Source organism: Calditrichota bacterium (assembly GCA_013152715.1).
In the GTDB taxonomy this organism is placed as follows: Bacteria; Zhuqueibacterota; Zhuqueibacteria; order Thermofontimicrobiales; family Thermofontimicrobiaceae; genus 4484-87.
In genome coordinates, this window is sequence record JAADFU010000094.1 from 1 (window position 1) to 57,671 (window position 57,671).

The 57,671-nt window shown below is 44.1% G+C and carries 51 protein-coding genes and 1 pseudogene (1 of these 52 running past the window's edge); 35 read left to right on the forward strand and 17 right to left on the reverse strand.

From position 1 onward, the window contains the following. Positions 1–501: 501 nt before the first annotated feature. Positions 502–885, reverse strand: coding sequence for a response regulator (locus GXO74_07185; protein ID NOZ61450.1), 384 nt, complete (start codon positions 883–885; stop codon positions 502–504). 248 nt (positions 886–1,133) lie between these two features. After that, entirely contained in the window at positions 1,134–1,754 is a 621-nt protein-coding gene (locus tag GXO74_07190) for a response regulator (GenBank protein ID NOZ61451.1), read from the reverse strand. Between the two features lie 439 nt (positions 1,755–2,193). On the opposite strand from GXO74_07190, the gene GXO74_07195 reads away from it, so the two are divergent. The 28 genes and pseudogenes from GXO74_07195 to cpaF (GXO74_07330) all read left to right on the forward strand — a co-directional run bounded on the left by GXO74_07195 (position 2,194) and on the right by cpaF (GXO74_07330) (position 31,587). Beyond that, a complete protein-coding gene (locus GXO74_07195) occupies positions 2,194–2,547 on the forward strand; it encodes a response regulator (protein NOZ61452.1) in 354 nt (117 codons plus the stop codon). Positions 2,548–2,712: 165 nt separating this feature from the next. Next, positions 2,713–3,792 (forward strand): PAS domain-containing protein, encoded by a 1,080-nt coding sequence (locus GXO74_07200; GenBank protein NOZ61453.1) that lies wholly within the window; start codon positions 2,713–2,715, stop codon positions 3,790–3,792. A gap of 49 nt (positions 3,793–3,841) precedes the next feature. Next, positions 3,842–5,218, forward strand: coding sequence for a sigma-54-dependent Fis family transcriptional regulator (locus tag GXO74_07205; GenBank protein ID NOZ61454.1), 1,377 nt, complete (start codon positions 3,842–3,844; stop codon positions 5,216–5,218). Between the two features lie 403 nt (positions 5,219–5,621). Next, entirely contained in the window at positions 5,622–6,005 is a 384-nt protein-coding gene (locus GXO74_07210) for a response regulator (GenBank protein NOZ61455.1), read from the forward strand. A 189-nt stretch (positions 6,006–6,194) separates the two neighbouring features. Beyond that, positions 6,195–6,590, forward strand: coding sequence for a hypothetical protein (locus GXO74_07215; protein ID NOZ61456.1), 396 nt, complete (start codon positions 6,195–6,197; stop codon positions 6,588–6,590). A 99-nt stretch (positions 6,591–6,689) separates the two neighbouring features. Continuing rightward, positions 6,690–6,905 (forward strand): annotated as a pseudogene (locus GXO74_07220) (hypothetical protein). Between the two features lie 448 nt (positions 6,906–7,353). After that, entirely contained in the window at positions 7,354–8,697 is a 1,344-nt protein-coding gene (locus GXO74_07225) for a type II secretion system F family protein (protein ID NOZ61457.1), read from the forward strand. Continuing rightward, complete coding sequence (locus tag GXO74_07230; GenBank protein NOZ61458.1) at positions 8,697–10,478, forward strand: type II/IV secretion system protein; 1,782 nt, start codon at positions 8,697–8,699, stop codon at positions 10,476–10,478. Before GXO74_07225 ends, GXO74_07230 begins: the two co-directional genes overlap by 1 nt. A 21-nt stretch (positions 10,479–10,499) precedes the next feature. After that, positions 10,500–10,901 carry a response regulator gene (locus GXO74_07235; protein ID NOZ61459.1) on the forward strand — a complete coding sequence of 134 codons (402 nt, stop codon included), beginning with the start codon at positions 10,500–10,502 and terminating at the stop codon, positions 10,899–10,901. Between the two features lie 43 nt (positions 10,902–10,944). Beyond that, complete coding sequence (locus GXO74_07240) at positions 10,945–11,301, forward strand: response regulator (protein NOZ61460.1); 357 nt, start codon at positions 10,945–10,947, stop codon at positions 11,299–11,301. A gap of 59 nt (positions 11,302–11,360) precedes the next feature. Further along, positions 11,361–11,750, forward strand: coding sequence for a response regulator (locus GXO74_07245; protein ID NOZ61461.1), 390 nt, complete (start codon positions 11,361–11,363; stop codon positions 11,748–11,750). A gap of 52 nt (positions 11,751–11,802) precedes the next feature. Then, positions 11,803–12,774, forward strand: coding sequence for a hypothetical protein (locus GXO74_07250; GenBank protein ID NOZ61462.1), 972 nt, complete (start codon positions 11,803–11,805; stop codon positions 12,772–12,774). Position 12,775: 1 nt separating this feature from the next. Further along, positions 12,776–13,993: a Flp pilus assembly complex ATPase component gene (gene cpaF / locus GXO74_07255; GenBank protein ID NOZ61463.1), complete on the forward strand. Its 1,218-nt coding sequence runs from the start codon at positions 12,776–12,778 to the stop codon at positions 13,991–13,993. A 16-nt stretch (positions 13,994–14,009) separates the two neighbouring features. Next, entirely contained in the window at positions 14,010–15,611 is a 1,602-nt protein-coding gene (locus GXO74_07260; GenBank protein ID NOZ61464.1) for a hypothetical protein, read from the forward strand. A 19-nt stretch (positions 15,612–15,630) separates the two neighbouring features. Then, positions 15,631–16,605, forward strand: a complete 975-nt coding sequence (locus GXO74_07265) for a hypothetical protein (protein NOZ61465.1) — start codon at positions 15,631–15,633, stop codon at positions 16,603–16,605. A gap of 11 nt (positions 16,606–16,616) precedes the next feature. Continuing rightward, positions 16,617–18,251, forward strand: coding sequence for a type II and III secretion system protein (locus GXO74_07270; GenBank protein ID NOZ61466.1), 1,635 nt, complete (start codon positions 16,617–16,619; stop codon positions 18,249–18,251). Between the two features lie 3 nt (positions 18,252–18,254). Further along, entirely contained in the window at positions 18,255–21,668 is a 3,414-nt protein-coding gene (locus GXO74_07275) for a hypothetical protein (GenBank protein NOZ61467.1), read from the forward strand. Between the two features lie 115 nt (positions 21,669–21,783). Then, complete coding sequence (locus GXO74_07280; protein ID NOZ61468.1) at positions 21,784–22,272, forward strand: hypothetical protein; 489 nt, start codon at positions 21,784–21,786, stop codon at positions 22,270–22,272. A gap of 12 nt (positions 22,273–22,284) precedes the next feature. Then, positions 22,285–22,866: a hypothetical protein gene (locus GXO74_07285; GenBank protein ID NOZ61469.1), complete on the forward strand. Its 582-nt coding sequence runs from the start codon at positions 22,285–22,287 to the stop codon at positions 22,864–22,866. A gap of 27 nt (positions 22,867–22,893) precedes the next feature. Beyond that, positions 22,894–23,931 carry a hypothetical protein gene (locus tag GXO74_07290; GenBank protein ID NOZ61470.1) on the forward strand — a complete coding sequence of 346 codons (1,038 nt, stop codon included), beginning with the start codon at positions 22,894–22,896 and terminating at the stop codon, positions 23,929–23,931. Between the two features lie 103 nt (positions 23,932–24,034). Continuing rightward, positions 24,035–24,538, forward strand: coding sequence for a hypothetical protein (locus GXO74_07295; protein ID NOZ61471.1), 504 nt, complete (start codon positions 24,035–24,037; stop codon positions 24,536–24,538). 20 nt (positions 24,539–24,558) lie between these two features. Beyond that, positions 24,559–25,143: a hypothetical protein gene (locus GXO74_07300; GenBank protein ID NOZ61472.1), complete on the forward strand. Its 585-nt coding sequence runs from the start codon at positions 24,559–24,561 to the stop codon at positions 25,141–25,143. 25 nt (positions 25,144–25,168) lie between these two features. Continuing rightward, on the forward strand, positions 25,169–26,434 hold the full coding sequence (locus tag GXO74_07305; GenBank protein ID NOZ61473.1) for a DUF4900 domain-containing protein: 1,266 nt from the start codon (positions 25,169–25,171) through the stop codon (positions 26,432–26,434). 424 nt (positions 26,435–26,858) lie between these two features. After that, entirely contained in the window at positions 26,859–27,485 is a 627-nt protein-coding gene (locus tag GXO74_07310) for a DUF4347 domain-containing protein (protein ID NOZ61474.1), read from the forward strand. Positions 27,486–27,608: 123 nt separating this feature from the next. Beyond that, entirely contained in the window at positions 27,609–29,003 is a 1,395-nt protein-coding gene (locus GXO74_07315; protein ID NOZ61475.1) for a sigma-54-dependent Fis family transcriptional regulator, read from the forward strand. 78 nt (positions 29,004–29,081) lie between these two features. After that, positions 29,082–29,501: a response regulator gene (locus GXO74_07320; protein ID NOZ61476.1), complete on the forward strand. Its 420-nt coding sequence runs from the start codon at positions 29,082–29,084 to the stop codon at positions 29,499–29,501. Between the two features lie 17 nt (positions 29,502–29,518). After that, positions 29,519–29,857 carry a zinc ribbon domain-containing protein gene (locus GXO74_07325; GenBank protein NOZ61477.1) on the forward strand — a complete coding sequence of 113 codons (339 nt, stop codon included), beginning with the start codon at positions 29,519–29,521 and terminating at the stop codon, positions 29,855–29,857. A gap of 38 nt (positions 29,858–29,895) precedes the next feature. After that, the gene (gene cpaF, locus GXO74_07330) at positions 29,896–31,587 is read left to right on the forward strand and encodes a Flp pilus assembly complex ATPase component (GenBank protein ID NOZ61478.1); all 1,692 of its coding nucleotides are present in this window, start codon (positions 29,896–29,898) and stop codon (positions 31,585–31,587) included. Positions 31,588–31,638: 51 nt separating this feature from the next. Here the strand turns inward: cpaF (GXO74_07330) and GXO74_07335 are convergent, their stop codons facing one another. The 12 genes from GXO74_07335 to GXO74_07390 all read right to left on the reverse strand — a co-directional run bounded on the left by GXO74_07335 (position 31,639) and on the right by GXO74_07390 (position 45,282). Further along, positions 31,639–32,181 (reverse strand): hypothetical protein, encoded by a 543-nt coding sequence (locus GXO74_07335; protein NOZ61479.1) that lies wholly within the window; start codon positions 32,179–32,181, stop codon positions 31,639–31,641. A gap of 47 nt (positions 32,182–32,228) precedes the next feature. Next, positions 32,229–33,146 carry a hypothetical protein gene (locus tag GXO74_07340; protein ID NOZ61480.1) on the reverse strand — a complete coding sequence of 306 codons (918 nt, stop codon included), beginning with the start codon at positions 33,144–33,146 and terminating at the stop codon, positions 32,229–32,231. A gap of 63 nt (positions 33,147–33,209) precedes the next feature. Continuing rightward, a complete protein-coding gene (gene ftcD / locus GXO74_07345; GenBank protein ID NOZ61481.1) occupies positions 33,210–34,889 on the reverse strand; it encodes a glutamate formimidoyltransferase in 1,680 nt (559 codons plus the stop codon). 138 nt (positions 34,890–35,027) lie between these two features. Further along, the gene (locus GXO74_07350; GenBank protein NOZ61482.1) at positions 35,028–36,218 is read right to left on the reverse strand and encodes an aminopeptidase P family protein; all 1,191 of its coding nucleotides are present in this window, start codon (positions 36,216–36,218) and stop codon (positions 35,028–35,030) included. 99 nt (positions 36,219–36,317) lie between these two features. Further along, positions 36,318–37,253 carry a malate dehydrogenase gene (gene mdh, locus GXO74_07355; protein NOZ61483.1) on the reverse strand — a complete coding sequence of 312 codons (936 nt, stop codon included), beginning with the start codon at positions 37,251–37,253 and terminating at the stop codon, positions 36,318–36,320. Between the two features lie 143 nt (positions 37,254–37,396). After that, positions 37,397–37,651, reverse strand: coding sequence for a 50S ribosomal protein L27 (gene rpmA / locus GXO74_07360; protein ID NOZ61484.1), 255 nt, complete (start codon positions 37,649–37,651; stop codon positions 37,397–37,399). A gap of 22 nt (positions 37,652–37,673) precedes the next feature. Next, positions 37,674–37,988 carry a 50S ribosomal protein L21 gene (gene rplU / locus GXO74_07365; protein NOZ61485.1) on the reverse strand — a complete coding sequence of 105 codons (315 nt, stop codon included), beginning with the start codon at positions 37,986–37,988 and terminating at the stop codon, positions 37,674–37,676. Between the two features lie 100 nt (positions 37,989–38,088). After that, entirely contained in the window at positions 38,089–39,606 is a 1,518-nt protein-coding gene (locus GXO74_07370; protein NOZ61486.1) for an Rne/Rng family ribonuclease, read from the reverse strand. A 32-nt stretch (positions 39,607–39,638) separates the two neighbouring features. Continuing rightward, positions 39,639–42,254, reverse strand: coding sequence for a TIGR03960 family B12-binding radical SAM protein (locus GXO74_07375; GenBank protein ID NOZ61487.1), 2,616 nt, complete (start codon positions 42,252–42,254; stop codon positions 39,639–39,641). A gap of 305 nt (positions 42,255–42,559) precedes the next feature. Continuing rightward, positions 42,560–43,993: a 2-ketoisovalerate ferredoxin oxidoreductase gene (locus GXO74_07380; protein ID NOZ61488.1), complete on the reverse strand. Its 1,434-nt coding sequence runs from the start codon at positions 43,991–43,993 to the stop codon at positions 42,560–42,562. Between the two features lie 18 nt (positions 43,994–44,011). Continuing rightward, entirely contained in the window at positions 44,012–45,055 is a 1,044-nt protein-coding gene (locus GXO74_07385) for a 3-methyl-2-oxobutanoate dehydrogenase subunit VorB (GenBank protein ID NOZ61489.1), read from the reverse strand. A 2-nt stretch (positions 45,056–45,057) separates the two neighbouring features. After that, complete coding sequence (locus tag GXO74_07390; protein NOZ61490.1) at positions 45,058–45,282, reverse strand: 4Fe-4S dicluster domain-containing protein; 225 nt, start codon at positions 45,280–45,282, stop codon at positions 45,058–45,060. Between the two features lie 393 nt (positions 45,283–45,675). Here GXO74_07390 and GXO74_07395 point away from each other — a divergent pair, with 393 nt between their 5' ends. The 4 genes from GXO74_07395 to GXO74_07410 all read left to right on the forward strand — a co-directional run bounded on the left by GXO74_07395 (position 45,676) and on the right by GXO74_07410 (position 50,026). Continuing rightward, the gene (locus GXO74_07395; GenBank protein NOZ61491.1) at positions 45,676–46,149 is read left to right on the forward strand and encodes a hypothetical protein; all 474 of its coding nucleotides are present in this window, start codon (positions 45,676–45,678) and stop codon (positions 46,147–46,149) included. A 58-nt stretch (positions 46,150–46,207) separates the two neighbouring features. Then, the gene (locus GXO74_07400) at positions 46,208–47,758 is read left to right on the forward strand and encodes an acyl-CoA carboxylase subunit beta (GenBank protein ID NOZ61492.1); all 1,551 of its coding nucleotides are present in this window, start codon (positions 46,208–46,210) and stop codon (positions 47,756–47,758) included. Positions 47,759–47,932: 174 nt separating this feature from the next. Then, positions 47,933–49,438: an acetyl-CoA carboxylase biotin carboxylase subunit gene (accC, locus tag GXO74_07405; GenBank protein NOZ61493.1), complete on the forward strand. Its 1,506-nt coding sequence runs from the start codon at positions 47,933–47,935 to the stop codon at positions 49,436–49,438. Positions 49,439–49,516: 78 nt separating this feature from the next. Continuing rightward, entirely contained in the window at positions 49,517–50,026 is a 510-nt protein-coding gene (locus tag GXO74_07410) for a biotin/lipoyl-binding protein (protein ID NOZ61494.1), read from the forward strand. A 36-nt stretch (positions 50,027–50,062) separates the two neighbouring features. Here the strand turns inward: GXO74_07410 and GXO74_07415 are convergent, their stop codons facing one another. Beyond that, positions 50,063–51,394, reverse strand: coding sequence for a TldD/PmbA family protein (locus tag GXO74_07415; protein ID NOZ61495.1), 1,332 nt, complete (start codon positions 51,392–51,394; stop codon positions 50,063–50,065). Further along, positions 51,391–52,887 (reverse strand): TldD/PmbA family protein, encoded by a 1,497-nt coding sequence (locus tag GXO74_07420; GenBank protein NOZ61496.1) that lies wholly within the window; start codon positions 52,885–52,887, stop codon positions 51,391–51,393. Before GXO74_07420 ends, GXO74_07415 begins: the two co-directional genes overlap by 4 nt. A gap of 356 nt (positions 52,888–53,243) precedes the next feature. Between GXO74_07420 and GXO74_07425 the strand changes: the two genes are divergently transcribed. Continuing rightward, on the forward strand, positions 53,244–54,257 hold the full coding sequence (locus GXO74_07425) for a hypothetical protein (protein ID NOZ61497.1): 1,014 nt from the start codon (positions 53,244–53,246) through the stop codon (positions 54,255–54,257). A 923-nt stretch (positions 54,258–55,180) separates the two neighbouring features. On the opposite strand, the gene GXO74_07430 is transcribed toward GXO74_07425, so the two are convergent. Next, a complete protein-coding gene (locus tag GXO74_07430; protein ID NOZ61498.1) occupies positions 55,181–55,837 on the reverse strand; it encodes a redox-sensing transcriptional repressor Rex in 657 nt (218 codons plus the stop codon). A 486-nt stretch (positions 55,838–56,323) separates the two neighbouring features. Between GXO74_07430 and GXO74_07435 the strand changes: the two genes are divergently transcribed. Beyond that, positions 56,324–57,217, forward strand: coding sequence for a dihydrodipicolinate synthase family protein (locus GXO74_07435; protein NOZ61499.1), 894 nt, complete (start codon positions 56,324–56,326; stop codon positions 57,215–57,217). A 69-nt stretch (positions 57,218–57,286) separates the two neighbouring features. Further along, positions 57,287–57,671 carry the start of a glucose 1-dehydrogenase gene (locus GXO74_07440; GenBank protein NOZ61500.1) on the forward strand. The gene runs 392 nt beyond the window's last position, so only the first 385 of its 777 coding nucleotides appear in the window; it begins with the start codon at positions 57,287–57,289; the stop codon falls past the right edge of the window.

A 57,671-nucleotide genomic window follows, 5' to 3' on the forward strand; every position in this document is an offset into this window, starting at 1 on the left:
ATTTTTGCAAACGCAATGTTTTTTACTTTTTGTATTCGTAGTATTCGTAACGGGCTAACATATTAGTTTATAGGTTTCCTAATTTGGGAATCATTTTTCTAATATTAGAAAAGTTTTTCTAAATATAGCCATTTTTTTCCAATATTAGAAAAATTTAAGGCGGCTTTAGCTTTGATCTTTTCTTCGTTTTGCCAGTTTTATCGATAATCCTGTTTTCTATTCTCAATGCTTTGCCTGCTTCAAATGGCAATTCCCAAATTTTTTTCTCTGCCGTTATTGAGATCACTTACAAGAGTTGTTGTTGTCATTTGTTGAAAGCTGATATTAAAATAAAATAGCTAAAAAATTCAAATTTGTCAAGCAAAAAATACAAAAAGTAAAAAACATTGCGCTTGCAAAAATAAATTAAACCATATTTTCGGGACTGCTATTTTCCAAATAAAAAAGCCCTTTCCGCTATCAATTCGGAAAGGGCTTTTCGGTTTTTTTCGATAAATGAAGTCAATTTTCCGCTTCAAATATAACCTTCAACATTTTTTCCAGATCTGGCATCTCAATCGGTTTTGGCAGATAATATGCGTTTTCAAATTCATCGTTAATTTTCTGCTCGGTTTCCTCTGTCGTGATCGCTGTCAAAAAAATGATGGGAACATCGTCGCATAACTCGCGGATTTTTTTCGCTGTGTCAAATCCGTCCATTTCACCGGCGAGCCGAATGTCGAGAATGACCACGTCCGGATCCGCTGATGGACACAATTTTACTCCCTGCTCGCCATTGGAAACGTGCACAAAATCTTTGAAACCCAGTCGTTTCAAATAATCTTCCACGGCGAGAGCAGTGATGAATTCATCTTCGACGATGAGCACGGTTTGTTTTTGTTTCATAATTAGACCATTTTCCGTTATTCTCTGGGTAAAACGCAGAGAGATGACGTAGCAAAAGTCATAATTTTTTTGATTAAATATACTAAAAATTGTTCACTGAAGCAAGCGGTTATTTTCTCTGCGAGTAATATTTTAATTGCCGATAATTCGAGGGTAGTTCGTTCGTTTTCTGTTTGAAAAGTTGCTTTCAGATTTTCGACTATTTTGGCGAGAGCCACTTCGTCATCGCCCGCACTGAGTGGTGCTGATTAAATCTTTGAAATTTTCAGCCAATTGCTAACTAATTCCAGCAATTCAGTGATGCGCGTCAGAGTGAAATCGATCCATTCCTTCTGAACCTGCTGCCGTTTCGGCGTGTCTGGCAGATATTCCAGCGCTTCAAGATATCGCTTCATGTCAGCAAGAGGGGATTGTAGTTGATGGGAAACGAATGTTGTAAATCGACGCTGTAACCGCTCATTTTCCTGTTTTAACACGATAGCTTTTTTCTCGAGCATTCGTCGTTCAAGCGCGCGACGCACGATTATGCGCAGCTCATCGGCTGTAAAAGGTTGCGGTAGAAAATCGTAAGCGCCGTTCTTTATCGCCTCCGCCGCAGCGCCGAGTGTAGTGTAGCCGGTGATGACGACGATGCAAATATCCGAATCAATAGCATGAACGCGCGAAATGATCTCTATTCCGCCAAGCTGCGGCATCTTCAAATCGATTATTAACAGGTCAGGCTTTCGCTGAGAGATATGTTCCAGCCCGACAATCCCATCGTCAAACGTCGCGATTTTGTAGCCTTCTTTTCTCAAAATTTTGTAGCAAGAAAGCCGCATTGCCTGGTCGTCGTTGATAACGACAATATAATGAGGCTGATCTTTCATTTAGTAAGCGCTCTGAAATAAGAATGTACTGAATTTTTTTAGACGAAAAAATAACGAATTAATTTGATAATGTCAAGGCTTTTAAAAATTGAGTCGCTATATTTCTAAAACAAATTTCCCGCCTTGCAAAATACAAAGCAGATTCCCGGCGTTACGCCCATTTCGTTGTCCTTTTCTATTGAGGGCGTTTTTAGCAGCGATAGTTAGAAATCGTTTCATTTTGAAACTCAATTTTTCAAATTGAAATCTTACTGAGGAATTGTTTTCATTTTGAAACTGACAAAAAACACAGAACTTTTTATTTTTAAATAGGTTATCTGAAAAATTAAAATTTATTAAAATAAGCGACAATCTGGCATTTATTTTGCATATTAATTCACAAAATTCCCGTTGTTGCACGTGAAAAGAGCTGCTATCCGATTTAAATACGCTAAAAAAAATGAGAAAAATTCTAATTGTTGACGATCAATATGGAGCGCGGAATTCCATGCTCATTGCTCTCCGTCGCGGTGGATTTCGCGTGGAGAGCGTAAAGACCGCTCAAGATGCGCTTTATGAGTTGTCGTGCAATAAATTTGATTTTCTCATTACAGATATCAAAATGCCCGAAACAAATGGTATTACGTTGGCAAATATTGTGCATGAATTGCACCCGGAAATAAAAGTTATTTTGATGTCAAGTTTTGATTTTTCGGAAATTTGCACACGCAACTCAGCGGTTGAAGATTTTCCATTCATTCAAAAGCCAGTGGATTTTAATGAATTGCGCACACTTTTAATTTCGTCGTTGTAAGTAATAAAACATTTCTCACTTCATATTTAGGGAAAAATATCAACTATATTTGAAAAAAAAGTTTCGTGGGAAAAAATCGCTTGATTATCATGGAAAAAGTTCTTAATTTACTTAAAATTTAATAAATTAAGAAGATATTAGAATTTAGATCGAATGGAAAAATCCGTGAATAACTACCAAGATTATTTTGAGAATGCCGGAATCGCTCTTCTGATCATCGATGAAGAGGGCGTGATCTGTCAGGTCAATCGTCAATTTGAGAATTTTTCTGAAATTAAACAGGAACAAATTATCAACAAACTTTCCCTCTCTGATTTTGTTATTCATGATGAAAGAGAGACTATTCAGTCGCTGCTTCGCACAAAATTTCAGGACACGACACTGCCGTACAGCGTAGCTTGCACATTTGTATCAATGAAAAGGCAGCAACGCCCCGCTCTGCTGACCATGAATTTTTTATCGGGACGCAAACAAATCATCTGCTCTTTTGTCGATACTATTCCGGTCAAGCGCGCCGAGTTCAATACGCAGCAGGAGATATTTCAAAAAGAGCTGGGGAAAATTGCTTCTGGTATCGCTCATGAAATTCGTAATCCGCTGAGCGCGATCAACACTTCAATTGAAATCTTGCGCGACAGTCTGCTTGTCACCGGCGAGGATCAGGAATTAATGAAAATTATTCTGGAAGAAAATAAGCGTCTCGATCAAATTATTAAGGAGTTTTCGTACTTCGCACGATTGAGCGATCCGGATATTTCGCTTGCAGATATTAACGAACTCATCGAAGAAACAGTCGCGTTCGCACGTCAGAATGTATCGGCAGATATTTCCATTAGCGCCAAACTATTAGAGACGCCGCCGCCGATGTACTTTGACGCCTCTCAAATCAAGACAGTTTTCTTTAATGTGATGGATAATGCCATTGAAGCGATGCCAGAAGGGGGACTGTTGGAAATTACAACAAGAATTGCCAAAAATGAGTTCAACGATGAAGTGCTGGCAGTCTGTTTTTCCGATAGCGGAGAAGGAATAGATGCCGATGATTTGGAAAATGTTTTCAAACCATTTTTTTCAAATAAGGAAAATCATTCCGGGATGGGGCTATCCATCAGCCAGCGCATTATTGAAAAACACCGAGGAAAAATTCAAATTGAAAGCAAACCTGACGCAGGAACTCGAGTCACAATTTATATTCCAATCATTTTCCAGGAAATTATCAGCGAACAGACGCCCGGATTAATATAAATTGAGCATTCTTGGTCAAAATTTACACAGAATTTAGCGAGGGATTATCATGTCGGATTTGTTATTAGTGGATGATGCGGAAAATACCCGCAAGGCATTAGCCACTCTTTTGTCACGCAAAGGCGGTTATCGGGTTGAACAAGCGTCGAATGGAGAGTCTGCGATCAAACGATTGCGAGAAAAATATTTTGACCTCATCATTACTGATATGCGCATGAAAAAAGTTGACGGTCTGGAACTACTCAGGCAGGCAAAAAAAATGCACCCGACATCCGAGGTGATTGTAATTACGGCGTACGGCACTATCGAAAGTGGCGTTGAAGCGATGAAACTTGGCGCTTATGATTATATTCAAAAGGATTATAGTCAAGAAGAGTTTCTGCTATTGGTAAAGCGAGCGTTGGAAAAGCACGAAGTGGTCAAAGAAGTTCAACTGCTGAGAGAAGCTCTGCGCGAAAAATATAAGTTTGATAATATTATCGGTAATTCCGATGCCATTAATAATGTCCTGAAATTAGCCTATCAGGTCGCAAAAACTGACAGTACAGTGCTTCTGACCGGCGAAACGGGCACGGGTAAGGAGCTCGTCGCACAGGCGATTCATTTGAGCAGTCACCGCCGAGATAAGCCCATGTTGACCATCAATTGCGCGTCTCTGCCAGAAAACTTGCTGGATAGCGAGCTTTTCGGGCATGTCAAAGGGTCGTTTACCGGAGCCATTCGCGACAAGAAAGGTCTCTTCGAAGAGGCTGATCTGGGCACTATTTTTCTCGATGAAATTGGTGATCTTGCCCCGCAAACTCAAGTTAGACTTCTCCGATTTTTGCAGGACGGAGAGCTGCGACGCATCGGCGAGAACAGAACGATTCGCGTCGATGTGCGCTTGATTGCCGCGACGAACAAGAATCTGGAAGAAGAAGTCAAAAATAAAACCTTTCGCGAAGATTTGTACTATCGACTCAATGTGATCCCCATCCATTTGCCGCCGCTCAGACAAAGAAAAGAAGATATTCCCTTATTAATTGATCATTTCATTAATGTTTATGCCAAAAAGAACCGCAAAGAAGTCAACGGAATTTCTCCCTCGGCTTTGTCGTTTTTCATTGATTATGATTGGCCAGGGAATGTCCGCGAGCTGGAAAATGTGATTGAACGAAGCATTGCCTTGACGCGGAAAAACATCATTAATTCAGACGATTTAGCCTATTCGTTTCCGAAACGAATAAAAAAAATCAAGGAAACGCGTTCCGAACAAAAAGACATGACGCTGGACGAGATGGAGAAATGGCTCATATTAGATACTCTGGAGAAATACAACAACAATCAAAAACTTACGGCTCAGAAGTTGGACATTTCCACAACCACACTCTGGCGCAAATTAAAAAAGTACAATATCAATTTAGGCCAGGGAGAATCTGAAACATGACGTCTTTTTCTCAGCAAACTTGACTTGAATTTACCTAGGCGGGCTGGACATTCACCCGCCTTTTCTTTTTCCCTTTCATGCCCCACTCGAGCTGCGCCAAATTGCGCTACGAAAATCCACAGCACTCACCGTTTTCCAAGACGCGAATCGGTTTTATCTTGCATAATGAAAAAAACCTAAATTTCATAATGAAAGAAAACTTTCTCATCTAATTGCCGCTAATAATTGACAATCTTTTCCTTAATTTCCCTATCTGCTTATTTTTATTAAAATAAAAGAAGGCTGCATTAGAAAATATTAGGGGAAAGTTCAATGGCACTAATTTTGTAAATAAGAGCGTGACACAACAAAAAATTACAACTATGGTAAACGCTAACACTGGGTAAACAACACTGGGTACATCATGAAAAAAATTTTGGTTGTGGATGATCAGAAGAATGTCCGTACTTCGATTAGTATCGGACTGGGACGGGTGGGCTATCAGGTTGATGTAGCCAGTAATGCTGAAGGCGCATTATTGAAGCTCAAAGAAAAATCATTTGACGTGGTTCTGGCGGACGTCCGCATGCCTGATACCAATGGCTATGTGCTCGCAAATATCATCCGGCAATTATATCCCAATGTCAAAATCATTCTTATGTCCGCCTATGATTTCAATGAGTATGACAAAAAATATCAGCTGTCATATCCTTTGTCAAAATTGGCAAAGCCGTTTGGCATGGTACAATTGCTTTCGCTTTTAGGCAACGGTCCTTTGTCATTTCAATATGAAGAAATGCGTAATTAGCGGATTGTCTATCTATTGCAAGGAGTAATGAATTACCAAAATATCAGCTATAGTATTGAAAGTAAAGTCTTCGTTTTTTGTGCAAAAGTTTTTTATGTTTTATTTCATTTTTAATTGCAGCTTACTGCGCTGTGAATAATGAGAGAGTACAAATGAATGATTTTGGATTGAAATTGAAGGAGACGCACCATGGGACAACAACAACTATTGTTAATTGTTCTCGCCGTAATTCTTGTCGGCATAGCATTAGTTGTCGGTATCAAAATATTCAACTCCAATGCGGCGAGTGCAAACGTTGATTATTTAATCAACGATTTGCTAAAATTAGCGGCAACAGCTCAGCAGTATTACTTGAAGCCAATTTCTTTGGGAGGAGGTGGCGGTAGCTTTAAAAACATAACCATCCAGGATTTGACACCGAAGTCTTCGAATGAGAATGGGACCTATCGCGTGCGAAGAGCAAGAAAAAACAGAGTGATTATTCGGGGAGACGGAAAACTGGATGGAGATGGCGACGGAAAAAAAAGCAGGGTTCGCGCCATCGTTTTTCCTGACTCAGTTTATATCGATATTCGCCGACGCTAAACTGAACAATTCATGTGGGACTGAAACAAAAACTAATTCACATTTAACCTTTTTAAACAACCGGTATTTGTTTTTAACCAAAAGTAAGGAGATGTAACTATGGGACAGCAACAACTTCTGCTCATCGTCTTAAGCGTCATCATCGTTGGTATTGCCGTAGTTGTCGGAATCAACATGTTCAGCGCTTCGGCAGCTTCCGCGAACTTGGAAGCGGTCACAAGCGATCTGTTGAATCTGGCGGCCCGCGCCCAGCAATATTATGTGAAGCCAGCAGGTATGGGCGGCGGCGGTAATAGTTTTTCCGGAGTGACTATCAAGGACCTGACTCCGAAAGCAAGCAACGATAACGGCTCTTATTCGATTAAAACCGCTGGTACGGCGACAAAAGTCGTTCTCGAAGGCGTTGGAAATCAAGATGGTGATGGAAACGGTACCAATTGTACAGTTGATGTTACGGTATTCTCGGACTCAATCGCAACTTCAATTGTAGATCGTTAACTGTTTTTTCGGAGAGGACTCTGAAACGGGTCCTCTCTTTTCCTCATCATCAGATTTACTTCAAAGTACGGTTTCAATAATTTAAATTGGAAACATCTGTTATGGACATCACGATTGACAAGAAGAGTCGCGCAGCCAGAGATAGACACCAGCCGAAACAGGTGTTTCCTTTTTTATTGATGGAGTTTGGAATCCCCAAATTATCAGCCATGGGCTTGAAACTAACTCACTCTCATGGATCAAACTCGAGGGAGATGCGATAGAAATGGCTGAATATCGTTACATAGGCGTGAACCAGAACAGGCAACGCGTCACTGGCTATATCAAAGCCAAGAACAGCAAGGATGCGAAAGGAAAAATTCATTTGCTCGCGTTGCAACACCATTTTTCCGTGGTCAACATTCAGCCGAAAGCGACGTTTGATTACGTCATTAAAAAACGCGACGGTTCAAAGATCAAGGGCAACCAGCAGGCGTATTCTCGTGAAGAAGTGGAATTAGCCTTGCGCAAGATGGGCTTTTACGACGTTCGCGTCCAGAAAAGAATTATCGATTTTAAATTCAAGCCGCCGCAGTCGGATATTATCACTTTCATTCGCCTTTCTGCTGACCTGTTGCGCGAAAAGCTTCAATTCGATGAGATATTATCTTTGTTGGAAAAAGATATCAACAATTCCGCCATGCGCCGCGTGATCAGAGAAATTCACACGGATTTGAAAGAAGGCAAGGACGGCGAGGAAGTCTTTCGTCGTCAGGAGAATATGCTGGGAAAATTCGCCGCCCGAATGCTTGGCGTTGCCTCCAAAAGCGGCAACATGGCTGAAGTTTACGATAATACTGCCAAATTTTTAGAGCGAAATTTTGAATTTAAAAAAAATCTGAAAAGCGCTTTGCTCATGCCATCAATCACGGTATTCGTGCTATTTCTGGCAGTCGTTTTTTACATTGGTTACATTTTTCCGAAAACAGCAGAGCTATTCGAGAAAGTCGGCGCGGAATTGCCGCCTTTGACATCTGCCAGTTTGCAAATGAGCCATTTTTTGCAAAATAATATCATCTGGTTGTTGCTGGCAATGTTTGTCCCGATCGTTGTGGCGTTTCGCTTTTTTACAACGAAAAGGGGACAGATCATCTTCGGAAAATACATCATAAAAATGCCCCTCATCGGTTCGTTAATTCATAAAATGTCCATTGAAATATTTTGTCGCGTATTTCATTCCATGTATAGCGGATCGGGGGAAAATATCGAGGTCATCCGCACGGCGGCGGAAGCCTGTCGAAACAAATATATGGAAAAGCAAATCAAAGAGATTACGATTCCTTTAATGATACAGGAAGGTAAAAGCTTCATCGAAGGATTGCGGCGGGCAGAGGTATTCACAGAGAATGCTCTGACACGGCTAAACACGGGCGCTGAATCAGGAACTTTGAAAAAAACCGCATTACAGGTGGCAAACTATTATGAACGAGAAACCAGTTACAGGATGAAAAATATTGTTGAAATGATCCAGGTGGTAATTGCATTTATCATCATGATTGTTATGACTGCTTTGACCATTGTCTCTTCTGAAACGGCAGTCGTTCAACCAAAATTGCCGGGGATGCAATAATGGCGGAAGTAATGACGACAACTAACCCCATGTTGGAAATGTTCAGGCGCGAGGGGGTTTTGCAGGAAAAAGACGTGGCGAAGGTTATTGAAATTTTAAAAAATAACACGAATCGCCGCAGTGTGAGAGATATTTTGATTGAGGACCTGAGCTATGACCGACATAAAGTTTTTCAGGCCTTCTGCAAAATTTATGCATTCAGAGAAATTGATCTTTCGCGAGTGACTATTTCCGATGGTTGGGTCGAATTCATCAACAATTTTCTCAGCGAGTTCGGGTCTGAGAGCAGGGATGAGTTCATTGAAAATAAAATTATTCCTTTCGGATTCAGCGAAAAGAGCAAAGATATTATCATCTTTCTGACTCCGGATCCGGCGGATCGGAAAATTGAAAAGATTATCAACGACGCCGGAATCAAACAGTATGAATTGGCTTATACCAGGCTGGAGGATTTGGACAATCTTGTGTCACGCGTTGTCGCCAAAGAAAATGAATTTTTGAAGCTGCTCAATGAAACGAGCGATGAACTTTCGTTTGAAGAGGAAGAGCAGGAAGAAGAAATTGATGAGGACGAACTTGCTTCTGCGGTAAATCAAAGCGTGCTGGTGAATTTATTCGAAGCCAGTCTCATCGAAGCTGTTCATCAGGGCGCGAGTGATATTCACATTTTCCCGAAAGAGAACAACGTCACGGAAATTTATTTTCGCGTAGATGGCCGGTTGAAACTGTGGCATAAAAAAGATAATATTAAGCCCGAGGCTTTTTTGGCGGTGGCCAAGGATCGCACGAAAAATGTCGATCGCTTTGAGTGGGAATCAGCGCAAGATGGATTCATTCAGCGGTACATTGATCACTATTTGATTAGATTCCGCGTTTCTATTTTGCCCATTGTGACGTCGCAATACAGTCGTAAATATGAAAGCGTAGTTATCCGCGTGCTCGATGATCGCAAAGTGATAAAAGATCTGGATGCCCTGGGTTTCGATGAAATCGCAAAACGAGAATTTCTTAAAGCGATCAAAAAACCGCAAGGAATGGTCATATTGACAGGTCCTACAGGAAGCGGCAAAAGTACGACCCTTGTCGCGGCGCTCAATCATGTAATGAATTCGGAAGTGAACGTGCTGACTGTCGAAGATCCGGTGGAATACAATATCCGCGGCGCGCGGCAATTGAAAATCAGTCACAAAATGAATTTTGACCAGGCCATCCGCTCCATTTTGCGTCATGATCCGGACATCGTGATGGTTGGCGAGATTCGTGACGCAAAGACCGCTGAAATTGCGATCAAATTAGCAAACACCGGACATTTGACTTTTAGCACATTGCATACCAATGATTCAGCGAGCGTCGTTTCCAGATTGTACAAAATGGGCATCGAACCCTTTCTCATCGCCTACGCCATAAATTTGGTTGTTGCACAGCGGCTTATTCGAAAACTTTGTCCTCATTGCCGGCAGCCTATCGACGATATTGAAAAAGAAAATGCATTGCGTTTAGGAGTGAAGGCTGAAGAATTGGAGCAAACAACGATTTACAAACCCGTCGGTTGTGACAAATGCAATAAGGGCTATAAAGGACGAATGGGAATCTATGAAGCGCTTCCCTTTACGCCGGAAATCAGAAAAATTATTTTAAACGCGTCAAATGAGCTGGACGAGGATGCTGTGAGAGAAGCATCGGCAAAACATGGTATGCTAACATTAAGACATTCGGCAATTCGTCAAGTATTGCTTGGAAAAACCAGCCTTGAGGAAGTAGCAGCCGTGACATCGGAATAAAACTAATCGTGGAGGAGTGACATGGGCAAAGTATTATTGGTAGATGATGATCCTGTGATGCAACGTTATACAGGACATATTTTGGAAAAAGGAGGGTTTGAGGTGGATACGGCATCTGACGCCTTTGAGGCGGCCAGTAAAGCGCGACAGACGTCTTATGACCTTGTTGTCGTGGATCTGGTTCTTCCCGGGCCGCAGAATGGTATTGATGTCATTAGAGAAATTCGGAAAAGGTGTCCCTTGGCAAAAATAGTCGCCTACTCTGGCTTTAGCGATGAAGACATTTTAGAAAAAGTTACTTACGCTGGAGCTGACCATTTTTTGAGAAAACCGTTCCATCCGAATGATTTGCTGAATATTATCACTGGAAAAAGCGAAGAGACGAAAACGGTAAACGACAATTTTAACATACAATTTGCCTAACGAGCAATTAAGTTCGCGCTTTAGGATGTGAGGAGGATGTGTAATGGGCAAAATTTTAATTGTTGATGATGAAAAAGATATGTGCGAAGTGTTAGCACAGTACTTTATGAGCGATGGTTACGAAGTGGATATCGCTTACGATGCAATTGATGCAATTCAAAAATCGCGACATAAAAAATATCACTTTGCTCTGGTTGATTTGGTAATGCCAGGGTCCATGAATGGTATCGATGTTATTCGTCACATCAAGCGAGATTCGCCGAAAACCAGAATCATCGCTTATTCCGGCTTTTGTGATCTTGATATTGCTGACCGGGTTGTGAATGCCGGCGCAAACTATTTTCTGGCTAAACCATTTAAACAACAACAATTAGCGCAGGTGATGTTTGCCGCGAATTAGTTGAAAGCCAGAGCGACAAATGAGTCTATTGCCAATGCAATTTAATTATGGAGACGAAAATGGCAAGAATTCTAATCATTGATGACGAAATAGAAATGCGGGATATTTCGTCGCAAATTTTCGAACTCGAGGGACATGAGGTCGCCACGTCTGCCGACGCGGAAGACGCTTTGTTTAAGATTAAAAACAATAAATACGAAGTGTTATTGGTTGATCTTGTTCTACCGGGAAAAATGAACGGTTTGGACATCATCAAACAAGCACGGATCAATATTCCCAGAGCTCACATCATTGCCTATTCCGGATTCAGCGGCCATGATATTACAGAAAAAGTGATTCGCGCCGGCGCAGACAATTTCATTACTAAGCCTTTCAAGCGAAGAGAATTAGTGGATTTAGTAAACGCATTCACATATAGAAGTAAAGATAAGCAAGCAATTATTCGTTAAATGTATTGCAAGAGTGGCTCACAGTACGCTTATTTTAACAGGGATCGGCGCTATGCAGAAATTAAGTTTGTTATCAAAAAAATTGACAAAGCTGCCAATCAATGTCCACGATTATGAGCAATTGTCGTTCCGCCAAACATTGAAATGGTGGAATTTTGTACGCTGGCTATCTACCATTGGCTTTCTTTCGGTGGGCATAATTCAAATCAGTACCAGCGGTTTTACATTTCCTATTCCCGCTTTTATATTAACTTTGCTGGCAATTACGCTTCTCAACACCGTTTATAGTCTCTGGATTGACCATTTTCATTATAACGCCGTTTTTCCTATCATTCATAATTTATTGGATATTGTCATTTTTTCATTGGCAATTTTTATGACCGGCGGCATCAAGAGTCCTTTTCTTTGGGGCTACCTGATTCCCATTCTCACTTCCAGTATCACCATTGGGAGAACCGCCGGATTTTTTGCTTCTGCCATCAGCATGGTGGGACTTATGGCAATTTCCAAACTATCGCAATCGACAATTATGGCCACTTTAAAAGCGACTTACAATGTATTTAATTACAATCAATTTGAAGCGAGAACTCTGCTCTCTTATGCGTGTCTGTTTTTTCTTGTTTACTTCATTTCGTCTTTTCTGGCGAACACGCTGAGAATGCAAAACAGGAGTCTCAGAGCCTTGAACGAGCAATTAATTGAAAAAACAAATCAGATACTGCAATCCCAAGAAAAAATTCTGGAAATGGAGCGACGCGACACGTTGTATCAGGCGGCGCTGACCATGCAGCACGAAATAAACAATCCGTTAACCATCGCCTCCTTGAACGCGGAAATGCTGGTAAAAGAAACACCTCACATCAACAAAAAGCGGATGGAAACCATCAATGATTCAATTGATCGCATAAAAAACATTTTGAATAAAATGCGCGCCTTGCAGGCAAAAACTATCAAAACGCGCGACGCTTTGAGTGGTTTAGAAATCTTTGAATTAAATGAAAATGAAAATCAAATGATTGTGTGACATGGACAATGTAAATGACATGTTTGACAAAGTTTTGGAGAATGTCCCCGAGTACGCCACGGATATTGAGCGGCAGGTAATGATTCGGAGAGGGGTCAAATCACTAAAGCCAGACGAGTTGAACGTCATCGTTTCGCAAATTAATAATTACTTGATTTTTATGCGCGAGATTGAAGCCTCTGACATTGAAATCGGCGGGACAACAGCGCTGGGGCGTATCTGGTTTCGCGTTTTTGGCGAAAAAAAACCGTATCCGGAATTGGGACTATTCACTCACGATCAGACGAATGTATTTTGTCAGGCAATTTTGACCGACAAACAGTGGGAGCGTCTTCTGGAATGGCGAGCGACAGATTTTTCGCATTTGGTTGAAAAAGATGGCGTTATGTACCGCTGGCGCGCTACTGTCTATTTTGACATGGGACATTTAGCCTTGAATATGCGGGCAATTGCAGATAAAATTTATCCGTTTTCAAATTACCAATTTGCGCCTAATGTTGCAAAACATCTGTCTCTGGGGCATGAAAAACAAGGTTTGGTGCTCATCACCGGCATCACCGGCAGCGGCAAAAGCACAACCATGGACAGCATAATTGACGCGAATAACCGTAGTTTTCCCGGGCACATTGTGATTATCGGAGATCCGATTGAACAAATTCACCAGTCGAAAAAGAGCATCGTCCGCCATCGCGAAGTGGGCAGAGATGTGCTATCTTTCAAGGACGGCGCTATTCAGGCATTGCGTCAGGACCCGGATATCATCGTTGTCGGCGAAATGCGCGATCCGGAAACGATCATTACCTGTCTGGAAATCACGGACACCGGTCACAAAGTGTTTTCCACTTTGCACACCAGTTCCGCCATGGAAACAATAGACCGTATCATCGCCGAATGTCCGCCAATAGAGCAGGAGCGTGTACGAAATCGTTTGGCAGATGTGCTGCGCGTCATTGTCTCGCAAAAATTAGTGCCCAGTCTGGATGGCAAATTGGCGCTGGCAAAAGAAATAATGGTCGTGGACGGATCGGTAAAAGCCGCCATTCGCAACAACAACACCCATGAAATTTACCAGATGATCAGCGAACGAGGTCACCTGGGAATGACAACGCTGGAACAGGATTTGGTTCGTCTGTACAAAAGCAGACTTATTTCTAAAGACAATGTTTATAATTTTGCCAATAATAAAAAACGAGTTCACGAATTAATGGTTTCGGAATAAAAATGTTGAGCGGACGATGGACAAATTAGCTTTAGGCATATATTTCGACGGACTTTATGTTAATGCGGCGCTCGTGAAGCAGGAACACGGATTCCTCTCCATCGAATCGCTGGAATCCTTCCGGCTTTACGACTCGCTTGAACAGTCAGAAGAAAGTCAAAACTCATCAGCTTCTTCGGGCGGAAGTGAACATGCAGCCGATTCGGACGACCCGTTTGGCTTTGATATCGACGGCATCGGGCAAAATAGCGACGTCACAGAAACGAGAGGCAATATCGACGTCATCGTGGAAATGTTGACAAAAATGGCGCCGGACGGCTGTCCGATTGCTTTTAATTTGCACGACTCGAACGTCATCTACACGGTCATCAATGTCGATAAAAAAGTGACCAAATCACAGTTGAAAAAATTAATCGCCGAAGAATTGGCAAAGAGCGATGAGCAAGAATCTGTTTTCGGGCAAATCGGATTCGCGCCCATCTCAGATTTGAGCTATCTGGGCGTGGTGCACAAAGATCCGCTCGTTTTTGCTAATCTGCTTTCAGAAGCGGTGCGCTTGATTCATCGACAATCTCAGCCGATCAAACTCATTGATACCATTGAATTTTCTTTGTCAGAGTTTATTTCCGGCGAATATCATTTTTCCGATCAGGATCGAACCGCAGTTGTCTTTTTCAGTCAGAATTTTACTAAAATATTTTTTATGAGAGGTTCGATTGTTGATCACATTTTGCCGACAATCCACATCGGCATTCGTTCGAGCAAGATTTGCGAAACTGCTTTTTCCAAGTTGCTCTATGAACTCGATTTTAAAGGAATCGAATTGCCGCAGCGGATCGTATTGGTTGGCGAGGTGGATCCGATCGGAGCGGAAGATTTCTTTCAGCAGAAATTTCCTAATATCAAGATCGTTAAATTTGAAGTCAATGAATCGCTGTTGGCGCCGCACATCCAAAGTCTTGCCGGCAAAACGTCTCCCTTCAGCGTGGCAATCGCGTTAGCGGCGAAGATTTTGCGACCTAAAAAATCAAGAAGATACAAACATAATTTTGTGCCTAAAAAAGTACGCGAACAACAGTCACAGTTTGTGATTGCCTGGCATGGATTCGCCATGGTAGGCTTAGTATTTTTGACGCTCGTTTTATTATTTTTAAAAAGCACAGCGATGAACGGCGATATTGCGAAATTGAAAAATTCGCTTGACGAAATAAATTTTGATCTTTCAAAACTGAGCAATGTTGAGCATGACGTGGATAGCCTGCGGCTCCAAATCAGCAATCTGGAAAAAGGGACTTCTCTGATCGACTCTTTATCTGCTGTCACGACTCGTTGGACGCCGTTAATAAAGACTTTTTCGGATGCGTATCAAAAAGTCGGGAAATTCTCAATTAAAAAAATGGAGAGCGTCAGTGATGAAAAAATGGTTGTGAGCTTAGATCTATCAAAATTAGAACAAGTTGCTTTGTTAGAAAGGTTCATTCCGGAAAGCAAAGTTTTGTCTGTGCTTCATCAGGAAACAGAAGATCGAGGTGAAGTGCTGGAGATGACGATAGAATGCGATTTGAGCCATCAAAAGCTAAAAAAACCGAAAGCGGCAAAGTTGAATCAGGCGAATTAGTGAAAAATAAACTGAAGCTATGAATAAAATTGTACGAAATACATTAATCCTGTCCTCGGTGTGGGTGCTCATGTTAATTATCGGTGTCATCTACATTTACGGACATCAGAAAAAATTGCTCAATAAACTCAAAGCCGAAGAAAAACAAAAATCTGAGCGGCTGGCGGATTTGCGCTCGTTGCAGAATGATTTGACGGCGTTGGTAAATTATTATAAGCAATTGAAAGAAAATAGTTTACGATTTAAAGGTACTTTGGCGTCTTTTGTACTGCCTGGAGAAACTTTTGACTATATTCGCCGCGAACTGATTCGAACGAACTCTACCATAAAATTGGACATGGATTTTGAGAACGAAGAACCTTTTAAAAACATGATCAGACGAAATTATATTTTGAAAGGTACAGGCAAATTTACTGATATTTACAATTTCTTCTGGTTCTTAGAAAACGGACCGGTTTTTTATAATTTGGGCTCTTTAACGGTGGAAAAGACAGACCAAACTGCGGTCGCCGACGCGCTGCCTACTCCGGAAAAGGAAGCTTCATTCAATTTAAAGCTCGTTGGCTACGATCGCAAGGAAGGGCCAAACATAACGGAGATCAATAATGAATATGGCGAGCCGGAGCGCATTGCAGACATATTCGAGGAAATCGCGCCTCGAAGTCGCTTCGCGGCAAATAAGCCCGCGCCTCGTTTCGCGGATAATAATTCGGCGCCGCCACGGATGAAAAGTCGCACTTTACAGCCGCAGGAAACAGCTAAAGCCAGAAATACAAGGGACTTGGCAAAGATGAGCAACTCATGTGAAGTGCTGGCGATTACGCCATTTTCAGTGCTCATTAAAGACGCTAACGGAAAAATTATAAAGCTGCGCAAAGGTGATAAAATTTATGGCGGCACATTGACAACATTGGACGCCAAAACAGGAAAGGCGATTTTTCAATACGACAATCAACCTGGAGCCAGGACATTTGTTTTGACAATGCAAAAATAGAGATGACAACCATGAAAAGGATCATACTAACAACCGGGCTGGTAATGAGTTTATGCCTTGTGTCGGCGCTATTCGCCCAGAAAGAGCTGCCACGAGAATATACTCCGCCAGAAGAGTTGATTTCGCTGAACAGTGAAATTGACATCTCAACTGCGCTGGATTTGATCAGTGAGTACGCGATCCAGTTTGCCAAGAAACCAATCTATGACCCCGATGGCCATTCCGGGCCTATCGGAGTTGATATTCGAAGTATTCCCTGGAAAAAGGCATTGGGCTTAATTCTCAGTCGACGGGGTTTGTGGTATGCGGAAAAACCACGCTACATTCAGGTTATCAGCGCTGACGAGTACGAATCCATGCTCACTGGGGGTGGGGGAGAGGACATGAAGCTCGGCGCCGGCATGGATTTGAAACCCCACAGCCGGGAAGTAAAAATCGAGACCGTGTTTTTTGAAGGCGATAGAAAGGCGTTGAAAGAAATAGGTTTGGATTGGAGCACATTTTATCAGGGAAAAGTACTTGTTGACGCCAGCCAATTGGGGACCCTGGATATTACTGACAACGTGTTTAATGTGGGCGCCAGAATTCCCAAAAAACTGATTGGCGTGGATTTGGAAGTGTTGCTGAAAGCTTTTGATTCAAAAAAAATTGGTAAAGTGTTAGCTCAGCCGCAAGTGGTCGTGACTGAGGGAAAAGAAGGAACTATTCAGGTCGGACAGGATTTTTCGATCAAAGAACGAGATTTTGCCGGCAATATCATTGATCGTTTTTACAGTACAGGCACTATTCTCAAAGTAACGCCGTACATCATTCAAAATACCGCGCCGGATGGCAAACCGCTTGAGCCGGTCATTTTTCTGAAAATCCATGTTGAGCGAAGCACGGCGCATCCGGATGTCGTCAGCACGATTATCAATAAATCCCAGGCGAATTCTTATTTGCAGCTTTATGACGGCGAGGAAACTTTGATTGCCGGGCTGTATTCCACTGAAAAAAATAAGGTTCGCAAGGGAGTGCCAATTTTAAAAGACATGCCGTGGTGGTTTTTGGGATTTCCGTACATTTTTGGATACAATCGCACCGAAGAAACTGAGAAAGAGTTGGTCATAATCATCAAAGCGACGCTGCTGAAAGACGTGCTCGTCCGTCAAAAAGTGACGAAAACGAATGCGATGAATCTAAGCCAAACGCTTGCGCAAAATTATCGTAGCGACGCCTTTGTCAGAAATGATTTTTCTCAAATTCAAGCCAGTTCAGACTCGCCTGTACATAATTTTAGGGTGACAAGTCGACCGGAAGCCTCTTTGGTTTCCAATCCGACAGTGAAGCCGTTGGCAAACTCAATTCCCAAAGTGCAAAATCACAGTTCAATTACTCAATATTGCTTTGGCAAAATAATCAAAATAAAGAACCAGTTGGCATTAATCTATTGGCAAAGAAAACCGGCGGAAATTAAAGTCGACGGCAAGATCGGATCAATTGTGAGAAAATCTAATTCTGCGCGAAAGGTCAATATTATTGCAGAAGCCAAAATTATCGGCACGCGACAGAATCGTTCTGTTGTCAAAATCAATAAAAGAAGATTTGATTCAACTATTCGTGCCGGAGATGTTTTTGTGATCAAAATAAACGCAACCGAGGATTGAAAAATGTGGCGCTATATTATTAATTTTGTAATCGTTGTCATCATCGGCATTCTGCTTTTTCTTTCTTGCGGACAGAGCGATGACATTGTGGGGTCTAAAAATGATTCCATTGAAGCCCTGGAGACGTCAGCGCCCGCGATTTTAGCGGACGGTTTGTCCACGGCAATCATCGTAGCGACGGTACTCGATTCCAGCGGCAAACATACGTCGGGTTTACCCGTTCATTTTGAAACGTCTGCTGGTGCGATCAATGAAATGGAATACACTGATGATGACGGAAACGCTTATGCCGTTCTGCAAAGCGTCGCCAGCAAAGCAGACCTGAAAGCGATAGTGACAGCGACTGTGCTGGATACGCTGCACCTTCTTCCCAAGGGCGCCGGATTTAATTTCGGCTTGAGGCTCTCTGTCAAGGGCATGAAATCACTGCCCGGACGAAAATTTGATTTGAAAAAATCGTCGGTAACGGGCGAGAATTCTGCCTCTATCCAGGTTAATTTTATTGGCATCGCTTTTGTCGGAGAATTGGAAGAAGCGTCCATTCCGGCAGATGGAATTTCAACGGCAAGATTGAAAGTGACGATTAAAGAGACCACGAGCAAAAAGGCGATAACCGACGCCGAAGTTTCCGTCGCGGCGACTTACGGCACAATTGTCAATAAGATCAAAACGGACAACCAGGGACTTGCCCAGACGGATCTCACCGCGGCTACTGTTGAAGGCACCGATTCGATCTATCTGGAATACGGAAATGTTTTTCGCGACACGCTTTTCATTGATTACGAAAAACCCAACATTTCGATTTCTCCCAAAACTGCTTATTTAATTGCGGACGGGAGCAGCAAGACAACGTTCACCGTAGCTGTGAAATCAAAGAAAAATACGCCTATCGTCGATGCGGAAATTCATTTTTCCGCGACAGACGGAACCATTGCTCCGAGCGTAATTGCTACAAATAGCGAAGGAATCGCTCAGGCGACGCTCACCAGCGTTGCCAAAGTGGATACGAATGTATTGGTTATCGCCAGTTTGCATCAGTTTGCTGATACTGCTCGCGCGCGATTTATCAAGCCAATCCTGAGTTTGACGCCAGAAAGCGGGGAATTGCCGGCAGATGGCAGCAGCGAAATGGATTTCGCTGCCTCTCTTGTATTGCCGGATAATACGCCGGTTGTCGGAGCGGAAATAAGTTTTTCGACGTCAGCGGGAACAATTACCCCGACTTCAGGGAAAACCGATGCCACCGGTTCTGTCAGCGCAACACTGAAGAGCGATTTTAACGAAAATGAAAATGTGATTGTTAAAGCTGTTTTTCAAGAGTTGCAAAAAACAGCGACGGTTCGTTTCTCACTGCCAGTACTCACGATTTCTCCTGCGGAAGCAAAATTGCTGGCTAACGGCAGCAGCAAACAGACATTCACCGCCGCTTTAATATCGCAGAACAACGTTCCTATCGCCAACGCGGAAATAGAATTCTCGACCACCAACGGGACTATTTCCAATTCTAGCGCGCTGACCAACGCCGAAGGAAAAGCGTCAACGGATTTGAGAAGCAGCACTGTGCCCGACTCTAACGTGAAAGTGATCGCTCAATTCCACCATACGGCAGATACGGCGAACGTCGTTTTCATCCCTTCCTCGACAGAGAGCGGTTTAAAATTAGAAGGTGAAAATGAATTGTTTCGCGATGGTATTTCTTCGACGACCATCACCGCCACTGTGCTCGATGAAAATGGAAACCCGGTATCCGATGCTACGGTTTTTTTCAGCGCTCAATACGGCACAATTCCACAGACAGCAGTCACCGGCTCGGATGGCAGTGCGGGCGTGACTTATATCGCCGATGTGGGCGAAAACAGCGTCTCAGACGAAATCACGGCTACCGTCGGCTCCGCAACCGTGAGCCACGTCATTTCGCTGCGCGGATTGACAATGACGCTTTCGGCTTCGCCGGATTCCATTCCTGCGGACGGAGTATCGATCTCGACCATTTCCGTCCATCTCAAACAGACGGAATCGCAATTAGCTGTTTCCGGAATCAATATCACTTTTACAAGCGACCGGGGATTCATTGGGACGACGGCTGCGACCAACGAACAGGGCGTGGCAAACATCGAGCTTCGATCCGCATCATCGCCAGGCACTGCCACAGTGACGGCGACGTACGGTCTTTTTGTCAAAACAGCAAATGTCCAATTTTATTTGAATTCGCCTCAGAGCATGATTTTGAGCGCTGACCCGAACTACATTTGGGTGAAAGAAACGGGCAATCTGGAGCAGACATTAATTACAGCGACGGTTTTAGGCGTACAAGGTCAGCCAATCGGCCATGAAGTTCCGATAAAATTTTACGTGCAAAATTCTCCGGATGAAAATCTCCCTGCCGATGAACAATGCGGCTTTGTGAACGAAGGCGGCGCCGTTGTGAGAGAGACGGACCCCATTTACAGCTCGGACGGATCGGCCAGTATCGGATTTCGCTCTGGCACAAAATCGGGAACCGTGGAAATTCGGGCGGAACTCGTCGAACAGCCGCAAACTTTATCGCGCCAGGCAGTGATCGTCATCCGTTCCGGCCCGCCCTACATCTGGATCGATCCGGCGGATCCCGACCACGTTTTGCCGAACATGACGCTTTATCTGGATTATTTCAATCAGGACGGCAAATATGCACTCCGCGAATACAAAGTCACTGCGCTGTTGGGCGATAAATACAATAACCCGGTCGAGCAAAACACGACAGTCTATTTCACTTCCACGGGCGGAGTAATCACCACAGACACCAAAACATCCGCCGACGGATTTGCTCATGTGTCGCTTTTTTCGGGGAATCCGTTTCCCACAACTTGTCCCGCTGATCCGCGGTTGAATCCGCATCAAATCCCAAATCCGAACGAGGAAGGGATGAATTTACCGATTATTTTGCCGGATTTTGAGATGGGCGAAGTGACAAATAGCTGCGGCGATACGGGCGAAAATGACGGCATTGCTGTAATTTACGCCTACACCTGGGGCAGAGACCAAAACGGAAATGATGCGACGGTTTTCACGACCACCAAGGCAGTATTTGGCGGTGCAATTACACATTTTGAAGTTTACGTGGATCCTCCGGTAGATTCATTGAATCCCGGAGAAGTCGCTAATATTCATATTCGCGTCTGGGACGAGCATGGCAATCCACCATCGGCTGGTTCGTCAATGTCTGCCTCCACTTCAGCGGGAAAATTATCCGTAGAAAAATTTATGCCGGACAAAGATCGCTATGGATTTGGCAGTACTTATTTCACTACTTCACTGTTAAATAATCTGGACCCGATCGAAGACAAACCGCAAATGGCGGAAGTCACCATTAGTCTGGATGCGCCGAATCCAAACGGGAAAATTAGCGGAACGGTTTATGTCTATTTAAAACTTTAGAGAAAAAAATGCGGTACACTTTCATTCTTCAATCATGTGTAATACGGGAACAACATGATTCTTCCATCCATGCCGAGGTGTACCGCATTTAATAATTTCATCTGAGGGATCAGTGATGATGCAGAATTTTCTATTGATCGGCGCTTTTGTGATTTTAGGAATATTAATTTTATCAATTAACAGCACAATTTTTGTCACCAACAAAGCGATTACAGAGAACGAAGTACATATTACGGGAATCGGTCTGGGGCAAGCGCTGATAGAAGAAATCACTTCGCGGTCTTTTGATGAAAATACGACCGGATCAAAAAGGGTCGCCTCTCCTTCTCAATTGACGGGTGTGGACAATCTGAGCAAAGAAACTGGAGAGCCGCCTTTTGACGACGTAGATGATTACAACAATTTCAGCAAAAAGGTCGATACGCCGCGAATCGAGGGGTACGTGATTAATGTGAAAGTTGGCTACGCGAATCCGTTGACTCAGAGAAATTTTATTAGTACGAAAACATATCTCAAAAGAATTGAAGTGACGGTAAAAAATCCGAAATACATGCACAATCCGGATTCGCTGATTTTAGCGACGGTAGTTTCGTATTTCAAATAAAACAGGAGAACGATGCAAACGGCTTTCAACATAATGATTTCAATTGTCATTTTTTCACTTTTAATGATGATAGTCGTCGGCGTCGATGGCAACGTGAAATCTGTTTCCAGGCAGTTGTCAGGCGACAAAATCGCCCAGGAAATGGTCGTTGGAATTGCCGAGTTAATCGACCATGATTTTGCCAAAATTGGCTACATGAAAACCGCTCCTAAATTTAAATTAGGAGCGTTGGATTCAAATAAAATCACTTTTTATTGCGATTATGACAATAATGGGCTCATGGATTCGGTTTCGTTTTATTTTGACCGGAAAGTCAGTGCTGTGAAATCCAATCCACACATTCGCCACCTGTATCGCAAGATGAATAATCAAAATCCCGAAAAAGTTGCTTTGGGAATTGTTTATTTCAATCTCGCTTACTTTGATGAAAATATGAATCCTATCAGCTACGGCAAATTAGCGGATGTGAATTATGTGAATCAAATTAAAGCGATTCGGGTCCGTTTGCGTGCAGAGACTCAATTTCAAATTGAAAATCATTTCGGGAGCGCTTATTGGGGAAAAGTCTATTTCCCCAAAAATTTAAATTTATAGAACCATAAATCAGCAGAGATTTTGCAAATGGGAAAAGCCGCGCTGTTCATAGTGATTGGATTGTCCGTTTCATTGGCATTTATAAAATTGGCCTTGATCGGTTATCCGGTCCAGTCGATGACCAACACCAGCGATTATTTTAGTTCGGTGACCGCGACTAATATTGCCCGGTCAGCGCTGAATAATTATCTGAAAAAGCTAAATCAGAATAAATCATTGCACGGTACTTTTGTCGAGGAAGATCAATATATGGAAGGCGGAATCGACACGGTTGCCATTTCATCGGCTTCCGCTAATCCAACAATCGGAGATACAATTTCAGTAGCGGTAAAAGCTTGGTACAATAAAAAAAGAAAAGAAGCTTCGGCGAAAATAGTATTGTCGAAATTAACAATACCGCCGCTGGAGGCGGCTGTCGCTTTCCCGGGTCAGAATCCGGTGCTTGATCTCAACGGCGCGCCGCTAATCGATGGCAATAATCACGACTATACCGGAAATTTGTCGTCTGATTCCAGCGATTTGCCTGGCGTCGCCGTTCACTCAACAACGGATAGCGTCAACATCGTACAAAAACTTTACCATGACAAACAAGAAGATCACGTCGTTGGATTTGGCGGAATGCCCAGTGTACACGTCAAAGCAGTAGATGATCCGTCGGTTTTTATCGATCCCATTACTGCCAGCGCTGATTACCGTCTGCCAGCGGGAACCTATAGTTCGGTGACATTTGGATCCAAAAATACGCCGGTTATTGTTTACGGACAGGGTGATTTGAAATTTTCCGGCGGCGTTGTCGGTCACGGAATTTTGGTAATCGATGGCACTTTGACGCTGTCAGGCAATTTTTTCTGGTATGGCATCGTTTACGTCGTCGGACCCTCGCCGGAAATCTTCAACTCGGTGGGTACGAACAGGATTATCGGCGGTGTGGTACTCGGCGGTAAAGATAAGACCGCTCGTTTGCGCGGCACTGCAGATATTCAGTACAGCTATGAAGCTGTTGAAAATGTGCGAAACAACACAAAAAGTCTTTTGACAATGAATTTGATTTCATGGTTCGAATAATTTTTATCACATGATTGTCACTGAGATTATTAACTCACAGTTAGTGATTTTGCGCGGCAACGATCTTATTTGTAATTAGTTATTTAAAATTGGGTTAAGAAAAATGGGAAAAGGCGATCTGATTTTGGTCATCGGCGGACTTTTGCTGCTGTCAATGTTCACGCTTACAATAAACAGCTCGATTCGTGAGAATCAAAGCACGCTTTATTCAAGCGAAAGCGTCTTGAATGGATTAGTTTTAGCGCAAAAGTACATTGAAGAAGCGGAAGCGCTGCGCTTCGATGAAAACAAATCCGCGACGATTCCCAGTTCGTTCACCAAGCCGATTCGTCTGGGCCCTGACGGAAATGAGCATTATCCTTATTTTGACGACATCGATGATTTTAACGGTTTTTCTGTTACAGATACATTGTCGGGAAACGTACCTTACACAATTTATATCAGCGTTTTTTATGCAACATTAACGAAGCCGGATAAAGTTTCTACCAGCCGAACCTATTTCAAAAGGATGGTAGTGGAGATATTTTCACCATTTATGAAAGATGCAGGCGATAAAACGATCACTTTGAAAAAACTTTTTGCTTATCATTATTTTTATAGTCAATAAAAAATTGAGACGGATTTGCCATGAATGCTATTAGAGAAACATTATTAGCGCTATTTTTCGCCGGATGGATTATCATGATAGGCCTCCGGGTAAATACAAACTCGACATTGCATCTTTACAACACCCAGCGGAGCGCCATCAATCAAGAAAATTTGCACGTTGTTACTGACATTCTGGAATATGACTTTCGCAAAATCGGACATGGATTGCTAAATCCGCTCGGCGCGATTCAAGTCGCCGACAGCAATCGCATCGTGTTTTCTTATGACAAAGATCCATCATTAGTTTACGATTCCATCAGAGTTGTTTACAAGATGGTTCCAGTTAAACATAAGAACCACAAATTCAACAAGATACTCATACGCAAAGAAAATTCAAATAAAATTACCCGTTTTCCGTTTGGCATTTCCAGATTCAATTTGAAGTATTTCAACAAATTTGGGAAAAATTTGCCGACGCCGGTTGTCTCCGATTCATTGGCAAGTATCCGGGAAATTGAAATCTCTTTGACGTTAGCGAGTAGTGACCTTGAAAAAGATGAATATGGAGAAGCGAAATATGTCACCAGAATTGTGCCAAAAAATTTATTGAGCCATTATGATTGACTAGAAAACTACAACAGGTGAAATCATGGGACGTTACATCGCTTTCATTATCATGGGGTTTTTCATCAGTACTTCTACATTGCGGATGCAGGCAAATCGCTACACCACCGCCAGCGTGAATAATTTTTCGGATAAATACAAGAAATTAGTTGTCAAAAATGTCGCAAACACTGGCGCTACAATTGCATTAAATGCCTTGACAGTCAACATCAATGAAATAAAAGGCATTAAAAATCAGCCTATTGATGGCGGTCATTTTTCTTACTTTCTTGAAAGACAAAAAGATGATCCAAAGTTAGGCCCGACTGAGATAAGAGTCACTTCTATTGGTCACTTTATGAATAAGACAGACACGGTGATCGTTTTGCTAACGCGCCCCTCATTTTCACGCTATGCCTATTTCACAAATCACGAAGGAAATATCTGGTTTGCCACAGGAGACACAATTTACGGTCCCTGCCACACAAACACTTATTTTCAGATGGCAGGACGACCTGTTTTTTACGGAAAAGTGACGAGCGCAAAAGTCTATAATTCACATAGCCCTTATCGTAAATATTACTACGGCCTGACAGATCCCAAATTTTACGGCGGCACAGAATGGGGAATTCCTAAACTTCCTATGCCGACTCAAATTCCTCAGGACTTAATCGATGCCGCGAAGAACGGAGGCATCTACATTTCAAAAAGGCACGTCTGGATGAAGTTCCGATCGAACGGCACAGTGAAAATCGCAGCGAAAAATTCTTCGAAAACGCCCAAATCATGGGAATATACAACTTACAACCTCAATAGCACAAACGGCGTTATTTACATCACGAATAGCGGCTCAAGGCCAACAGTGCGCGTCAAAGGCACAGTCAATGGAAAAGTGACTGTGGGAACCCGCGGCTACATGAGAATCACAGGCGACATCGTTTACGCCGATGATCCGCGCGTAAACCCAAACTCCAACGATTTGTTGGGATTGCTTTCAGAACGAGATATTATTGTTTACAATAACCATCACGATCAAGATCGGACAATTCAAGCAAGCATTATGACTTTGGACCCTGCCACGGCTCCAAACAAGAATTTTTGGGTCGATCGCTACAAATATGATCGTTACGGACGTTTGCATTTATTGGGCGGTTTGATTCAAAATTCACGCGGCGCCGTGGGGCTGGTCGGAAGCTACTACAGCAGAAAAGGCTATCTCAAAGATTACCACTGGGACCAAAGACTAATGAAAATGAGCCCGCCTTATTTTCCTGCATTATTCGCTTTGCGCAAAATTTCCTGGTGGGAATAATGAGTCTTTCATTTTTTTTGTTACAAACAGCGCACATCCTCCAAGGCAGATTTGGGATTGTTTAACGTGGAAAATATTTTCATTTTAGTTGACGACCTGCCGAATTTGTTTCTGCTAAATTTTTACTAAAACTCTTTTCTTCCAATCTGAACAAATTTCACATTTCAAAATGAAATATTGCCTAATCATAATTCTCTTTTTGAACAACCAGTCATTTGCTCAAAAGACATTTAAATTTTTAGCAATTTTTCTACTGCTTTATTTCTTTTATTTACAATATGTTAAACAAATTAGTTTTTTTATTTGCGTCAGCCTAAAAACCTTGAAATAATAATTCTATTTTCTAGCTAATGGTACGCTTTTTGTTAGATAGAATATTGAATTCCAACGAAACATAACTCTCAAATATGAAAGGGGTTGGGAAATGCGTGAGGAAAAAACATTGTCGGGATGTGTGGTCATTTTTGGGATGCTGTTATTAATTTTTAGCGGGACGCATCAAATATGGGCACAAGCGAACCATTCAATGAAGCCGTTGAACGTCATTTTCGTTTCCAGCAAAATCCAGAATGCACAAGCGATTGCCGACGCGGCAGACAAAGAGGCAGTGGCTGTCGTTTATGATTTTGAAAATACAACGCTGAGGCAAATTAATTTGACTCTGGAAGAATTAGTGCAATGGAAAGGGAAAAAAATTGACCATTTAATGTTCTTCTGCCACGGCGCGCCGGGGACGGTCATTTTAAGTGCTAAGGAAATTGTGGACGTGAAATCCGTGAAGAGCGAATCCGATGAATGGAAATTTTTCAGCAAAATGTTCAACAAAAATGCTACCATCGATTTTTATGGCAGTGAAATCGGCTGGGGCGAAGAAGGCAAACAATTGGTCACATTTCTCTCTCAGGTGACAGGCGCCACTGTTCGCGCCAGCGTCAATTCGTCCGGCAACATTCATGACGCCGATTGGAATTTGGAAATCAAAACGGGGAAAAATCAAATTCCCTGCCCAATTAATTTTTCGCAGTTAGCAAAAACGCCCCTGTATTTTTAAATAGATGGCGCTGTTTAGTCAGCGCCTGTCCACTGCCGCTGGTTGTCGCCCCTCTGCCAGCGGCATGGGCTTTTTCTGATGATCAACAAAATTTGGCCAATCACAGCGAATGAGAACACAGCTATGGAAAATGAAAACAATGATCCGAGAACAGTTCTGGTGGTCGACGATGATATTGTTGATCTGAAAATTATGGAGCGTTTTTTCTTAAACAATAATTATCCGCATCTGCTCGCTAAAAATGCTGCTGACGGTTTATTGCTTTACCACAAACATTATCCGAAAATCATTTTCATCGATTTGCTGCTTCCGGACATGAATGGTATTACATTGATGGAAGAAATTATCCGTGAAGATCCCGAAGTCTCCATCGTCATCGCTACGGGCCACGCTTCAGTGGAAACTGCGGTCGAGGCGATCAAAAAAGGCGCCTGCGACTATATCACCAAGCCTATTGATATGTATCAGTTGTCGCTTTTGACAGAACGTCTGGTAAAATCGCAGCAAGTTTTGCTGGAAAAAAATCTTTTGCAGGCGAGATTGGATGAATTGTTTGGGTTTCATAATTTTATCGGCCAAAGCCAGCAGATCAAAAATGTCATTCGTCAAATCTTGCAAGTCGCCCGCACAAGTGCGACAGCGCTCATCACCGGCGAATCCGGAACCGGAAAAGAACTTTGCGCCAATGCCATTCACCAATCCAGTCCAAGAAAAAATAAACCATTCATCAAACTAAATTGTGCCGCTCTGCCTGAGAATATCATTGAAAGCGAACTTTTCGGCCATGAAAAAGGCGCGTTTACCTCAGCGATTCAAAAACGCATTGGGAAATTTGAATTGGCGGACGGCGGCACCATTTTCCTGGACGAGATCGGAGACCTTTCAATTTCTATTCAAGCAAAACTGTTGCGCGTGCTCGAGAACCAGGAATTTGAGCGAATTGGCGGCAATCAGACAATTAAAGTGGACGTGCGCCTCGTCGCCGCCACAAACAGAGATTTAAGACAAGCGGTGGAAAAGGGGCTTTTCCGCGAGGACTTATTTTATCGGTTGAATGTGGTTAATATTCATATTCCACCGCTTCGCGAGCGACGTGAAGATATTCCGGTGCTTCTGACTCATTTTCTCCAACATTTCGCGGAGCAGATGAATAAACCAATTAAGTCAATTTCGGCGAAGGCACAAGCGTTGCTCAACTCATATTCTTGGCCAGGCAATGTGAGAGAGTTAGTCAATACGATTGAGCGGGCAGTTGTTTTTTGCGAGTCAAGCACAGTAACGGAGCGGGACCTGCCAGATCAGATCGCCGGAGCAAGCAACGACCCAGCAAACTCATGGAATATGCCGTTGTTGCCTTTGGCTCAGATGGAAAAAAAGTTGATCGAGCGAGTGTTAATCGAAACCAATTGGAATTTACGTCGCGCTGCGAAAATTTTAAACATCCATCGTGGAACTCTTTACAGCAAAATTGAAAAACATGGGATTAAGAAAAACAAATTATTGATGGCGTTCAATTAAGCTGTCGGAATATTTGTCATAATTTTCAGTTAGAGATGTTGGAAAACGTTTAGCAAAAAAAAGAGAGGGGTGGTCACCATGTCTCCTAAAAAAACCACTCAAAAATTCGACAGCGGAATCACCAAAAAGATGTTAATTATTGATGATTCTGAAGTCAATCGTTATTTGCTGGAAACGGTGCTCAGCCATTTGGGTTATGATACCATTGCCGCTGTTAACGGGGAAGCCGGATTGGCGGAATTTAAAAAAAGCCAGCCATTCATTACTTTTTTGGACATTGTTATGCCGGGAAAATCCGGGCTGGAAATCCTCAAACAGATAAATGAAATATCGCCTTCTTCCATCGTGGTCATGGTTAGTTCTTTCTCAAGCAAAGAAAATCTATTCGAAGCGAAAAAGGCTGGCGCTAATTGGTTCCTTGTCAAACCGATCACGGCTTCAAAAATAGCGGAATTAGTCGCTTATTTTGAGAAAAAAAGTTTGCAGCAAAGCTATTAACAGAAACGGGAGAAAACATGATTTGCAAATCTTGCGGCGCTGACAACAAGGATTGGGCGTCTTATTGCACGCATTGCGGCGTTCCTCTGGGAAATGTTTGTCGCTGCTCTTTTATTAATGAGGCCGGAGACCTGTACTGCGGCGGTTGTGGCAGACCACTGATGGCGAACGGGAATGACAGGTTGAAGCGCGACATAGCTCTTGAGGGTTTGGAACTTGTCGACAATCAATTCAATGAATCACAGATAAAAAAACTCATCAGAGAGAGCCTGTTGATGAAAGTGGATGAAGACGATTCCATCAATCAAAGCGATATCGATTTGATTTTTTCCATGGACAACGATCCGCCAGAGTGAGAAATTTTAGTGACTAAAACGACGCATCGAGGTTGAAAATGGCATTTCAGGAAGATCAAGTTTTTATTCAGGAACTGATAAAAAAGGGGCTGATTACAAAATCTCAAATCATTCAATCGCAAAATTTGCTCCGTACTCAACTCAGTCGGGAAGGGATTACGAAAACATTGTTGTCTCATTTTAAGCTCGACGAAACAAAACTGGCGCAATCCATTGCAGAAATATTCAACGTGCCATTTATGGAGCAGGTAAACGGCCTTTCGCGAATGGAAGTTGACGAACTCCAGACAGTGAATATTCCCGCTGATTTTCGTTTCATTCCTGTGCTGGTTGATATTAATGAAATCACCATTGCCATCAAGGACCCGCCTTATCAGAAATTGGTTGAGTTTGTCAAAAAAGCGACCGACAAGCACATCATTACTCTTGTGCTCAAAAATTCCGATTTTGAATATCTCAATGATGAAAAAGTCGCGGAGAAAAAGTCGGATAAGCCGCTAAAAATTGATTTCTCCAAACTCGATGTCGAGAAGCAGGGGCTTCGATGGGCACGATCAGCAGAGCAGACCGGATCGCTACCTTCGGCGAAGAATGTACTTGATCGCTTACTGGAGACCGCTCGCGAAACCAACGCCAGCGATATCCATCTGGAAATTACATCTCAGAACACGTTGGTCGTCAGATTTCGCTTAAACGGCGTTCTTCAGCGAGTGGTCACGCTGCCTCAGAGTTACGCCTCATCCTTGCCGAAAGTAATCAAGCAGATAGCGAGCATTGATAATTTTGAGAAAAACAATATAGCAGAAGGAATTTTTTCGGAGCCATTGAGCGGCAATAAAATTCAGTGCCGCGTAAATATTATTCCCACCGCGACCAGCGAAAAAATTACTCTCCGCATGGTCAACGACCATCTGGATATTATTCGTCTGGAACGCTTGGGGTTATCGCTGCATGATCTGCAGCGGATTCGTCGTCTTTTGTCTTACCACAATACTGTTATTTTATTCTCCGGCCCAGCCGGATGTGGAAAGACGACGACTTTGTACTCTGTCTTGAACGAGCTCAATCATTTCACGAAAAATATTACAACCATCGAAACGCCGGTGGAAGCTCATCTGGAAGGAGTTAATCAAATTTCTGTAACGACAAATTCAGATCTTGATTTTGCTAAGGTGATGAAAGCTTTGTTTCATCATGACGTGGATTCTCTGGCTCTGGGTGAGGTTCGCAGCAAGCAAGAGGCTGAGTTGCTTTTGGAAGCAGGCCTTTCCGGAATGACTGCTTTTGCCACGATTCAAGCGGCAGACGCAATAAAAACAATCTATCGTTTGAAAAATTTTGGCGTAGAGATCGAACAATTTGCGCTCGCTCTCCGCGGCATCGTTTCTCAACGATTTGTGCGCAAGGTTTGTCCTTATTGTCAGGCAGAATATCGTCCGGATGCGGAAATTCTGCAAAACGCCGGACTAAAAAGTCTGCCGGAAGATTTTAAATTTAAGCGGGGATTGGGCTGCAAGAATTGCCTGGGGACAGGCTATCTGGGGCGCATTCCCGTTTTTGAAGTTCTCATTTTCAATGAAACTCTGAGTTCGTTGGTTTTTCAAAACAAACCATATCGCGAACTTTTTTTAGCGGCGAAACATGAAGGCTTCACTACCCTGCGCTATGACGGACTTCGCAAAGCGCTGGCAGGCATCACCACGCTCAACGAAGTCCTTCGAGTCACTTGAGGTCTGGTTTAAAGTTCAAAAAAATCGCTGAAATGTTGCAAAAAAATGGGCTTACTCGTATCGCTTGAAAATAGAATAGCCCATTTTTGTTTTGACGATAGCGCTGATTTCGCCCACTTTCAAACCGCTCAAAGTACTGTCTAATTCCGGCAAAAAATCGCCTTTGGTAATGATTCCCAGGTCCCCGCCTTTTTTAGCATTAGGACCAATCGATCGTTCTTTTGCTAATTTCCGAAAATCGGCTCCGCCATCCAGCAGCGATTTGATTTCTTTCGCTTCTTGCTCGGTAGCGACTAAAATGTGCAATGCGCGAATCGTGTAGCCTTTGATGCTAAAACGGTCTTGACTCAGCGAGCCTTTCCAAATGTAGCCGACAATCTGCACCGCAACCCAATTGCCCTGTTCGCCGAGCGCGATGACTTTCGTGCCCTGAGACAAGCGGCAAATCACTGATCCGTTGGGTGACAATCGCAAATTCTCGAAATTAGGCTTCACGTAAAGTTCGTCACCCTGTTGAATTTTGAGTTGGGCGAAAATATTGGCGCTGCTCAAAACTAAAAGCGATATTAGCATTCCCCAAAAAACTTTTCTCATTTTCTCACACCTCCGGGTTAATTTTAGCAAAAAATACTCACTCAATTTCAACGCGTGCTATCGTTGAAACGCATAAAATTCAGAACAGTTTCCTGCTTTGGGATGCCTTTCTGTCCCCCTAAAGTCTGACACTTTATCGCAGCCATGGCATTGGCGGAGCGCAAATTTTCTTCCAGCCGCAATCCGCGAAGCAGTCCGGCGACAAAAGCGCCGTGAAAAACATCCCCGGCGCCGGTGGTGTCTACGACCTTTACCTGAAACGCCGGTTGAAAAACAACGCCCTTTTCATCGCCACCGTAACTTCCTTTTTCTCCGCAGGTTACGACAGCGGTCCTGACGCCAAAATCAAGTAGTTTTCTAATTGCTATTTCGTAATTATCGGTTTGAAAAAACTGATGGCAAAAGCTGTGCGAAACGATGGCATAATCCACAGCGCGCAACAGCTTCTCCATTTCCCGGCGCGGACTGCCGGCATCCAGCACAATCGGAATTTGCCTCGCCCTTGCCCAGTCAATAATTTTCCACGTTGCTGCTGTATCTCTGCCGTCGATGAGTACATACGCGGCATCGCGGACGAAATCAAGCTTCAGCTCCCGCGGCTCAACCGGCTGGTAACGATGGCTATCGAGAACAATGGATTTTTTCCCGCTCACCTGATCAATCCAGATGAACGCCTTGTTTGTCGGCATTTTTTTGTCCCGGATCACTGCCGTCGTATCGACGCCTTCCGCGCGAAAATTATTGATTACAAAATCGCCGTCGCCGTCGGTCCCTATTTTTCCAATAAAAGACGTGTCGAAGCCTAACCGAGCCAAAGCGACCAGAGCCGTGGCGCATGGACCCCCGCCTTGTTTTGAGAATTCAACGGTTTCCGTTTTTTCGTCCAATTTCGGGTATTTCGGTACGAGGCACAGGTAGTCCGCAGCGCAAATGCCAAAACCTACGCAGTCAAAATGTTTTTGCATTTTATTGTCATTTTTTTGCGACGATAGAAACCGGTTTTTTCAAGAAAATTGGGTTTTTATGAGTTACAGCGCTTCAATTTTTTCAGTCACAATTTCCAGCACTTCTTTTTGCAATTTTTCCGCGTCGGCGCGAATTTCATCGACGCGGACTCTCATTTTTTTCACAAATTTTTTGTCCTGAATTCCGGGCAGATTGATCTTCACATTCAGTCCCGCACCTTCTACAGCAGTTCTCGCCATGAGCGCGGAAACCCCGGCGTCGCTGGCAGCGTTGTCATTTCCTTTTCCCGCTGCGATTTTTGCCAACCGCAAAACTTTCGCCGAAAATTCCATCACGCTGAGCGGCACTTCGCAGGCGAATTTTGTAGCATTTTCAATCGCCTCGCTGCGCAACGCGGCTTGTTCTTCTGTTTTTTTCTTCATGGAAAAAGCAGCCATGAGTTGGTTGAACGCTTCGGTGTCGCGATCGACGCTGCGGAGCAATTCGTCTTTAAGATGCTGCGCCTCTACTGCGATTTCGTTCATTTCTTCCCAGACAGATTCATAGCCCTTTTTCCCTGAGGTGAGATTTGCCACCATTCCGCTCAATGAAGACGCCAGCGCGCCTGCCAGTGCAGAAACGCTTCCCCCGCCTGGCGCCGGTGATTCGGAAGAAAGTACATTGGCGAAATCGCGCAGATCCATTTTTACCAGCGGACCTTTAGTTGTGCGAACCTGATATTCGATGATTTTTTTCACCGGATCAAATTCGCTCACATCGCGCAACCCCAGGGAAACAACAGCAGCTTCAATCAGATCTTCTTCCGGAACTCCGGGAGACTTCCCTTGTTTGCGCAGATAGTGTTTCCCGGCATCCAGCATTGCCTGCAACGGAATCAGTCCCACCAATTCGCTGCCGGTAACGCGTAAACCGCGTTTTTCAGCTTCTTCGCAAACCACGTCAAAAGCTACGTGCGGCGGCGTAATTTTGTAATTTGTCAGATTTATCGAGACCTGAGCCTGACCGTATTCATCGATGTACCAGCCAACAGCGCGACAGGCCGACAGCCGACCGGGGACTTTAATTGCTTTTCCTTCTGCATCGCGAATGATTTTTCCTTCGGCGTCTCGCTTGGCGCGTCCTGCCTCGCGGATAGTCAGAGCAATGTCGTGCGCCAGTTTTCTGTCTCGTGTGTTCAGATTGACATTGTAGGCAATCAAAAATTCTCGCACGCCAATCACTGTGGCACCGGATTTTTCGTTAAAAACCGCTTCGCCGAAATCCGGTTTCCATTCCGGATCTTTCAATTTTTCCGGCAAGCCTTCGTACTCACCTTTGCGAATATCTGCCAGACTTTTCCGCTCGGGTCGCGTCGCCGCTTCTTCGTACAAGTAAACCGGAATACCCAATTCATTTGCCGTACGCGCGGCGACTTCTTTGGCAATTTGCACGCAATCTTCCACCGTCGCGCCGGAAACCGGCACAAACGGACACACATCAGTTGCGCCCATGCGCGGGTGTTCGCCTTTGTGATGACGCATATCAATCAATTCTGCCGCCTTTTTTATTGCCCGAAAAGCTGCCTCTTTCACACCCGCGGGCGATCCAATGAAAGTAACGACAGTGCGATTGGTGTCGGCGCCAGGATCTACGTCCAGAAGTTTGACGTCTTCAGTGTCCCGAATCTCATCAGCAATCGCTTCGATGACCTGTAGATTTTTCCCTTCGCTAAAATTTGGCACACATTCGACTAATTTTAACATATCTTTTTCCCCATTTTTTTCAAACCAGCTTTTTCCTTTTTATCAGAAAATCATTGAATAATTTTGCAAAGCATGCGGATGAACGCCAATTTGGCTGATTTTTCCCGAATAGTAAAAATTTTTTTTCGGAAAATTGACTTAGCTCACCAAAAACAACTCCATTTGCCGCGGCGAAAGGAATTCACAGCCATTTTCCGTCACTACCACTTCTTCCTCAATCGTGGCGACGCCGTAGCCCTCACAAGTCACGCGCGGCTCCAGCGTGTACACCTGACCCGCTTCGACTTTTAAATAGGGCAGATCGCCGTACCGTTCCCAGATCGGACAAAGCACTCCGGCGCCATCGTGAGCCTCTCTGCCAACCTGATGGCCCAGCGCGTGCGGATATTCGTCAAAACCGCAATTGACGATGTGTTGCCTGGCGACATTGTCAACTTCCCAGCCTTCGACACCTGGGCGGAGAAATTCTGCTGCTTTGGTAATTGAATCCCGCACTGCTTCAAACGCCTTTTTCACGGCAGCCGGCGCTTCTGTTTCTCCTTCACGCAAAAAATACCACGTGCGCTGCAAATCAGAGACGTAGTCAGCTACGCGCACGCCAAAATCCATATTCATGATGTGACCGCGCTCGGTTTTGCGACCCGTGGGACCGTAATGCGCTCCGGCAGTATCGGGGCCGGTAAAAACTGATGGGCAGGATGTCGCATCCCAGGACAGACCCACTCCCAATTCATCCACGCGTTTTAATACAAATTGGGCGATTTCTTTTTCCGACAGCCCTGGTTTCAACATGCGCGTTACTTCAGCGAAAATGTCAATGGTAATGTTGATCGCTTTTTTCAGACGTTCCAATTCAGACAGCGATTTCCGTCCCCGAAGTGCAGAGATTATTTTCTCCGCCGAGGTGAATCGATTGGCGTAATCGGTGTCTTTCAGATAATCGTTGAGCAGAAGGAACATCCCATGCGTCAGACCATCGGAAACGTGGTCATTAGTAGAATAGTTCAAAGCAATGGATTTTGGATTCAGGGCAGAAATTTCTTTGAGCAAGTCCTCTCTGAGGGAGGCTTTGTAACTAATCACTTTGTCGTAAACGCCAAGGTCGTTCACCGCGGAATAATCCAGATTCCCGACAATAGCGGTTGTTTTTCCGGTGGCAGAAATCAAAAAAGCCGATTGCCAGGTACAAGTCCCGTCGAAAATCAGCGGCAAACTGGGATCGGTTAATGTGTGACTTTCGCGGACAAAAATGAGCCAGAGATCAATATTTTTTTCTTGCAGAATGCGAATTGCCTGATCGAGTTTTTCTTTAATCATTTTCATGAAAATGCCTCGTTGACTAATTTAGTTGAATAGAAGTCATCAGATAAAAAGAAACCGAGAAATAAAATCCTCGGTTTCTAATCAACTTTCATTTCATGTTCAAAATCAAAGTTTCGTGTCAGCGACTGCTTTTTTCACGGCTTCCAAAGAATTCTTCAACATGGCTTTCTCTTCGTCAGTGAGCTTGATTTCCAACACTTTTTCCACGCCGCCGGAGCCAATAATCACGGGCGCTCCGATGTAGTAGCCGTTAATTCCATATTCGCCTTCCAGATAAGTGGCGCAGGGCAAAACGCGTTTTTTGTCTCTGATATAAGATTCTGCCATTTCGATGGCGCTGATTGCCGGGCTGAAAAATGCGCTGCCGTTACCCAACAGACCAACGATTTCGGTGCCGGCTTTGCGGGTACGCGCGACAATTGCGTCAATCTTTTCTTGCGGTAACAATTCCGTCAGCGGCACGCCGCCAACAGTCGCCAAACGAGGCAGCGGAACCATCGTGGGCCCATGTCCGCCGAGAACTGTCGCTGTAATATCTTCCGCGGAAACGCCCAGTTCCATTGCCACGAATGATTTGAATCTGCCGGTATCCAGTACGCCGGCCATGCCGACCACGCGATTTTTAGGAAAACCGGTGATTTTTTTGAAAGAATAGACCATTGCGTCGAGCGGATTGGTCGTAATAATGCAAAATGCATCAGGAGCATATTTCTTGACATTTTCCGCTACATTGGTCATAATTTTAAGGTTCACATCAAGCAAATCTTCGCGAGACATTCCCGGTTTGCGCGGCACGCCTGCCGTAATAATCGCCACGTCTGCTCCGGTAATGTCAGCATAGTTGCTTGTACCGGACAAATTGCAGTCAACGCCCATCAATGGCGTCCCTTCAGCAATATCCAGAGTTTTACCTTTTGCCACGCCTTCCTTTTCGGGAATATCAACCATTACGACGTCGCCCAGTTCTTTTTGAGCAACCAGAAGCGCCAAAATACCACCAATTTGTCCTCCACCAATCAAAGCAATTTTTTTTCGCGCCATAACATTCTCCTCTTATTTGAATTGAGTGGTCTTTTATTTAAAAACTAGAGCTATTCATTTTCGAACAAAAAAATGGTGTCCACTGCCGGTTGATATTCCTGAACAAGCAATCAGGGCAATAGCACACAGGCAAATGTGAAAATTTATGCCGGTAAAACGCGCACCCGCTTTTTCGATTTTCCGTGCGTAGTGTACTGAACTTTGCCGTCAATCTTGGAAAACAAAGTAAAGTCTCCGCCCATGCCTACGTTTTCTCCGGCGTGAATTTTGGTTCCGCATTGACGAACCAGAATGCTTCCGGCGGTTACTTTTTGTCCGCCATACACTTTGACGCCGCGCATTTTTGGTTTGCTATCGCGTCCGTTTTTAGAGCTTCCAACGCCTTTCTTGTGAGCCATTTTTTATTTCCTCCAAAACGCTTTATGATAAAATAATATCTTCAATTTTTAAACGAGTAAAATCCTGACGATGTCCTTTTTTAAGTTTATAAGCTTTGCGCCGTTTTTTTTTGAAAACGATGACTTTTTTGCCACGCTCATCGCCGACAACAGTAGCTTTGACTTTTGCGCCTTTTACAACAGGATTTCCCACATGAACTTTTTCTTCGTCCGATGCAAATAAAACCCGATCAAACTCGACTTCGCTTCCGGTCTCCACATGCAGCTTCGGCGCGACAATTTCATCGTTTTTGTGCACTTTGAATTGCATCCCGGCAACTTCAACAATTGCGTACATTAAATTTTCCTCCAAATCAAATATCTTAATATGACTACTTTTTTTCTCAAATTATCAGCGATATTCAAGATTTTGAATATAATAATTTTTATTCATTAAGTCAAGATTTAAATTTGTCCGTGATGTCAATATTTTGCTTTTTTGAGAAAATTTGAAATTCATCGAATTCCAAATTCCAATCGCCAGCTACCTCGATCTTCAAAAAGTAACGCCACATCAGCCGCCGGATCGGACTTTTTATTCCCTGAGTGAGGTAAGTTTTCATCTCCGGATGCGTGACGATTTTCAAACGGCGCTCTTTCGATTTAGCGCGAAATCTCTTGATCCAGCGCTCTATCTGGCTAAAAACAGCGCTTTTTGACGTAATTCTCCCCAAACCACCGCAAGTTGGGCATGTTTCGCTGAAGGCGTACATAATACTCGGCCTGATTCTCTCGCGCGTCATTTCAATCAAACCAAAATCGCTCAATGGCAGAATGTTTGCCTGCGCGCGATCTTTTTTGAGTTCACTTTTCAATTCATCGTGAAGACGCTTCTTATTTTTTCCTTCCCGCATGTCGATGAAATCAATGACAATAATGCCGCCAAGATCCCTTAAGCGCAGTTGACGAGCGATTTCCTTTGCGGCTTCCAGATTGATCTTTAGCGTGTTTTGTTCCTGTGTTTTTTTGCCGATAAATCTGCCGCTGTTCACATCAATGGCGCACAGCGCTTCGGTCTGATCAATGATGATGGATCCGCCGCTTTTGAGCTCCACCTTGCGGGAAAGGCTGTTTTGAATTTCATCCTCAATTTTGTAATGGTCAAATATCGGCGTGGTGCGATCGTAAAACTCGACAAGGCCTGCCATCTCGTGCGCCACATCTTTGAGATAGGTGACAATTTTTCGGTACAATTTTCTGTCATCCACAATCAGGCGCGTCATGTCGCGAGTGAAAAGATCGCGGATGACGCTCGATGTCATGCCCATGTCTTTGTACACCAATAGCGGCGGCTTATTTTTTTTGATTTTTGCCTGGATTCTTTTCCAGGTCTTTTTTAGATTCTCAACATCTTTTTCCAACACCATTTTGTCTCTGCCGTCGGCGACGGTTCTCACGATCAAACCGAATCCCTCCGGCCGAATTTCCCGCGCAATTTTGCGCAGCCGCTTTCTCTCTCTGGCGCTATCAATTTTTTTGGAAACGCCAATAAATTTTGAATTGGGAACCAGCACTAAAAAACGACCCGGAATCGAAATCTGAGTCGTCAGGCGGGCCCCTTTGGTGCTGATTGGCTCTTTGATGATTTGGACAAGTATTTGTTGCCTGACGCGAATATCTTCTGGCGCGAGCGCCTGCGTAATGTGTCCTTCTTCGCCAGGGTCAATCATTGAACTCACTGTAGAAAAAGATTCGCCAATGTCGGAAAAGTGGAGAAAAGCGTCTTGCTTCAAACCAATATCGATGAAAGCCGCGCGCATTCCGCGCACGACATTGACGACTTTGCCCAGGTAAATATCCCCCACCATTCTCTCATTGTCTGGCATCTCCACAAAAAGTTCTGCCAGACGACCGTTCTCTAAAATGGCGATTCGTTTCTCTCCGATCGCCGCGTTTATTAGAATCTCTTTATTCATAATTCCCTAAATTTTTTGAGTGATTAATTTTTTTATATTTCCAGCGGAGTTATTTGTTTTTGGTCCAGTTGTATCATCAGCGCTTTTCTGTGCACCCGAGTCAAAGCGATCTTTTCTTCGTCCATGCCAAACATCTCCGCTAAAATCTCCTGCATGCGCGCTGTTTTTGACTCTTGAAAAAGTGTTGTCATTACCAATTTCTGCGAAGCTCTGTCCAAATTGACGGCGTCGACGTAAGGACGAATATCGACTTCCACGACGTCATTTTTTCGTTTCCGCTGCACCACGACGCTCTCGCGCGCGATGAACTTAATGATTTTTTCGTTCAATTGCGATTTGTCAAAAATTCCCGGCAATTTTATTTCATAAATTGCCCGATTGATAACAGCCGCCAGAGAACGCGGTTTTCCGAAAATATTTTTCGCTTTCAAAATTCGTAGTCCTGTCGGAAGCACGCGATTCAAGTGAGTAATGATTTCTTTGCCGCGCTCCTGAAAATATTGAACGTCCAGATATTCTGCCTCGCTGGTAAAACCAATCGCCAGCGGCGGACTGTAAGCAATTTTCGGATGCGGATGAAATCCCTGAGAATAGGCTAATTTAATTCCGGCACGGCGAAAGGCGCGTTCAAAAATTGTCACCAAGTCCAGATGAGAAGTAAACCGAACTTCTTCGCCTTTGGAATAGCGCAAACGAATCAAACGCGCTTCCGGTTGCGCTGTCTCCGTCACTTTTCGCAAAGACCTGCCGTAAAAATTTTTCTTCTCGCGTTCGGGATCATGAGCAACTTTGGGTTCGGTATCAGCGCGATTGCCGCTGATAATCTCCTTGCACGCCGCCGTTGTCATCAGCCCACAGCCGTGGCAGGTCGAAGTGCGGCAGTCGGACGTGGGAGTTCTCTCTAAAGATTTCTGATACTCTTTGACAAGATATTTTTTGGCAACGCCCTTGTCAATGTGATCCCACGGCAGCGCTTCGTCTAAATCGCGCTGGCGCACAAAAATCTGCGGATCGAGCTGATTGGTTTCAAATGCATCCAGCCATGCCTGAAAATTGAAATGATCAGACCAGGCGTCAAATTTCGCGCCGTTTTTCCAGGCATCGAGAATAACCGCCCCCAGACGACGATCGCCGCGTGCCATGACTCCTTCCAGAAATGCGACTTCCGGATCCCGCCAGCTAAATTTAAACATGAAATCAGACAGCCGATCTTTCAGGTAAAAAATCTTTTGCTGCATTTCTTCGATGGAGCTTTGCGCCACCCACTGAAAAGCCGTGCCGGCTTTGGGACAGAACGGCGAAACAGAAATGTTAATATTTTTCCCCCGATAACTCTGGGCGATTTTTCTCACTTGCCGGACAAGTTCAACGATCCCTTCTAAATCCTCCGGTTTTTCTTCTGGCAATCCGATCATGAAATACAACTTGACCGAATTCCACCCATTAGAAAACGCAATTTCCGCCGCTCGCAGCAGGTCTTCGTTGCTATTGGTTTTGTTAATCACATTGCGCAGTTCCGACGTCCCTGCCTCAGGCGCCAGCGTGAGACCGGTCTTGCGAATTTTGCGCCCGAAGCGCGCCATCTCCGGAGTGAAACTTTCCGTGCGCAACGACGGAAACGATACCGTCACCATGTCCGATTCCAGTTTTCGCGACAGTCTCGTGAGCAATGGCAATAGTTGGCTGTAATCAGAAGTCGAAAGCGATGCCAGCGAAATCTCGTCGTAGCCGGTGTTTTTAATGACAGCCTCGATATGCCGCTCCAACTCATCGACGCTGCGCTCGCGCACAGGTCTGTAAATGTAACCTGCGTTGCAGAAACGACACCCCTGGGTACAACCGCGCATGATTTCCACCGAGTAGCGGTCATGCGTCGTCTCGATCAACGGGACCAACGGCTTGGTGGGATAATATTCCGTTTTTAATGCATCGACCATGCGTGCCGTGATTTTTTCCGGCGCCGATATTCCATCTTTCGCTTTTAAGCTTTTGAAAAGAATCCCCTCATATTCCGCTTCGTACAAAGATGGCACATAAATGCCTTCGATTTTTGCCAACTCGGGAAGCAGCGTTTTTCTGGACGTTTTCTCCTTTTTTAAAGCGCGAAATTTTTCCACAAATTCAGCGACAACCTCCTCGCCGTCACCGATAACAAAAGCATCGATAAATTCTGCAATTGGTTCCGGATTAAACGCGCAGGGGCCCCCGGCAATGATGAGTGGATCTGCCTCTGTCCGATCTCGCGCCAGAATCGGAATTTCCGACAAGTCCAGCATATTGAGAATATTGGTAAAATGCAACTCATACTGCAGCGTGAATCCGACAATGTCAAAATCGCGGATGGGTCTCTTTGATTCCAGAGAAAAAAGCGAGAGTGACTTTTTCCGCAACAATTCTTCCATATCGATGCCCGGAGCGTAGACGCGCTCGGCTGCCACATAATCGATCTTATTCAAAAGATGATACAAAATCTCAAAACCGACATGCGACATGGCAATTTCATACATGTCAGGAAAAGCAAGAGCAAAGGTGACATCGACTTTGTCCCATTTTTTTTTGATGACATGGATTTCGTTGCCCGTGTAACGACCGGGTTTATTCACCAGTGGAAGTATTTGATTCTCAATCAATTGTGCGAAATCTTGCATGCAGTAAAGACCTAAAATTTTGACTCTGAAAATTTTTTCAAAAAAATAAATTCAACTAAATTTTCAACGAATAGTTGAATTAAAAGTTCCTGTTCAAAAAAACAATTTTCGGCAAAAAGCAAGAGAAAATGACGCATAGCCCAAAAAGAAACTTCAAATCACCGCTAAAAGCGTCCAGATTTTTTCTCTTTTTTAAAATATTCATAAATGCTCACGTAGCCGATAATAAAAATCGGGCATGAAACCCACTGCCCGATTTTCATCGTCCACTATTTTGGTTGCGATTCAGCGACAAAATAAAGCGCTCAAGCGTGATTTTCTCTGATGAAACGCACGCCTTCCTGAATCGCTTTCACGTTGATATCCACATATTTTTTCTTTTTCAGATTCTTTTTGATGGATTCAATCGCCACATTCGGGCCCATAATTTTTGTGTACTCAAGGTACGCGCCGATACAAACCGAATTCGCCACCGCCGTCAATCCCAAATTAGCAGCCATTTCCGTGAGCGGAATGTACAGAGCGCGCACATCGGAGCGCTTCACTTTTCTGTCAATGATAGAACTGTTGACGATAATCAAACCGCCTTCTTCCACTGAATCCTCGAACGCATCCAGCGACGGACCGTTCATGGCAATCAACACATTGGGGTGCGTCGTCAACGGAGATCCGATGCGCTTGTTGGACAAAATAACGCTACAGTTCGCCGTGCCGCCGCGCATTTCCGGACCGTAAGACGGAATCCAACTGACATTCAAATCCTGCGTCATGGCAGCGTCCGCCAGCATGACGCCCATAGTTAAAACGCCTTGCCCGCCGAAACCGGCAATTTTCAGCTTCTGCTCCGGAAACTTCTCGATGAAATCCTCGTCGACTTTTACTTGCTCTTTTTCGCCAGCAATTTTCAAAATTTGCAGTATTTCTTCGTCTGTCAAATCTTTCTTCTGAATCTTGCGCGGTTCGACTTCATCGCTATTGTCCTTGAACACTTTCACCGGATAGTACGGCATCATTTTTTCTTCAATCCATTTCTGGGATTCCACAGAAGTTATTTTCCAGCCGGTCGGGCACGGAGAAAGAACCTCTACGAACGAAAAACCTTTGTTTTCGATTTGATTTTTTAAAGCCTTCCGGATTGCCCTTTTCGTGCGATTGATGGACTTGAAATCAACCAACGCGGTTCTCTCCACATAAACCGGCATTTCGAGAGTGCTGATAATTTCGCACATGCGAATGGGGAAACCTTCGTTTTGCGCGGAACGGCCGTAAGGACTGGTCGTTGTTTTCTGGCCGACCATTGTCGTCGGCGCCATTTGTCCGCCAGTCATGCCGTAAATCGCATTGTTGATAAAAATTACCGTCATATTTTCGCCGCGGTTGGCAGCGTTGAGAATTTCTGCGCCTCCGATAGCAGCCAGGTCTCCGTCTCCCTGGTAGGAAATCACGATACTCTCAGGATTGGCGCGTTTCAGACCGGTCCCGACAGCGGGCGCGCGTCCGTGAGCCGCCTGGACATTGCCGGTGTCAAAATAATAGTAGGCAAAAACCGAACAGCCGACCGGAGAAATTAAAATTGTCCGATCCGCAATGCCGAAATCTTCTATCGCTTCAGCGAGAATTTTGTGCACATTGCCGTGGCCGCAACCGGGACAGTAGTGCGTTGTCTCCAGATTGGCGCCACCTTTCCGTTCAAATTTATCGTAAAAAGTTCTTGGCTTTTCTAATGTTTGCGCTTTCATAGCCACTCCTCATGCTGGTTAAATAAATTTCCGAGCCTCTTCTAAAAGTTCCTCCACCGTAGGAACAGCGCCGCCCATTCTTCCGTAGAAATGAATTTCGCGGCGCCCGTTAACGGCAAGTTTCACATCGTCAACCATTTGTCCGTTGCTGAGTTCAACAACCAGAAAATGTTTGGCGCTTTCAGCAAGATCAGCCACTTTCTTTGTTGGGAAAGGAAATAAGGTGATAGGGCGCAACAGCCCGACCTTTTTCCCTTCTGCACGAAGGATTTCCACCACATTTTGCAGCATTCGGGAAACAATGCCGTAGCCGACTAATACTAAATCAGCATCTTCGACATGTAACTCCTCAAAACGAACTTCTTTTTCTGCTAATTCCTGATACTTTCTTTGCAAGTGGCGATTGTGCTCTTCCAGAATCTGAGTATTCATCAAAATCGACGTGATCAAATTTTTCTGCGTTTTTTTGTCGCCGTACAGAGCCCATTCCTTGTAAGGCACTTTTTTTCGCGTTGTCGGGAAATCCACTGGTTCCATCATCTGGCCGATGTAAGCATCCGTGAGAACGACGACCGGATTTCGATATTGATCAGCAAGCTCAAACGCAAGCATGGTCAAATCACACATTTCCTGCGCCGCATTTGGCGCGAGGACGACATTTCGATAATTGCCGTGACCGCCGCCTTTGACGATCTGATTGTAATCGCCCTGTTCCGGCCAGATATTTCCCAAGCCGGGGCCTGCACGCATCACGTCAATAATAACGCACGGCAACTCAGCGCCGGCGATGTAAGAAATACCTTCCTGCTTCAGGCTCAATCCGGGTCCCGAAGAAGCTGTCATTACTCTTTTTCCCGCACTGGCAGCACCGTAAACCATATTAATCGCCGCTACTTCGCTTTCCGCTTGCACAAATGTGCCTCCCATTAAAGGGAAATAATTTGCAGCCGCTTCGGCAATTTCACTGGCAGGCGTAATCGGATAGCCAAAATACAAACTGCACCCCGCCAGCAAAGCCCCTTTGACAACTGCCTCGTTACCTTTTATTAATTGTTTAGGCATAACTATTCTCCCTTTGCTTTTTTGTAAACAATTATCGCTCCTGGTTCCGGACAGGCGTAAAAGCAAATCGTACAACCGGTACATCCCTCTCCTGTATATCGAGCGTAATTATATCCCATCTGATTAAATTTACCGGAAAATTCAATCACGTCTTTGGGACAATGTTCTATGCAAAGCCCGCATCCCTTGCAAAGTTCGTTTACAACTTCAATCGCCGGTAGCGCCATATCAACTTCAACGATCTCGCTTGCCATGAACGCCTCCTTAAAATAAAATTTGATATTTTAACTAAAATTTAGAATCTTGTTCTGCAAAATGACAGATTTGCCTTATTTGATAACTCAATTAGAGAAAATATTATAACAATTTTTTTTCTGTTTTGCAAGGATTTTTTCCTCTTTTTCAAGAAAAATGTCTTCCTTTGCCCTGTTAAAGGCAATTTACCGATCTCGTGAAAACAAAAAATGTCAATTTTGCAAGTTTTCTCTTGACTCATTGGATTTTTTTCATTAATTTAAAAGCTCTTAAATTGCAGCAACGAATTTGTTCCTTCATTTAAAACGAAGCCGTTGGTTCTTTATCGAATTCTACTGATTTTTTGATCTTGCAAAGAGGCATTTATGAAAAGAGCCACACAATTATTGTTTGCACTCTTTTTCATTCTTTCCCTCAGTTCGGTTCTTTCAGGCAAGGATGAAACAATTTTTGAACAACGCCGCCAGAAAATTCTTCAAAGCATGCCCGAAAACAGCCTGCTCATTCTCGCAGCAACTCCTGAATGCTATCGTTTCGGATTTAATTTTCACCAGAACAGCGATCTTTTCTATCTCACCGGCAACCGCAACGAAGCAGTCATCGAGTCATGGACGCCGGGAATTTACATCCCGGAAAATTCAGAGCTGCCCAAAGAATACTGGAACATCGGCGTGGGAATCGAAGACGGTATTTTGATCACCGAAAACGGTCATCGATTGCTGGCGAGGGGGCTTATCAAATCAGTGGATGATATTGGAAAATTGATGGCAGAAAAAAGTATCTTGGAAAAATTTACAGCGAAGAAGCAGTCAAATAAAAGTCAGGCGCGGGCTTTTTAAAGAAAAATTTTTTTTCACAAGCAAAAATAGAAAAACGACATCATTAACGAGAAAAAATATGACGAAAGATCCTAAATTAGAAAAACTTTTCCAGCTAAAAAAAGAGGCAAAATTAGGCGGCGGCCAACATCGTATCGAAACGCAGCATAAGAAAGGGAAACTCACTGCGCGCGAACGAATCGAACTTTTGCTCGACAGAGATTCTTTTGTGGAAATGGACATGTTCGTCAAACATCGCTGCACCGATTTTGGTCTGGACAAAGAAAAGTATCCCGGTGACGGCGTGATTACCGGCTACGGACGAATCGAAGGACGGCTTGTTTTTATTTTTTCCCAGGATTTCACCGTCTTCGGCGGTTCGCTTTCCGAAAGTTACGCGAAAAAAATTTGCAAAATCATGGATTTAGCCATGAAAGTCGGCGCCCCGGTCATTGGCATTAACGACTCCGGCGGCGCGCGCATCCAGGAAGGTGTGGACAGTCTCGGCGGTTACGCGGAAATTTTTCTTCGCAACACGCTGGCGTCCGGAGTGATTCCGCAAATTAGCATCGTCGCCGGGCCCTGTGCCGGCGGCGCAGTTTACTCGCCGGCGATTACAGATTTCATTTTCATGGTAAAAAACACCTCCTACATGTTCGTCACCGGACCTAATGTGGTGAAAACTGTCACCCACGAAAATGTCAGTTTCGAAGAATTGGGTGGCGCCATCACCCACAGCAGCAAAAGCGGCGTCTCTCATTTTGCCTGCGAAAATGAAATTGCCGCGTTCGAAGCTGTGAGAAAACTTATGAGCTACGTGCCGCTCAACAATGTCGATGATCCGCCATTTGTGGAGACAAACGATCCGGTCGATCGCAGCGATGAGCGTCTGGACACTATTGTTCCTGACAATCCGAATAAACCGTACGACATGAAAGACATCATTCGCCTCGTGGTTGACGACGGCGAATTTCTCGAAGTTCAACCTGATTGGGCGGCAAACATCATCATTGGTTTTGCGCGTTTGGGAGGCTACTCCGTTGGCATCGTAGGAAATCAGCCCATGGTACTGGCTGGCGTGCTGGACATTGATTCTTCCAGCAAAGCGGCGAGATTTGTCCGTTTCTGCGACGCATTCAATATTCCGCTGATTACCTTCGTTGACGTGCCCGGATTTTTGCCCGGAACGGCACAGGAATTCGGCGGTATCATTAAGCATGGCGCTAAATTGCTTTACGCCTTTTGCGAAGCGACCGTGCCTAAAATCACTATCATCACTCGAAAAGCTTACGGCGGCGCCTACGACGTCATGAGCAGTAAACACATCCGCGGCGACGTTAATTTGGCCTGGCCTTCCGCAGAATTAGCTGTGATGGGGCCCAAAGGCGCCGTGGAAATTATTTTCAAAAAAGAGATTGCCGCCGCCAATGATCCGGACAAGGCATTAGAGGAAAAATTATCCGAATTCATCACTGAATTTGCCAACCCCTACAAAGCAGCCGAGCGCGGCTATATTGACGATGTGATTGAGCCGAAATTCACCAGACCGAATTTGATTCAAGCGCTGCAAATGTTAGAAACAAAAACCGACACTAATCCGAGGAAGAAACACGGAAATATTCCACTTTGATTTTTTAAATTTTCCCGCCCTTTCAGAAATTCCAAACCTTTGAAAGGGTTGAATTGCTGATTTTGAATTTGGAAATTAAAATTCGTTTAAAACTTGGAAATTGTGATTAGGAATTTTTTAAATATATCGCTAAACCATTATTTTTATTAAAAAATATTACAACGAAGAAAAACTATGTTTTCAAAAATCCTCATCGCTAACCGTGGCGAAATTGCGGTTCGGATAATGCGCACCTGCCGGGAAATGGGCATTTCCACAGTGGCGGTCTATTCCGAAGCCGATCAGACAGCCCGCCACGTGGTTTATGCTGACGAAGCCCACCTTTTGGGACCGGCTCCTGCCAACGAAAGCTATCTTGTCATCGACAAAATCATCGAAATTGCCAAAGAGAGCGGCGCCGAAGCCATTCATCCGGGATACGGTTTTTTGGCGGAAAATCCGATTTTCGCCCAGCGCGTGGTGGAAAATGGTCTTATCTTCATCGGGCCTAAACCAGAGACAATCGCGCTGTTAGGTGACAAAATGGCTGCTCGTCAGATCATGGAAAGAGCCAACGTGCCCATCGTGCCGGGTATGAAAGAGCCAATTTTTTCTCCGCAGCAAGCCTTGCAATTCGCGCAGCAGGTTGGCTATCCCATTCTTTTGAAAGCAGCGGCTGGCGGCGGCGGCAAAGGCATGCGCATTGTCCGCAACGATTCAGAAATCGAGGAAATGTTTCTGCGCGCGCAATCCGAAGCACAATCCGCATTTGGCGACAAGCGCGTTTATCTGGAAAAATATCTGGAAAAACCGCGCCACATTGAAATTCAAATTTTGGCGGATGCACACGGAAACGTCATTCATCTTGGCGAACGAGAATGTTCAATTCAGCGGCGGCATCAGAAAGTGATCGAAGAATCTCCCTCTCCGGTCGTGGACGAAAATCTGCGGGTTAAAATGGGCGCAACAGCGGTGAAGGCAGCAAAGGCGTCAGGATATGTGAATGCCGGAACCGTGGAGTTTCTGCTGGATCACGACAAAAAATTTTATTTCCTTGAGGTCAATACGCGTCTGCAAGTGGAGCATCCGGTCACGGAATTGCTCACCGGACTCGATCTGGTTCGGGAACAAATTCTCGTCGCGGCAGGTGAAAAATTATCGTTGACGCAACAAGACGTCCAATTTCGCGGTCACGCTATCGAATGCCGCATCTACGCCGAGGATGCGGATAATGAATTTATGCCCTCGGTAGGAACAATTTTCAACTACCGCGAGCCCGGCGGGCCGGGCGTGCGCGTCGATTCGGGGTTTGGCCGCGGAGACACTGTGCCGATTTATTACGACCCCATCATCGCGAAACTGATTACCTGGGGACACGACAGAGGGCAAGCGATTGGTCGCATGAAACGTGCATTGGACGAGTACGTAATTCACGGAATTCAGTCAATTATTCCCTTCCACCGCCGGCTTATGGAATTGAAAGATTTTGAAACGGGAAATCTATCGACGCATTTCATTCAGGAACATTTCGCACAAAGCAACGAAATTGAAAAATTCAGCGAGAAAGAATTAGAGGCATTGGCGGCTTTGGTGTGTGCAGTTGATTATTCCGAAAAAAAACGTGCCAGTGGTTTTATTTCCCCAAAGCCGATGCAAAATTGGAAAATGATTCAGAGATATTGTCAATTGTTGAATCGATAACCATCTTTGTTCTCTTATTTACCTTTCTCTGTAATCTCTGGGACTCGGTGGCTTAAAAATTGAGGGTTCAAAGCGACTATGAATTACATCTCACGAATTCGAAACCGAAATTATCGCATCACTCTTTCTGAAACTGTCTCTGGCGAAATTATCGCCGAAATCAATGGAAAGAAGATACCCGTCACCATTCAACGAAAAAACGGCGACGGCGTCTGTCTGGCTCAAGTCGGCAATCAATTTTTTGAAATCGATATGACGAAAAACGATACTGATTATCTTTTGCATTACAGGGGCGAAATCACCCGCGTCTCTGTGGAAGATGAATATTTGTCTCAATTTAAAAAATTCACCAACCACGCGTCCAAACAACAGATGCAAAAAGAGCTGACAGCGCCCATGCCCGGGCTCGTCGTTACCATTGAAGCAAAAGCCGGCCAACAGGTGCGTCAAGGCGACGGCTTGATCGTTTTCGAGGCCATGAAAATGGAAAATGAACTCAAAGCGCCGTTTGACGCGACGATAAAAGAAATCAAAGTGAGCGAAAAGCAAGCTGTTGACAAAGATCAGTTACTTATTGTTTTTAATTAAATTCCCCAGGAGAAACTCGCAACTCGAAATCCGAAGCTACGTACCCGAAACCGTCATCTCCGCGATTTTGATCGTCGGCGCGCTGATCGAGCGATTGAACCGCAAGTCATTTCCGACCATCTCAATTGATTGCAACATTGTGCCCAGATTTCCAGAAATGGTAATTTCCGCGACGGGGTAGGCCACTTCGCCATTTTCAATCCACAACCCGAACGCGCCGCGCGAATAGTCTCCTGTCACCGGATTTGTGCCCTGGCCCATCGCGTGAGTCAAAAGCAGACCGTTGTCCACAGAGCGAATGATTTCATCAGGCGAAAAATTTCCTTTTTGCAGATAAAAATTATTCGGGCCTGAACCATTCCCAGTGGATTTCATGTTTAATTTTCTTGCTGAATAGACATCAGTGAGATAAGTTTGCAAAACGCCGTTTTTCACAGCAGCATGTTTTGTCACGGGAACCCCTTCAGCGTCGAAGGGCCTGCTGCCAAGACCGCGTTTGATCAGGCCGTCGTCGAAAATATTCACCTTCGCCGCAGCAATCTGCTCGTTTAGTTTGTCCACTAGAAAAGATTGCTTCATGTAAATCGCCCTGCCGGTCAGACATTGGTACAGAAAAGAGAGGATGCTCGCCGCCATGCCCGGTTCCATGACAACGGGCACATTTTTCGTTTTCACCTTTCGCGGATTAATCAGCCGGGTTACACGATGGACAGCTTCGTTCGCCACCTGCTCCGGCGTCCACAAATCGTTAAAAAAACGGCTGCTCTCGTACCAGCCGGATTCCACGCGTTTGTCTTCTTCACCGGCTTGCAGGTAAACTCCCAGGCTGAACCTCGACCGTTTGAACGATCCACTGAAGCCGTTGGAATTCACCAGGATGTATTCACCAAACGAATCCGAAAAGCTGGAACCGTAAGAATTGGTGATGCGCTTATCCGCTACTGCAATCTTTTCGGTCTGTCGCGCCAGCGAAATCTTTTTTCCCGGCGAGAGATTAGTGATCTCCTCGTCGTAGATTTCCAATTTTTTCCAATCATCGATTTCCGCATTCGGATCAAATTCAGGCAGGCCAGAAAACGGATCCTGTGAAGAATTGCGTGCCCGTTCGATGCCGCGCTCAACGAGATGAGACAAAACATCCCTGTCAAAATCATCCGTGTTTACGCTGGCATAACGATGATCAACAAACAGTCTGATGGACAAATTTTTATCACCCGCTTCGACTAAATTTTCCAGCTCCCCGTTGCGAATCTCCACATCAAATTCCCTGCCCTGAGAAATGGAAACCTCTGCCTCGTCCGCGCCTTTTTTTCTCGAAAATTCTACCAGCCACTCCGCCAGCTCAGTTAACTTTTTATTTTCAATCATTGCCTTCCTCCCACCGTCATTCGGTCGATTTTCAGCGTCGGCGTACCGGCAGTCACCGGAACCGACTGACCTTCTTTGCCGCACGTTCCCAGAAAGAATCCCATGTCATTGCCAACTATGGAGACATTGTTCAAAATTTCAATATTCGAACCGATCAGCGTGGCATTTTTGACCGGATGAGTCAATTTTCCGTCTTCAATTTGATAGCCCAAGTTCACCGAAAAAACAAATTTTCCGGAATCCTGCACCTGACCGCCCTGGTAAGTTTTAGCGTAAAAGCCGCGTCTTACAGAACGGATAATATCTTCGGGATCGCTTTCTCCTTTGGCGAGAACCGTATTTGTCATGCGCGGAATCGGCGCAAACTGATAATTTTCCCGTCTGCCGTTTCCGGTAGGCGTCATTTGTAAAATTTGTGCTGACAGCCGATCCTGAATGTAATTCACTAATTTTCCGTTTTCTACTAAAATCGTTTTTTGCGTCACTGTTCCTTCGTCGTCAATGTTGAGAGAACCGCGGAATTGGGGAATGGTTGGATCTTCGTAAATCGTCACAATTCCGTTAGCAACTTTTTGCCCCATGCGATTAGACATGATTGACGTTCCCTTTCGATTGGCGTCTGCCTCCAGCGGATGTCCCACAGCCTCGTGAATCATCACCCCGCTCTGTCCGGCGCCTAAAACAACAGTCTGTTCGCCCGGCGCAGGATCACGTGCATCCAGAAGAATGACCGCCTCTTCGGCGGCTTTTTTGCCGATTTCCTCCGGCGTCATCTGTTTTGCGAAAAAATCCATTCCCACGCGTCCGCCGCCATTGTGATGCCCTGAAGTGCGATTGCCGTTTTGGTTGGCAACAGCAAAAGCGAATAATCTCGTTTGCGGTCTCACATCGGAAATCAGCAGCCCGGCGGAATTGGCGATGAGAATGTAGTTCAATGAATCCTGCAAAAAAGCCTGCACTTTTTCAATGCGAGAGTCAAAATTTTGCGCAGACTGATAGGCGGCTCGCACGAGCGAAAGTTTGTCCTGAAAAGCCGTCGCTGTGAGAGCCCTGTTCAAATCATAAATCTGTCTACTGGCCTCGGCTGTTCTCAAGTCAGCAGCTTCCAAAGAACTCCCGGCATCGGCGATATTTGCCGCTGTCAGCGCCGCCGCTTTCATCGAATCAAAACTCAAATCATTGGTGTAGCCATAGCCCGTTCTCTCGCCTGAAATCACGCGCACGCCCACGCCGACGCTGATGTTTTCAGACGTGCGTTTGATGATATCCTCTTCCATGGTGACGGAATGAGAAATGTGATATTGGAAATAAAGCTCGGAAAATTCACCACCGCGGGACAGTGCGAGCGACAGTAATTTTTGCATCCCCTCAACAGAAACGCCGAATCGATTTTCGAAAAGATAAATCGTTCCTTGCGGCAAATTCCCTGACAGCAATTGGTCGAATAGAAAATTGGATTTTTCTGTCTTTTCCGTATCTGCGAATTTAGTCATTCATTTCTCCGTAATAATCGAAATTTTTAGCCCGTTAGTCAACTTTGGTCTGGAGCAAGATAATAGTTAGCAGGTTAGATTGCTTCTGTCTGAAAAAGTTTCTCTTGCTTATACTAAATCCAACCGAATCTGTTTCATCGCACTTGGCCCAAAAGAATTGTGTAAAATATGAAAAAACAGAAATTTTCCTTGACTTTTTATGATTTTCATTCTATATTAATTGTGTAATTTATTACGCTTGATTCCACAGCACGAAAAATCCCGATCTCGAATTTTCCTGAAGCTTCTGCATTTATTTTTCGTATTGAGCCTGCAATTTAAAACAGAATTTTTTTCAAAATGTTAGAGGAGGAAAAATGAAGACGTTAAAAATAATCGGAATCATCATTTTGATTCTCATCGTGATCATCATTATCCTGGGTCTGGTAGCGCCGAAAAAATATCACGTGGAACGAACCACAGTCATCAAGGCGCCAAAAGATTTAGTCTTCATGAATGTGAAATACTGGCAAAAATGGATCGCCTGGAATCCCTGGGGCAAGCAAGATTCCACCATGAAAATTACAGTTGAAGGTACTGACGGCGAGGTTGGTTCAAAATACATCTGGGTCGGCGATCCCAAACTCACGGGCAAAGGTGAAATGGTGAACACCGGCGTCAAAGAAAATGAGGAAATGACTTTTCACCTGCACTTTCTCGAGCCCTGGGAAAGCGAATCGGACGGATACATTCGAGTCGCCGACACCGATAGCGGTACAAAGGTTTCCTGGGCATTTTTAGGCAAGAATCCCTTTCCCTGGAATATCATGATGCTGTTCATGAGCATGGACAAAACCATCGGTCCTGACTTCGAAAAAGGGTTGGCTCTGTTGAAATCAGTTTGTGAAAAGCAGGCTGCGGCTGTTCAAAAATTCGCAGTCAAAGAAGTCGATTTCCCCGGAAAAACTTATGCCATAATTCGCAAAACTATCTCTTTCAATAATATTCAAAAATTTTATGCTGAATCATTTGGAAAAATTATAGCAGCGATGCAAAAACACGGGGCGGTGATGACCGGCGCGCCGAGCGGAATTTATTTCAGTTATGACGAGGGGAAGGGTGTCACCGACATGGCAGCGGCAATTCCCGTTAGCAGAGTTTTTGAGGAGCCGGGAATCGATACTTATGAAATTCCCGCTGGAAAAGCCTACAAAATCAATTATTATGGTCCGTACGAAAAAATTGGTGACGCGCACATCGCCATGGATTTTTATTTCCACCAAAACAGTCTAAAGCAGCAAATTCCGGTGGTTGAAGAATATGTCACCGATCCCGGAAGTGAAGCTGACAGTTCCAAATGGCTCACTGTTATTTATTATTTTGCAAAATAGTTTTTTTAAATTTGGGGAGAAGATCAGGGACTTGAGCCCGTACATGGCGAGGGATTCGTCCTTGGGAGTTGTTCCTGCATCTTTCTCCTCATTTTTTTGGGCATAATTTCATGAAAACTACGTGGAATAATCTCCCAGAAATTGTTTCTTCTTAAAAATAGTCTGATTAAGATTGCAAGATAATGTAAAGATTGAGTTCGCGGTAGGGGAGATCGCGTCCGCCAAATAAGGAAGAAAAAAATTTGTAACGATCTCGTTGATTTTTTAGTATGCACGAGCGCGGTGACAGACGTTGCTCGCCATAAGGCCTTTCATTGCGGATTTTTAATATTTTATTACTACCATCTTCGAGAATTACAGTTTGGCGGAAAGAAAATATTTCGCTTTTGCTATTTTTGTCCTGGCGAGAACTTTTATTCAGGGGAACATTTGGCGGGGTCTTTCTTTACGAAAAATACAATTTTTAACTTCTTTTCTCCTGTCCAAAATAAGCAAATTTTGCGTCATCCACATGCTCGAGTCTTCATCCATCACAATATCCATCACAATGTCATCTCGCACTATCAAAATCAAACGGCTATCTTTCATTTCTATTCTTTCTCTTCTAATTCACTTTGTAGCCGTTAAGCAGTTCCGTAAGCGAAATTACATTGTATTTTTCGTTGGGGAATTTCCCCGCCAATGTTCAACTTTTGTCTCGGAATCTCGTCGCGTTATTTTTTTTTTGAAAAAAGCGCTGATGAAAATTTCCGAAAAGAACAAAAAACTGGTACAAAAAAGATATTTCTCATTTTCAGTCTCAAAGCCAGGCAAGCCTTTTAGACGGCGGCGAACCGAAATGGCTGTCGGGAGGGAGGACAAACCTGACAGCCATTTCATCTTGCTCAGTTGCTGCCGCAAAAATCAGTTTTAACACAAAACTTTTAGCTTATTGATTCATGAAATCCGTTTTCTTTCACCTGTCGTGCAAAATGTGCTACTTTTTCGACAGCCATGATCATATCTCTGTTTTCAACATGAACGGAAGCCGGTAATTTTAACTGAATCGGAGCGTAATTCAAAATTCCTTTTACGCCTGCGCTTGCTAATCGCCCGCCCATGTATTGCGCTTGATCTTCAGGTATGGCGAGAATGGCGATTTGGATGTTATTTTCCTGAAGAATTTTCTCCAGATCTTGTATGGAATAGCAACGAACGCCATTCACGACGCGATCAATCTTTTTGGAGTCCTTGTCAAAAGCGGCTGTGATTTCTAATTTTTCTCGACGGCCGCGAAAATAGTTGACAATGGCGCGGCCCAATTGTCCCAGACCGATGATAGCGACTTGTTGCACGTCAGGCGCGTCGATAAATTCGCTCAAACTGGCGTAGAGTTTTTTGATTTCATATCCTTTGACAGGGGATCCGGAGTAGCCAATCGCCATCAAATCGCGCCGAATTTGCGCCGAAGTAAAACCTGTCATTACAGAAAGCTCGTGAGAAAAAATATTGGATTTTTCTTCCGGATCCAGATTCATCAAAAGGCGTCGATAAAGGATAAGACGTTCTACGGTTTTTTCTGGAAATGTTTTGTCTTGCATGATATCCTTAATGATATTTAGATTGTTGTTAAAATTTTCACAAATAAATATATCAAATAATATTTAAAAATGCAAGTAAAAGTTTAAAAAAATAGTTCGAGATCGTGTCAATCCTAATGAAAAATATTTTCCGTACTTCTTCATTGCGCCATTAGTGTCAGGCAAGACTTTTCAGGACAAAACAATCAAAAATATTAATCTGACAATGGTACATTTTCACAAATGCTAAATAAGCGTAACTGTAATAAAATCAATTATTGCCGGAGCAGTATCGAGTTGCAAAATTCCTGACTTTCGCCTTTTTTGAATCAGGCGATGAATTAATCACTGTGAAGAAAGTGAAAAATTCGCGCGAAACTTATCTTCGGCAAGTTACAAATTTCTAAAACTAATTCTTGATTATTATTTTTATTATTTTAAATTATGGACATTTGTAATCGCTGACAATCTTTTTAGAGAAGCGACAAAATACAGGAGGAAATATTAATGGTATTCGATCAATTTGCCGGAGTTTTCGCTCCGATTCCAACGCCTTTCTCGGAAAAAGATTTGACAATCAACTTTGAATATATTCGCCGACATCTGGAATTCTTGCAAGAGAAGGGAGTTAACGGAGCGCTGGTGTTGGGCACGAACAGCGAATTTCCTTCCCTGTCCATCGAGGAAAGGAAAAATATCATCTCCTGGGTGATGAAATTCCGCGGTGATTTGAAAGTAATGGTACAGGTTGGCACATCCTCGTTTGTGGAGACGATTGGTTTGAGCCATTACGCCATGGAAAAAGGCGCTGATGCGCTGCTGATTTGTGCGCCCTTTTATTTTAAAGAAATCAATGAAATAGGCTTGATTGATTATTATTTCCAAATTTTCAATCGCGTCCAACATCCGATTTTTCTCTATCACATGCCGCAGGTCACGCAGGTGCCGATTACTGAAAAAGTGATCGAGAGCCTGCTTTCCTTTTCCAATTTTCTGGGACTGAAAGAATCTTCGGGGCAATGGGACACGACGAAGCATTACATTGAAAAGTTTCGTCAACTGCATATTTTCACTGGGAATGATTTGCTGTTCAGAGACGCGCTGGACATTGGCGCCGGCGGCTGCATTACCGCGGTGTGCAATTCGCTGCCGGAATTGCCAGTGAGCTTGTTTCACGCTGTGAGGGTCGGAGAAGACGTGTCTTACATTCAATCCAGACTATCGGCGTATCGCAAGCTATTGCAGCAATTTCCTCTGCAATCGGCGACCAAGTACATTTTGCAAATGCGCAATTTCCCTGCCGCAGGCGTGAGGCCGCCGTTGACCGAATTGACAGAATCGCAAAAACGGGGATTAGAGCGGGGATTGGTGGAGTTGGGTTTTGATTTTCCAACGGACTGAATATTTTCGAAAAATTGATTGTTTGAAATCTTGTTAAAAAAAATCAGAAAAATAAAATGAGGAGTCCAAATGAAAGAGATGGGCATTCAAGGAAAAATTGCTATTATCACCGGGGCTAGCAGCGGCATGGGAAAGGAAACAGCGCTGCTTTTTGCTGAAGAAAAGGCAAAAGTGATGATCACTGCCCGCGATGAAAAACGATTGCAGGAAGTCGCAGCGCAAATTCGAAAAAATGGGGGAGAAGTGGAAATTTTTCCGGCTGACGTCACGGATGCTGGCGGTCGGGAAAAATTGGTTCAGGCCACGGTAGAAAAATTTGGCGGGATTGATATTTTAGTGAATGCAGCGGGAATTATCGCGACGGGAACTGTTGAAAATACTTCGCTTGCAGACTGGGACTACATGATGGATATCAATTTACGCTCTGTTTTTCATTTGATGCAGTTGGCGCTGC

What these genes read in the sequence shown, in the direction of transcription:
- GXO74_07430 (NOZ61498.1), bottom strand. Translation starts at nt 55,837, where the DNA reads ATGCAAGACAAAACATTTCCAGAAAAAACCGTAGAACGTCTTATCCTT.
- GXO74_07280 (NOZ61468.1), top strand. Translation starts at nt 21,784, where the DNA reads ATGATGCAGAATTTTCTATTGATCGGCGCTTTTGTGATTTTAGGAATA.
- GXO74_07305 (NOZ61473.1), top strand. Translation starts at nt 25,169, where the DNA reads ATGGGACGTTACATCGCTTTCATTATCATGGGGTTTTTCATCAGTACT.
- GXO74_07310 (NOZ61474.1), top strand. Translation starts at nt 26,859, where the DNA reads ATGCGTGAGGAAAAAACATTGTCGGGATGTGTGGTCATTTTTGGGATG.
- GXO74_07290 (NOZ61470.1), top strand. Translation starts at nt 22,894, where the DNA reads ATGGGAAAAGCCGCGCTGTTCATAGTGATTGGATTGTCCGTTTCATTG.
- GXO74_07415 (NOZ61495.1), bottom strand. Translation starts at nt 51,394, where the DNA reads ATGATTGAAAATAAAAAGTTAACTGAGCTGGCGGAGTGGCTGGTAGAA.
- GXO74_07395 (NOZ61491.1), top strand. Translation starts at nt 45,676, where the DNA reads ATGAAAAGAGCCACACAATTATTGTTTGCACTCTTTTTCATTCTTTCC.
- accC (NOZ61493.1), top strand. Translation starts at nt 47,933, where the DNA reads ATGTTTTCAAAAATCCTCATCGCTAACCGTGGCGAAATTGCGGTTCGG.
- GXO74_07380 (NOZ61488.1), bottom strand. Translation starts at nt 43,993, where the DNA reads ATGAAAGCGCAAACATTAGAAAAGCCAAGAACTTTTTACGATAAATTT.
- ftcD (NOZ61481.1), bottom strand. Translation starts at nt 34,889, where the DNA reads ATGTTAAAATTAGTCGAATGTGTGCCAAATTTTAGCGAAGGGAAAAAT.
- GXO74_07370 (NOZ61486.1), bottom strand. Translation starts at nt 39,606, where the DNA reads ATGAATAAAGAGATTCTAATAAACGCGGCGATCGGAGAGAAACGAATC.
- GXO74_07400 (NOZ61492.1), top strand. Translation starts at nt 46,208, where the DNA reads ATGACGAAAGATCCTAAATTAGAAAAACTTTTCCAGCTAAAAAAAGAG.
- GXO74_07235 (NOZ61459.1), top strand. Translation starts at nt 10,500, where the DNA reads ATGGGCAAAGTATTATTGGTAGATGATGATCCTGTGATGCAACGTTAT.
- GXO74_07320 (NOZ61476.1), top strand. Translation starts at nt 29,082, where the DNA reads ATGTCTCCTAAAAAAACCACTCAAAAATTCGACAGCGGAATCACCAAA.
- GXO74_07190 (NOZ61451.1), bottom strand. Translation starts at nt 1,754, where the DNA reads ATGAAAGATCAGCCTCATTATATTGTCGTTATCAACGACGACCAGGCA.
- GXO74_07260 (NOZ61464.1), top strand. Translation starts at nt 14,010, where the DNA reads ATGGACAAATTAGCTTTAGGCATATATTTCGACGGACTTTATGTTAAT.
- GXO74_07435 (NOZ61499.1), top strand. Translation starts at nt 56,324, where the DNA reads ATGGTATTCGATCAATTTGCCGGAGTTTTCGCTCCGATTCCAACGCCT.
- GXO74_07210 (NOZ61455.1), top strand. Translation starts at nt 5,622, where the DNA reads ATGAAAAAAATTTTGGTTGTGGATGATCAGAAGAATGTCCGTACTTCG.
- GXO74_07230 (NOZ61458.1), top strand. Translation starts at nt 8,697, where the DNA reads ATGGCGGAAGTAATGACGACAACTAACCCCATGTTGGAAATGTTCAGG.
- GXO74_07245 (NOZ61461.1), top strand. Translation starts at nt 11,361, where the DNA reads ATGGCAAGAATTCTAATCATTGATGACGAAATAGAAATGCGGGATATT.
- GXO74_07295 (NOZ61471.1), top strand. Translation starts at nt 24,035, where the DNA reads ATGGGAAAAGGCGATCTGATTTTGGTCATCGGCGGACTTTTGCTGCTG.
- rpmA (NOZ61484.1), bottom strand. Translation starts at nt 37,651, where the DNA reads ATGGCTCACAAGAAAGGCGTTGGAAGCTCTAAAAACGGACGCGATAGC.
- GXO74_07195 (NOZ61452.1), top strand. Translation starts at nt 2,194, where the DNA reads ATGAGAAAAATTCTAATTGTTGACGATCAATATGGAGCGCGGAATTCC.
- GXO74_07270 (NOZ61466.1), top strand. Translation starts at nt 16,617, where the DNA reads ATGAAAAGGATCATACTAACAACCGGGCTGGTAATGAGTTTATGCCTT.
- GXO74_07225 (NOZ61457.1), top strand. Translation starts at nt 7,354, where the DNA reads ATGGCTGAATATCGTTACATAGGCGTGAACCAGAACAGGCAACGCGTC.
- mdh (NOZ61483.1), bottom strand. Translation starts at nt 37,253, where the DNA reads ATGGCGCGAAAAAAAATTGCTTTGATTGGTGGAGGACAAATTGGTGGT.
- GXO74_07275 (NOZ61467.1), top strand. Translation starts at nt 18,255, where the DNA reads ATGTGGCGCTATATTATTAATTTTGTAATCGTTGTCATCATCGGCATT.
- GXO74_07215 (NOZ61456.1), top strand. Translation starts at nt 6,195, where the DNA reads ATGGGACAACAACAACTATTGTTAATTGTTCTCGCCGTAATTCTTGTC.
- GXO74_07185 (NOZ61450.1), bottom strand. Translation starts at nt 885, where the DNA reads ATGAAACAAAAACAAACCGTGCTCATCGTCGAAGATGAATTCATCACT.
- GXO74_07325 (NOZ61477.1), top strand. Translation starts at nt 29,519, where the DNA reads ATGATTTGCAAATCTTGCGGCGCTGACAACAAGGATTGGGCGTCTTAT.
- GXO74_07205 (NOZ61454.1), top strand. Translation starts at nt 3,842, where the DNA reads ATGTCGGATTTGTTATTAGTGGATGATGCGGAAAATACCCGCAAGGCA.
- GXO74_07375 (NOZ61487.1), bottom strand. Translation starts at nt 42,254, where the DNA reads ATGCAAGATTTCGCACAATTGATTGAGAATCAAATACTTCCACTGGTG.
- cpaF (NOZ61463.1), top strand. Translation starts at nt 12,776, where the DNA reads ATGGACAATGTAAATGACATGTTTGACAAAGTTTTGGAGAATGTCCCC.
- GXO74_07250 (NOZ61462.1), top strand. Translation starts at nt 11,803, where the DNA reads ATGCAGAAATTAAGTTTGTTATCAAAAAAATTGACAAAGCTGCCAATC.
- GXO74_07385 (NOZ61489.1), bottom strand. Translation starts at nt 45,055, where the DNA reads ATGCCTAAACAATTAATAAAAGGTAACGAGGCAGTTGTCAAAGGGGCT.
- GXO74_07425 (NOZ61497.1), top strand. Translation starts at nt 53,244, where the DNA reads ATGAAGACGTTAAAAATAATCGGAATCATCATTTTGATTCTCATCGTG.
- GXO74_07335 (NOZ61479.1), bottom strand. Translation starts at nt 32,181, where the DNA reads ATGAGAAAAGTTTTTTGGGGAATGCTAATATCGCTTTTAGTTTTGAGC.
- GXO74_07315 (NOZ61475.1), top strand. Translation starts at nt 27,609, where the DNA reads ATGGAAAATGAAAACAATGATCCGAGAACAGTTCTGGTGGTCGACGAT.
- GXO74_07240 (NOZ61460.1), top strand. Translation starts at nt 10,945, where the DNA reads ATGGGCAAAATTTTAATTGTTGATGATGAAAAAGATATGTGCGAAGTG.
- GXO74_07285 (NOZ61469.1), top strand. Translation starts at nt 22,285, where the DNA reads ATGCAAACGGCTTTCAACATAATGATTTCAATTGTCATTTTTTCACTT.
- rplU (NOZ61485.1), bottom strand. Translation starts at nt 37,988, where the DNA reads ATGTACGCAATTGTTGAAGTTGCCGGGATGCAATTCAAAGTGCACAAA.
- GXO74_07390 (NOZ61490.1), bottom strand. Translation starts at nt 45,282, where the DNA reads ATGGCGCTACCGGCGATTGAAGTTGTAAACGAACTTTGCAAGGGATGC.
- GXO74_07265 (NOZ61465.1), top strand. Translation starts at nt 15,631, where the DNA reads ATGAATAAAATTGTACGAAATACATTAATCCTGTCCTCGGTGTGGGTG.
- GXO74_07300 (NOZ61472.1), top strand. Translation starts at nt 24,559, where the DNA reads ATGAATGCTATTAGAGAAACATTATTAGCGCTATTTTTCGCCGGATGG.
- GXO74_07410 (NOZ61494.1), top strand. Translation starts at nt 49,517, where the DNA reads ATGAATTACATCTCACGAATTCGAAACCGAAATTATCGCATCACTCTT.
- GXO74_07420 (NOZ61496.1), bottom strand. Translation starts at nt 52,887, where the DNA reads ATGACTAAATTCGCAGATACGGAAAAGACAGAAAAATCCAATTTTCTA.
- GXO74_07340 (NOZ61480.1), bottom strand. Translation starts at nt 33,146, where the DNA reads ATGCAAAAACATTTTGACTGCGTAGGTTTTGGCATTTGCGCTGCGGAC.
- cpaF (NOZ61478.1), top strand. Translation starts at nt 29,896, where the DNA reads ATGGCATTTCAGGAAGATCAAGTTTTTATTCAGGAACTGATAAAAAAG.